This is a genomic window from Klebsiella sp. RHBSTW-00215, assembly GCF_014103785.1.
Classification (GTDB): domain Bacteria; phylum Pseudomonadota; class Gammaproteobacteria; order Enterobacterales; family Enterobacteriaceae; genus Klebsiella.
Window position 1 is genome coordinate 2066523 of the sequence record NZ_JABXQS010000001.1, and the last position, 57671, is coordinate 2124193.

The 57671-nt window shown below is 52.9% G+C and carries 54 protein-coding genes (1 of these 54 only partly in view); 29 read left to right on the top strand and 25 right to left on the bottom strand.

What is annotated here, in order from left to right; translation table 11 throughout:
• The 3 genes from rnr to HV127_RS09885 all read left to right on the top strand — a co-directional run.
• A protein-coding gene (rnr, locus tag HV127_RS09875) for a ribonuclease R (RefSeq protein ID WP_182235730.1) crosses the window boundary here: on the top strand, positions 1–1538 show its 3' portion. 910 nt of this gene lie to the left of the window's left edge; only the last 1538 of its 2448 coding nucleotides appear in the window; its start codon lies beyond the left edge, outside the window; it ends in the stop codon at positions 1536–1538.
• 89 nt (positions 1539–1627) lie between these two features.
• Complete coding sequence (rlmB, locus tag HV127_RS09880) at positions 1628–2359, top strand: 23S rRNA (guanosine(2251)-2'-O)-methyltransferase RlmB (RefSeq protein WP_182235731.1); 732 nt, start codon at positions 1628–1630, stop codon at positions 2357–2359.
• A gap of 126 nt (positions 2360–2485) precedes the next feature.
• Positions 2486–4108 carry an isovaleryl-CoA dehydrogenase gene (locus HV127_RS09885; RefSeq protein WP_182235732.1) on the top strand — a complete coding sequence of 541 codons (1623 nt, stop codon included), beginning with the start codon at positions 2486–2488 and terminating at the stop codon, positions 4106–4108.
• Here the strand turns inward: HV127_RS09885 and HV127_RS09890 are convergent.
• The 3 genes from HV127_RS09890 to bsmA all read right to left on the bottom strand — a co-directional run bounded on the left by HV127_RS09890 (position 4105) and on the right by bsmA (position 5597).
• Complete coding sequence (locus tag HV127_RS09890; RefSeq protein ID WP_182235733.1) at positions 4105–4830, bottom strand: GH25 family lysozyme; 726 nt, start codon at positions 4828–4830, stop codon at positions 4105–4107. The genes HV127_RS09885 and HV127_RS09890 overlap by 4 nt on opposite strands.
• Positions 4831–4875: 45 nt before the next feature.
• The gene (gene yjfN, locus HV127_RS09895; protein WP_181421806.1) at positions 4876–5151 is read right to left on the bottom strand and encodes a DUF1471 family protease activator YjfN; all 276 of its coding nucleotides are present in this window, start codon (positions 5149–5151) and stop codon (positions 4876–4878) included.
• Between the two features lie 137 nt (positions 5152–5288).
• Complete coding sequence (gene bsmA / locus HV127_RS09900; protein WP_220022289.1) at positions 5289–5597, bottom strand: biofilm peroxide resistance protein BsmA; 309 nt, start codon at positions 5595–5597, stop codon at positions 5289–5291.
• A gap of 197 nt (positions 5598–5794) precedes the next feature.
• On the opposite strand from bsmA, the gene yjfP reads away from it, so the two are divergent.
• Positions 5795–6511 carry an esterase gene (gene yjfP / locus HV127_RS09905; protein WP_182235734.1) on the top strand — a complete coding sequence of 239 codons (717 nt, stop codon included), beginning with the start codon at positions 5795–5797 and terminating at the stop codon, positions 6509–6511.
• Here yjfP and ulaR read toward each other — a convergent pair.
• Together ulaR and ulaG are read right to left on the bottom strand one after the other, a co-directional pair.
• Positions 6508–7263: an HTH-type transcriptional regulator UlaR gene (gene ulaR / locus HV127_RS09910; RefSeq protein WP_142514473.1), complete on the bottom strand. Its 756-nt coding sequence runs from the start codon at positions 7261–7263 to the stop codon at positions 6508–6510. The two genes, yjfP and ulaR, sit on opposite strands and share 4 nt — an antisense overlap.
• A gap of 118 nt (positions 7264–7381) precedes the next feature.
• Positions 7382–8446 carry an L-ascorbate 6-phosphate lactonase gene (gene ulaG, locus HV127_RS09915; protein WP_182235735.1) on the bottom strand — a complete coding sequence of 355 codons (1065 nt, stop codon included), beginning with the start codon at positions 8444–8446 and terminating at the stop codon, positions 7382–7384.
• A 365-nt stretch (positions 8447–8811) separates the two neighbouring features.
• Between ulaG and ulaA the strand changes: the two genes are divergently transcribed.
• The 6 genes from ulaA to HV127_RS09945 are packed head-to-tail and all read left to right on the top strand — an operon-like array spanning position 8812 to position 13221.
• On the top strand, positions 8812–10212 hold the full coding sequence (gene ulaA, locus HV127_RS09920) for a PTS ascorbate transporter subunit IIC (protein WP_182235736.1): 1401 nt from the start codon (positions 8812–8814) through the stop codon (positions 10210–10212).
• A gap of 12 nt (positions 10213–10224) precedes the next feature.
• Entirely contained in the window at positions 10225–10530 is a 306-nt protein-coding gene (gene ulaB / locus HV127_RS09925) for a PTS ascorbate transporter subunit IIB (protein WP_045439008.1), read from the top strand.
• A gap of 9 nt (positions 10531–10539) precedes the next feature.
• Positions 10540–11007 carry a PTS ascorbate transporter subunit IIA gene (ulaC, locus tag HV127_RS09930; protein WP_182235737.1) on the top strand — a complete coding sequence of 156 codons (468 nt, stop codon included), beginning with the start codon at positions 10540–10542 and terminating at the stop codon, positions 11005–11007.
• A 13-nt stretch (positions 11008–11020) separates the two neighbouring features.
• Positions 11021–11671 (top strand): 3-keto-L-gulonate-6-phosphate decarboxylase UlaD, encoded by a 651-nt coding sequence (ulaD, locus tag HV127_RS09935; RefSeq protein ID WP_110274456.1) that lies wholly within the window; start codon positions 11021–11023, stop codon positions 11669–11671.
• 9 nt (positions 11672–11680) lie between these two features.
• The gene (gene ulaE / locus HV127_RS09940) at positions 11681–12535 is read left to right on the top strand and encodes an L-ribulose-5-phosphate 3-epimerase UlaE (protein ID WP_182235738.1); all 855 of its coding nucleotides are present in this window, start codon (positions 11681–11683) and stop codon (positions 12533–12535) included.
• Positions 12535–13221: an L-ribulose-5-phosphate 4-epimerase gene (locus HV127_RS09945; protein WP_182235739.1), complete on the top strand. Its 687-nt coding sequence runs from the start codon at positions 12535–12537 to the stop codon at positions 13219–13221. Before ulaE ends, HV127_RS09945 begins: the two co-directional genes overlap by 1 nt.
• 63 nt (positions 13222–13284) lie before the next feature.
• On the opposite strand, the gene HV127_RS09950 is transcribed toward HV127_RS09945, so the two are convergent.
• Both HV127_RS09950 and HV127_RS09955 read right to left on the bottom strand, forming a co-directional pair.
• The gene (locus HV127_RS09950) at positions 13285–14478 is read right to left on the bottom strand and encodes an MFS transporter (protein ID WP_182235740.1); all 1194 of its coding nucleotides are present in this window, start codon (positions 14476–14478) and stop codon (positions 13285–13287) included.
• Between the two features lie 138 nt (positions 14479–14616).
• Entirely contained in the window at positions 14617–14892 is a 276-nt protein-coding gene (locus HV127_RS09955) for a DUF1471 domain-containing protein (RefSeq protein WP_182235741.1), read from the bottom strand.
• Positions 14893–15232: 340 nt separating this feature from the next.
• Here HV127_RS09955 and rpsF point away from each other — a divergent pair, with 340 nt between their 5' ends.
• From rpsF to HV127_RS09980, 5 genes are all read left to right on the top strand, one after another.
• The gene (gene rpsF / locus HV127_RS09960) at positions 15233–15628 is read left to right on the top strand and encodes a 30S ribosomal protein S6 (protein WP_004098001.1); all 396 of its coding nucleotides are present in this window, start codon (positions 15233–15235) and stop codon (positions 15626–15628) included.
• A 5-nt stretch (positions 15629–15633) separates the two neighbouring features.
• On the top strand, positions 15634–15948 hold the full coding sequence (gene priB / locus HV127_RS09965) for a primosomal replication protein N (protein ID WP_086530325.1): 315 nt from the start codon (positions 15634–15636) through the stop codon (positions 15946–15948).
• A 4-nt stretch (positions 15949–15952) separates the two neighbouring features.
• Positions 15953–16180 (top strand): 30S ribosomal protein S18, encoded by a 228-nt coding sequence (gene rpsR, locus HV127_RS09970; RefSeq protein ID WP_002210155.1) that lies wholly within the window; start codon positions 15953–15955, stop codon positions 16178–16180.
• Between the two features lie 39 nt (positions 16181–16219).
• Positions 16220–16669, top strand: a complete 450-nt coding sequence (gene rplI / locus HV127_RS09975; protein ID WP_110274450.1) for a 50S ribosomal protein L9 — start codon at positions 16220–16222, stop codon at positions 16667–16669.
• Positions 16670–16815: 146 nt separating this feature from the next.
• Positions 16816–17748, top strand: coding sequence for a DMT family transporter (locus HV127_RS09980; RefSeq protein WP_182235742.1), 933 nt, complete (start codon positions 16816–16818; stop codon positions 17746–17748).
• 53 nt (positions 17749–17801) lie between these two features.
• On the opposite strand, the gene HV127_RS09985 is transcribed toward HV127_RS09980, so the two are convergent.
• The 6 genes from HV127_RS09985 to HV127_RS10010 all read right to left on the bottom strand — a co-directional run bounded on the left by HV127_RS09985 (position 17802) and on the right by HV127_RS10010 (position 25274).
• Positions 17802–19082 carry an MFS transporter gene (locus HV127_RS09985; protein WP_182235743.1) on the bottom strand — a complete coding sequence of 427 codons (1281 nt, stop codon included), beginning with the start codon at positions 19080–19082 and terminating at the stop codon, positions 17802–17804.
• A 126-nt stretch (positions 19083–19208) separates the two neighbouring features.
• Positions 19209–21293: an FAD-binding protein gene (locus HV127_RS09990; RefSeq protein WP_182235744.1), complete on the bottom strand. Its 2085-nt coding sequence runs from the start codon at positions 21291–21293 to the stop codon at positions 19209–19211.
• Positions 21290–22831, bottom strand: a complete 1542-nt coding sequence (locus HV127_RS09995) for a CoA-transferase (protein WP_182240611.1) — start codon at positions 22829–22831, stop codon at positions 21290–21292. The genes HV127_RS09990 and HV127_RS09995 overlap by 4 nt, the downstream gene beginning before the upstream one ends.
• 10 nt (positions 22832–22841) lie before the next feature.
• Positions 22842–23618 carry an enoyl-CoA hydratase/isomerase family protein gene (locus tag HV127_RS10000; protein ID WP_182235745.1) on the bottom strand — a complete coding sequence of 259 codons (777 nt, stop codon included), beginning with the start codon at positions 23616–23618 and terminating at the stop codon, positions 22842–22844.
• Between the two features lie 9 nt (positions 23619–23627).
• On the bottom strand, positions 23628–24473 hold the full coding sequence (locus tag HV127_RS10005; RefSeq protein ID WP_182235746.1) for a sugar phosphate isomerase/epimerase family protein: 846 nt from the start codon (positions 24471–24473) through the stop codon (positions 23628–23630).
• A 9-nt stretch (positions 24474–24482) separates the two neighbouring features.
• The gene (locus HV127_RS10010; RefSeq protein WP_182235747.1) at positions 24483–25274 is read right to left on the bottom strand and encodes a 3-ketoacyl-ACP reductase; all 792 of its coding nucleotides are present in this window, start codon (positions 25272–25274) and stop codon (positions 24483–24485) included.
• Positions 25275–25483: 209 nt separating this feature from the next.
• Here HV127_RS10010 and HV127_RS10015 point away from each other — a divergent pair, with 209 nt between their 5' ends.
• Positions 25484–26134: a TetR/AcrR family transcriptional regulator gene (locus HV127_RS10015; RefSeq protein ID WP_181486507.1), complete on the top strand. Its 651-nt coding sequence runs from the start codon at positions 25484–25486 to the stop codon at positions 26132–26134.
• Here the strand turns inward: HV127_RS10015 and HV127_RS10020 are convergent.
• Complete coding sequence (locus HV127_RS10020) at positions 26118–26780, bottom strand: LysM-like peptidoglycan-binding domain-containing protein (protein ID WP_182235748.1); 663 nt, start codon at positions 26778–26780, stop codon at positions 26118–26120. The two genes, HV127_RS10015 and HV127_RS10020, sit on opposite strands and share 17 nt — an antisense overlap.
• Before the next feature lie 255 nt (positions 26781–27035).
• Between HV127_RS10020 and fklB the strand changes: the two genes are divergently transcribed.
• Both fklB and cycA read left to right on the top strand, forming a co-directional pair.
• Positions 27036–27656, top strand: coding sequence for an FKBP-type peptidyl-prolyl cis-trans isomerase (gene fklB / locus HV127_RS10025; RefSeq protein WP_182235749.1), 621 nt, complete (start codon positions 27036–27038; stop codon positions 27654–27656).
• 306 nt (positions 27657–27962) lie between these two features.
• Positions 27963–29366 carry a D-serine/D-alanine/glycine transporter gene (cycA, locus tag HV127_RS10030; protein WP_182235750.1) on the top strand — a complete coding sequence of 468 codons (1404 nt, stop codon included), beginning with the start codon at positions 27963–27965 and terminating at the stop codon, positions 29364–29366.
• A gap of 115 nt (positions 29367–29481) precedes the next feature.
• On the opposite strand, the gene ytfE is transcribed toward cycA, so the two are convergent.
• From ytfE to HV127_RS10050, 4 genes are all read right to left on the bottom strand, one after another.
• Positions 29482–30144, bottom strand: a complete 663-nt coding sequence (gene ytfE / locus HV127_RS10035) for an iron-sulfur cluster repair protein YtfE (RefSeq protein ID WP_181483897.1) — start codon at positions 30142–30144, stop codon at positions 29482–29484.
• 70 nt (positions 30145–30214) lie between these two features.
• Positions 30215–31198, bottom strand: a complete 984-nt coding sequence (locus tag HV127_RS10040) for a DMT family transporter (RefSeq protein ID WP_182240613.1) — start codon at positions 31196–31198, stop codon at positions 30215–30217.
• A 75-nt stretch (positions 31199–31273) separates the two neighbouring features.
• Positions 31274–32098 (bottom strand): AraC family transcriptional regulator, encoded by an 825-nt coding sequence (locus HV127_RS10045; protein WP_182235751.1) that lies wholly within the window; start codon positions 32096–32098, stop codon positions 31274–31276.
• 80 nt (positions 32099–32178) lie between these two features.
• Positions 32179–33027: an SDR family oxidoreductase gene (locus HV127_RS10050; RefSeq protein WP_182235760.1), complete on the bottom strand. Its 849-nt coding sequence runs from the start codon at positions 33025–33027 to the stop codon at positions 32179–32181.
• A 90-nt stretch (positions 33028–33117) separates the two neighbouring features.
• Between HV127_RS10050 and HV127_RS10055 the strand changes: the two genes are divergently transcribed.
• Positions 33118–33495, top strand: a complete 378-nt coding sequence (locus HV127_RS10055; RefSeq protein ID WP_112216241.1) for a helix-turn-helix domain-containing protein — start codon at positions 33118–33120, stop codon at positions 33493–33495.
• Between the two features lie 28 nt (positions 33496–33523).
• On the opposite strand, the gene HV127_RS10060 is transcribed toward HV127_RS10055, so the two are convergent.
• Entirely contained in the window at positions 33524–35467 is a 1944-nt protein-coding gene (locus HV127_RS10060; RefSeq protein WP_182235762.1) for a bifunctional 2',3'-cyclic-nucleotide 2'-phosphodiesterase/3'-nucleotidase, read from the bottom strand.
• Positions 35468–35658: 191 nt separating this feature from the next.
• Here HV127_RS10060 and cysQ point away from each other — a divergent pair, with 191 nt between their 5' ends.
• A complete protein-coding gene (cysQ, locus tag HV127_RS10065) occupies positions 35659–36402 on the top strand; it encodes a 3'(2'),5'-bisphosphate nucleotidase CysQ (RefSeq protein WP_139540968.1) in 744 nt (247 codons plus the stop codon).
• Here cysQ and HV127_RS10070 read toward each other — a convergent pair.
• Complete coding sequence (locus HV127_RS10070; protein ID WP_139540969.1) at positions 36392–36949, bottom strand: YtfJ family protein; 558 nt, start codon at positions 36947–36949, stop codon at positions 36392–36394. The genes cysQ and HV127_RS10070 overlap by 11 nt on opposite strands.
• Positions 36950–37271: 322 nt before the next feature.
• On the opposite strand from HV127_RS10070, the gene HV127_RS10075 reads away from it, so the two are divergent.
• The 6 genes from HV127_RS10075 to HV127_RS10100 all read left to right on the top strand — a co-directional run bounded on the left by HV127_RS10075 (position 37272) and on the right by HV127_RS10100 (position 44576).
• Positions 37272–37478 (top strand): DUF1107 domain-containing protein, encoded by a 207-nt coding sequence (locus HV127_RS10075; RefSeq protein ID WP_110274431.1) that lies wholly within the window; start codon positions 37272–37274, stop codon positions 37476–37478.
• A 1335-nt stretch (positions 37479–38813) separates the two neighbouring features.
• Entirely contained in the window at positions 38814–39395 is a 582-nt protein-coding gene (locus HV127_RS10080; protein WP_182235763.1) for a hypothetical protein, read from the top strand.
• A 126-nt stretch (positions 39396–39521) separates the two neighbouring features.
• The gene (locus tag HV127_RS10085) at positions 39522–40094 is read left to right on the top strand and encodes a fimbrial protein (RefSeq protein WP_182235765.1); all 573 of its coding nucleotides are present in this window, start codon (positions 39522–39524) and stop codon (positions 40092–40094) included.
• A gap of 59 nt (positions 40095–40153) precedes the next feature.
• Positions 40154–40879 carry a fimbria/pilus periplasmic chaperone gene (locus tag HV127_RS10090; RefSeq protein WP_182235767.1) on the top strand — a complete coding sequence of 242 codons (726 nt, stop codon included), beginning with the start codon at positions 40154–40156 and terminating at the stop codon, positions 40877–40879.
• A 38-nt stretch (positions 40880–40917) separates the two neighbouring features.
• Positions 40918–43452 (top strand): fimbria/pilus outer membrane usher protein, encoded by a 2535-nt coding sequence (locus HV127_RS10095; RefSeq protein ID WP_228727457.1) that lies wholly within the window; start codon positions 40918–40920, stop codon positions 43450–43452.
• Positions 43449–44576 (top strand): fimbrial protein, encoded by a 1128-nt coding sequence (locus HV127_RS10100; protein WP_182235771.1) that lies wholly within the window; start codon positions 43449–43451, stop codon positions 44574–44576. Before HV127_RS10095 ends, HV127_RS10100 begins: the two co-directional genes overlap by 4 nt.
• Positions 44577–44633: 57 nt before the next feature.
• On the opposite strand, the gene araC is transcribed toward HV127_RS10100, so the two are convergent.
• The 5 genes from araC to msrA form a co-directional block, all read right to left on the bottom strand.
• Positions 44634–45506: an arabinose operon transcriptional regulator AraC gene (araC, locus tag HV127_RS10105; RefSeq protein ID WP_182235773.1), complete on the bottom strand. Its 873-nt coding sequence runs from the start codon at positions 45504–45506 to the stop codon at positions 44634–44636.
• A gap of 29 nt (positions 45507–45535) precedes the next feature.
• Positions 45536–47545 carry an alpha-amylase family protein gene (locus HV127_RS10110; protein WP_182235775.1) on the bottom strand — a complete coding sequence of 670 codons (2010 nt, stop codon included), beginning with the start codon at positions 47543–47545 and terminating at the stop codon, positions 45536–45538.
• Positions 47546–47563: 18 nt separating this feature from the next.
• On the bottom strand, positions 47564–48796 hold the full coding sequence (locus HV127_RS10115; protein WP_182235777.1) for an oligosaccharide MFS transporter: 1233 nt from the start codon (positions 48794–48796) through the stop codon (positions 47564–47566).
• A 470-nt stretch (positions 48797–49266) separates the two neighbouring features.
• Positions 49267–50610 carry a hemolysin family protein gene (locus HV127_RS10120; RefSeq protein ID WP_110274423.1) on the bottom strand — a complete coding sequence of 448 codons (1344 nt, stop codon included), beginning with the start codon at positions 50608–50610 and terminating at the stop codon, positions 49267–49269.
• 179 nt (positions 50611–50789) lie between these two features.
• Positions 50790–51428, bottom strand: coding sequence for a peptide-methionine (S)-S-oxide reductase MsrA (msrA, locus tag HV127_RS10125; RefSeq protein ID WP_182235779.1), 639 nt, complete (start codon positions 51426–51428; stop codon positions 50790–50792).
• 218 nt (positions 51429–51646) lie between these two features.
• On the opposite strand from msrA, the gene tamA reads away from it, so the two are divergent.
• Genes tamA through HV127_RS10140 form a run of 3 tightly spaced genes read left to right on the top strand, consistent with a single transcriptional unit; the run spans position 51647 to position 57500 of the window.
• Positions 51647–53380: an autotransporter assembly complex protein TamA gene (tamA, locus tag HV127_RS10130; protein WP_139540975.1), complete on the top strand. Its 1734-nt coding sequence runs from the start codon at positions 51647–51649 to the stop codon at positions 53378–53380.
• On the top strand, positions 53377–57153 hold the full coding sequence (tamB, locus tag HV127_RS10135; protein ID WP_182235790.1) for an autotransporter assembly complex protein TamB: 3777 nt from the start codon (positions 53377–53379) through the stop codon (positions 57151–57153). The genes tamA and tamB overlap by 4 nt, the downstream gene beginning before the upstream one ends.
• 2 nt (positions 57154–57155) lie before the next feature.
• Positions 57156–57500 (top strand): gamma-glutamylcyclotransferase, encoded by a 345-nt coding sequence (locus HV127_RS10140; RefSeq protein WP_004098039.1) that lies wholly within the window; start codon positions 57156–57158, stop codon positions 57498–57500.
• Positions 57501–57671: the final 171 nt, after the last annotated feature.

The following is a 57671-nucleotide window of genomic DNA, read 5'->3' on the forward strand; positions in this document are numbered from 1 at the left end:
ACTACGTGCGTCCCGGCACGCCGCTGGATGGTGAAGCACGCAGCCGTGGTACCTCGGTCTACTTCCCATCTCAGGTCGTCCCGATGCTGCCGGAAGTGCTTTCCAACGGTCTGTGCTCGCTGAATCCTCAGGTCGACAGGCTCTGTATGGTTTGCGAGATGACGATTTCATCAAAAGGCCGTCTGACCGGCTTCAAATTCTACGAAGCGGTGATGAGTTCCCATGCTCGCCTGACCTACACTAAAGTCTGGCATATGCTGCAGGGCGACCAGGACCTGCGTGAGCAGTATGCGCCGCTGGTTAAGCATATTGAAGAGCTCCATAACCTCTACAAAGTGCTGGATGTTGCTCGTGAAGAGCGCGGCGGCATCTCATTTGAGAGTGAAGAAGCTAAATTCATCTTCAATGCTGAACGCCGCATTGAGCGCATCGAGCAAACTCAGCGTAACGACGCGCATAAGCTGATTGAAGAGTGCATGATTCTGGCGAACATTTCCGCTGCGCGCTTTGTGGAGAAAGCTGAAGAGCCGGCGCTGTTTCGTATTCACGATAAGCCGAGTACGGAGGCGATCACCGCATTCCGTTCGGTGCTGGCGGAGCTTGGACTTGAACTGCCCGGTGGTAATAAGCCGGAGCCGCGTGATTATGCCGAACTGCTGACGTCGATCGCCGATCGACCAGATGCGGAAATGCTGCAAACCATGCTGCTGCGGTCGATGAAACAGGCGGTGTACGACCCGGAAAATCGCGGTCACTTTGGCCTCGCGCTGCAATCTTACGCTCACTTTACCTCGCCGATTCGTCGCTACCCGGATCTGTCGCTGCACCGCGCTATCAAGTATCTGCTGGCGAAAGAGCAGGGGCATAAAGGCAATAGCACTGAGACCGGTGGCTGGCACTACAGTATGGAAGAGATGCTACAACTGGGGGCTCACTGTTCGATGACGGAGCGCCGTGCTGACGAAGCTACCCGCGATGTGTCGGACTGGTTGAAGTGTGATTTCATGTTGGATCAGGTGGGTAACGTCTTCAAAGGCGTGATCGCCAGCGTGACCGGTTTTGGTTTCTTCGTGCGTCTGGATGAGCTGTTTATTGATGGTCTGGTGCACGTCTCTTCGCTCGATAATGACTACTATCGTTTCGACCAGGTGGGTCAGCGGCTGATCGGCGAGTCCGGTGGCCAAACCTACCGTCTGGGCGATCGCGTAGAAGTGCGCGTTGAAGCAGTCAACATGGACGAGCGCAAGATTGACTTCTCGCTTATCTCCAGCGAGCGCGCTCCGCGCAATGTGGGGAAAACCGAGCGAGAGAAGGCGAAAAAGGGTGCCGCAGGCAAATCCTCCGGTCGTCGTCGTCAGGCAGGAAAGCAAGTGAACTTTGAGCCAGATAGCGCATTCCGCAAAGAGAAAGGCAAATCTCAACCGAAGGCTGCTCAGCCGAAAGGCGAGAAAAAAGCGAAGAAACCGTCGGTGAAAACCCAAAAAATCGCTGCGGCGACCAAAGCCAAGCGCGCGGCGAAAAAGAAAATCGCTGAGTGATTGGATTCCCTTCATCCTGATTCCGTCTAATGTAGCGGAGAACGTCTGGGTGAAGGGAACGGCTAACAGAACCTAAAACGAGTACATAAATGAGTGAAATGATTTACGGCATCCACGCGGTGCAGGCACTGCTGGAACGCGCTCCTGAGCGTTTTCAGGAAGTCTTTATTCTGAAAGGCCGTGAGGATAAGCGCTTGCTGCCGCTGATCCATGCCCTGGAGGTTCAGGGAGTGGTGATTCAGGTTGCCAACCGCCAGTATCTTGATGAGAAAAGCGAGGGTGCTGTTCATCAGGGGATTATTGCTCGCGTGAAGCCTGGGCGCCAGTATCAGGAGAACGATCTGCCGGATCTGATCGCTTCTCTCGATCAACCGTTCCTTTTGATCCTCGACGGTGTGACCGACCCACATAACCTCGGCGCCTGCTTACGTAGTGCCGATGCCGCTGGCGTGCACGCGGTGATTGTGCCGAGAGATCGCTCCGCGCAGCTCAATGCGACGGCGAAAAAAGTCGCCTGCGGGGCGGCAGAAAACGTTCCGCTGATCCGCGTGACTAACCTCGCGCGTACCATGCGACTGCTGCAGGAAGAGAACGTCTGGATCGTGGGTACCGCTGGCGAAGCCGACCACACTCTATTCCAGAGCAAGATGACCGGTTCGATGGCGCTGGTGATGGGAGCGGAAGGCGAAGGTATGCGCCGTCTGACCCGCGAACACTGCGATGAGTTAATCAGTATTCCGATGGCTGGCAGTGTTTCATCGCTGAACGTGTCTGTCGCGACCGGGATTTGTCTGTTTGAAGCGGTGCGCCAGCGCAGTTAAGCGCCGTAGCCATAAGCTAAATACCAGAATCATCCTTCGGGATGGTTTTTTTGTGACTCCTTTCGCGAGCGGGTTTGCCCAGCGTGACCATACTTAATGGCAACGCCATTGAAGGAGGGAAACACAATGCACTGGCAAACTCACACCGTATTCAATCAGCCCACCCCACTTTGTAACAGCAACTTATTCCTGTCAGATACCGCTTTGCGTGAAGCGGTGGTGCGCGAAGGCGCTGGCTGGGACGGTGACCTGCTGGCGAGTATCGGTCAGCAGCTGGGAACCGCAGAATCTTTGGAGCTTGGTCGTCTGGCAAACAGCAATCCGCCGGAGCTTTTGCGTTACGACGCAACAGGCTCACGCCTTGATGATGTGCGCTTCCATCCCGCATGGCATCTGCTGATGCAGGGGTTGTGTGCTAACCAGGTCCATAATCTTGCCTGGCAGAAAGAGGCTCGTGATGGTTCCTTCGTTGCCCGCGCAGCTCGCTTTATGCTGCATGCGCAGGTGGAAGCAGGAACCTTATGCCCCATCACCATGACCTTCGCCGCCACTCCGCTATTGCAGCGTTCGCTGCCAACACTATTTAGCGACTGGTTATCGCCATTATTGAGCGATCGTTACGATCCACATCTTGTGCCGGGTAATCAGAAACGCGGGCTGCTTATTGGGATGGGAATGACCGAAAAGCAGGGTGGGTCTGATGTATTGAGTAATACCACCCGGGCGGAAAAAACGGCCGAAGGCTTTTATCATCTGATTGGGCACAAATGGTTTTTCTCAGTACCGCAAAGCGATGCCCATCTGATATTAGCTCAGGCACCCGCGGGTCTTTCTTGTTTTTTTGTCCCGCGTCTGTTACCTGACGGACAACGTAACGGTATTCGTCTGGAAAGACTGAAAGACAAATTAGGTAACCGTGCGAATGCCAGTAGCGAAGTCGAGTTTTTTGATGCCTGCGGTTGGCTGGTTGGGGAAGAGGGGGATGGCGTCCGGCAAATCCTCAAAATGGGCGGTATGACCCGCTTCGATTGCGCGCTGGGCAGTCACGCGTTGATGCGCCGGGCTTATTCAGTGGCGCTGTACCATGCGCTGCAACGTCAGGCATTTGGAAAAAATCTGGTCGACCAGCCAATGATGCGCCAGGTTCTGGGGCAAATGGCATTGCGGCTTGAGGGGCAAACCGCCTTTTTGTTCCGCCTCGCGCGCGCGTGGGATAAGCGTGATGATGTGCAGGAAGCGCTATGGGCAAGGTTGTTCACTCCTGCAGCGAAGTTTGCTATCTGCAAATCCGGGATTCCGTTTGTCGCGGAGGCGATGGAGGTCTTGGGTGGTGCTGGTTACTGTGAAGAGAGTGAACTACCGCGCTTATATCGCGAAATGCCGGTCAATAGCATCTGGGAAGGCTCAGGCAATATCATGTGTCTGGACGTGATACGCGTTCTGACGAAGCAACCGGCGGCGCTGGAACTTCTGGCGGCGGAATGTGCGGAAGTGAAAGGGCAAAATCGTCATTTCGATCGCTCATGGCGGCAATTGCAACAGTGGTTACGGCGACCAGCGGAAGGGCAGGCCAGGGAGATAACCCAACTGGTCTATATGTTAGGCGTGGGCGCGCAGGTATTGCGCTATGCTTCACCACCGACGGCTGAAGCCTGGTGTCGTATGATGCTCGACGCGCGCGGCGGCTTGTTGCTTAGCGAGCCGATGCTAAGCGAAGTATTGAGCCGGGCGACCGGCGGTGCCTTCTAGGGATGGAGCAGGGCGGTAAATTGCTCGTCGCTGCCCTGAAACACATTCAAATCCACAAAGGCGTCTATTCCAGCAAGGCGACCACGATTAGCGAACTGCCAGAAGACCCATTGGCGCGAACTTTCCAGCCTGGGCTGGCGCCAGATATCACGGAGCCACAACGGATTATCGTTAAATTCATTCTGTAGGTGGTCGTCATAAAATTCGCGGGTGGCATAAAGAATGACTTTTTGCTGATAAACCGTCTCCAGCATGGCGGTCATGGCCCGCACTTCAGCAACGATTTGTTGGTGGCTCTGAGGCATACAGTTACCTCCGTATTCCAGATCCAGCACCGGCGGCAGCGCGTGAGGGCTGACGGGCACAGTGGCGATAAAGTTGCCCGCCTGCGCAATACCGGATTTACAAAAAGTAAAAAAATGATAGGCGCCGGTGATGATTCCCTGCTTCCGGGCATTACGCCAGTTGGCATCAAAAGCGCTATCTTTAAAGCTCTCGCCTTCCGTTGCTTTGATAAAGGCGAATTGAATGTTTTGTTGTTTGAGCTGCGCCCAGTCAATGGATTGCTGGTGGTGGGAAACATCAATTCCCTGGATTGGGAACGTTTGACGAGAAGGGTAATTAAAGCGGAGCCAGCCTTCATAGAAGGCAATTCTGGTCAGTCCGGCGAATAGCGCTAACGCCAGCAGCAACCAAATGATCTTTCGTCCCTGGGTAAACATGACTTCCTGCCATGAGAAATGAAACACGAACGCATGCTAGCACATTCAGGCATAAAGAATGGCCTGCACCCGCCAGTTATCCGGCTGTTGCTCTTCATACATTTGGACGATGCGATACCAGGATGCACCTTGCTCATCGGCCTGTACGGCGATGGCATGCTCAACATCCTGCTGGCTACCGGAGATGTTGTTAACGCAAATCAGGCCAATTTCATTGAGGCCCGTTACGCAATCCGCACTGGCAAATTCCGCTGACTGCGCGGAGGTATTGGCCGTTGCCGAGGTCAGCATTAGGCTGGGTAGGGTAAAAGATCGTTTCATCGTCAGCTCCATTTTACGTAGTCCTGAGGGCAGTCCGTTGCTAACGTCCTGCCAGGTTACAGCTGGCCGAACGTTATTATGCACAGGAAAACGTGAATGGGCGCAAAGCAGTGTAAAGCTCGTTTAAAGATTAACCGCTATTTACGGTAGAGAATCGCTTGCGAATACCACTGGCCGGGAACCATCGTGTCATCAATCATGATGATGACGTAGTAATCTGCTTTCGCTTTCTCTGCTTTGACCTTTAACGCAGCTTCTACATCCATCGGTGAGCCGTACATTAATACGCTCACTGTGCCCATCTTTTGTAGACCCGTCGTCTGGTTACGCTGGATCTCTTGCGGATGGTCGGTTGCGGGCGGTGGTGCTTCTGGCGTTCCTTGTAAGGCACTACAGCCAGTCAAGACGATAGCCAGTAACCATGGTGTAAACCTACGCATAACCATATCTCGTTTCCTGATAGTCATAGTGTAGTGGTAGCCTGAATGTCATTTCCGGGGAATGTTCCCAAATTGTTATCTCGGACGCGATTTTCGAATGAAAATATTCTGAAAGCGTAACCGGGTTCTCAACATTATGAATCATGCGCGAACGAGTTTCGTGCTCAATAACACAACATCACTATAGAGAAAGGAGACGATAAATGATTGCACTAGAAATGCGTAGCCTTGCGGGCGGGGAGATTCTGCATGCATATCCACAGAACGCGGCCGATAAACCGTTGCCGTGTATCGTCTTTTATCATGGTTTCACTTCTTCTAAGCTGGTCTACAGCTATTTTGCTGTCGCGTTAGCAGAAGCCGGGTTTCGGGTGATAATGCCAGATGCTGCAGAACACGGTGCGCGCTATCTTGGCGATGAACAAGGCAGGATGCAGCGGTTTTGGCCGATCCTGATGCAGAATTTTGTTGAGTTCCCGGCGCTGCGGGAGGCGATTCGCGAGCAAGGGTGGCTTGCTGACGGGAGACTGGCGGTTGCCGGGGCATCAATGGGCGGAATGACGGCGCTGGGCATTATGACCCATCACCCGGAATTGAAAAGCGTGGCCTGTCTGATGGGGTCTGGTTATTTCAGTTTGCTTTCGCAGAACCTATTCCCGTCGCCCGATTTTTGCGTAAAACAACTGGTCGAGTGGGACGTTAGCGAGCAGCTAGATACACTTGCCAGCCGACCGCTGTTGCTTTGGCACGGTGACGAAGATGATGTCGTACCACCGGGAGAAACGTTCCGCCTTCAGCGCTCATTGCAGCAAAACGACCTGGCCGACAATTTGACTTGTATCTGGCAGAAAGGCGTCCGTCACCGCATTACGCCTGAGGCATTAGCGGCGACGGTGGCGTTCTTTCAGCGTCATCTTTAAACGCGAATCACCTGAACGCCCTGATCTTCAAGCTGCTTGAGGATCGCTTCATCCGCCTGCCTGCCGGTAATCACCAGGTCGATTTGTGCGGCCTGGCTGAATAACATTCCGGCACGCTCGCCAACTTTGCTGCTATCGACCAGCACCGCGAGTTTACCGACGACGTTAAGCATTTTTTGCTCCGCCATTGCCGTCAGCATATCGGTTTTGTAGAGCCCTTCGGCGGTCAGCCCTTTGCCGCTGGTAAACATCCAGTGCCCGGCATACAGGCTATTATCGCTACCTTGTGGGCTCAGAGTGATGGAGTGGCTGCGGTTATACTGCCCGCCCATAATGATAACGCTGTCATGTTCTTGATCGATCAGATAGTTGGCCAGAGGCAGGTAGTTAGTGATGATTTGTACCGGCTTTCCGCACAGTTCCTGGCCTAGCAGGAATGCGGTAGAGCCGCAGTTGATGACGATGCTTTCGCCTGGGTTAACCAACTGCGAAGCCGCGCGCGCAATGCGCACTTTCTCATCGTGGTTTTGCGCCTGGTGAATATTCATAGGTGACCAGCGCGGGCGCTGCTCACTGATAGCCTCCGCACCGTTGCGAACTTTTTTCAGCTTGCCGCTTTCGTCGAGTTTATTGATATCGCGTCGTGCCGTCGCTGGCGAAATTCCTAGCCGGGAAATCACCTGCTCCACGGTGACAAATCCCGTTTGTGCCAGCAAATCCAGTAAAATTTGATGTCTTTGCGCTTCCGTCATGAGCAAATCCGATTAAAAGTGATAAGCAAAGATGATATTTGAAATCAGGTGAAAATACTAATGCCGACGGGGATAATTTCCGGCGGGCGGTCAACGATTACCGCTCGCCGGAGAAGTGTTACAGGAAGGACTTAAACGGCAGGTCCGGTTCCATGGTGAAGCAGTCGTCGAATCCGCGTGGATAGTGGTACTCGAAATTATCCTTATCCAGCGGCCAGGTGAATTTCCCGCCAACCTGCCAGATGAAAGGCTTGAAGCCATATTTCAGACGATCTTTCTTCATGTCCCACAAGACGCGGATTTCCTGCGGGTCAGCCTGGAAGTTTGACCAGATATCGTGATGGAACGGGATGACGACTTTGGTGTTCAGCGACTCAGCCATGCGCAGGATATCAGCGCTGGTCATTTTGTCGGTAATACCGCGCGGGTTCTCGCCGTAGGAACCCAGCGCGACGTCAATTTGATGTTCGTTTCCGTGCTTAGCGTAGTAGTTGGAATAGTGTGAATCGCCGCTGTGATACAGGTTGCCGCCCGGCGTTTTGAACAGGTAGTTCACCGCACGCTGATCCATTCCATCCGGCAGTACGCCCGCCGCTTTTTGATCCGCTGGCAGGGTAATCAGTGCGGTACGGTCAAAGGCGTCAAGCGCGTGGATTTCAACGTCCTTCACTTTTACCACATCACCCGGCTTCATCACGATGCAGCGCTCTTTCGGCACGCCCCAGCCGATCCACAGATCAACACAAGTTTGCGGGCCGATAAATGGTACGTTATCGGCGCAATTCTGCATCACCGCGGCGGCAACGTTAACGTCGATATGATCGTTGTGATCGTGCGTAGACAGAACGGCGTCAATCTGGCGAATAGCGAACGGATCGAGTACGAACGGGGTGGTGCGCAGATTTGGCTGGAGTTTCTTGACGCCTGCCATGCGCTGCATCTGATGGCCTGTTTTCATCAGCGGATTGCCATGACTTTGTTTGCCCGTACCGCACCAGAAATCGACACAGATATTGGCCCCGCCTTCTGATTTCAGCCAGATGCCCGTACAACCCAACCACCACATGGCAAAGGTACCAGGTGCAACCTGCTCTTGTTCAATTTCTTCATTCAACCAGCTACCCCACTCAGGGAAGGTGTTCAGGATCCATGATTCGCGGGTGATGGTTTGTACTTTACTCATTGCGCTTTTCCTCACATATTGTCAAAAGTAATCACATTGTGATTTGTTTTGAAGAATGCTGCCATCGTTTGTTCAGGAATGCAATCCTGAATTTTACGCTTTACAGGGATGTAAAAGGGCGGCTCAGGTGATGTCAGGCTTTCTTTATTGACTCCGTTATTTATTATTATGTTGATTTTAATGGGTTAATTTTGGAATTTTATAAATGAGAATTAATTCGTGTACAGATTGAATAATTATTTGCGGCGTGCGTCACATTTAATCAAATATAATCTTGTTGTGATTATTTTTGATTATTAGAGTGATCGTAACAACAAACCCTGGGCGTAATGTACGTTCAGAGCTTTCACCTTCTGGAGCGTGTTATGGAGATTCTCTACAACATCTTTACCGTTTTCTTTAATCAGGTCATGACCAATGCCCCGCTGCTGCTGGGTATCGTGACGTGTCTGGGCTACATCCTGTTGCGTAAAAGCGCCAGCGTTATTGTCAAAGGAACGATTAAAACCATTATCGGTTTTATGTTATTGCAGGCGGGTTCCGGCATTTTGACCAGCACCTTCAAGCCGGTCGTCGCGAAGATGTCTGAGGTTTACGGCATCAACGGGGCGATTTCCGATACCTACGCTTCCATGATGGCAACCATTGAGCGTATGGGCGATGCCTATAGCTGGGTCGGCTATGCGGTACTGTTAGCGCTGGCGCTGAACATCTGTTACGTCCTGCTGCGCCGCATTACCGGTATTCGCACCATCATGCTGACCGGACACATCATGTTTCAGCAGGCGGGGCTGATTGCGGTTTCGTTCTACATCTTCGGTTATTCGATGTGGACTACCATTATCTGCACGGCGGTCCTGGTCTCCCTGTATTGGGGTATCACCTCCAACATGATGTACAAACCGACCCAGGAAGTGACCGACGGTTGCGGCTTCTCGATTGGCCACCAGCAGCAGTTCGCTTCGTGGATTGCCTATAAAGTCGCGCCATATCTGGGGAAAAAAGAAGAGAGCGTTGAGGATCTTAAGCTGCCGGGCTGGCTGAACATCTTCCACGACAATATCGTTTCCACGGCCATTGTAATGACGGTTTTCTTCGGCGCGATCCTGCTCTCCTTCGGCATTGACACGGTGCAGGCGATGGCGGGTAAAACCCACTGGACGGTCTATATCCTGCAAACCGGCTTCTCTTTCGCGGTGGCAATTTTCATCATCACTCAGGGCGTGCGCATGTTTGTCGCCGAGCTCTCTGAGGCCTTCAACGGTATCTCTCAGCATCTGATCCCTGGCGCCGTACTGGCTATCGACTGCGCGGCGATTTATAGCTTCGCGCCGAACGCCGTGGTCTGGGGATTTATGTGGGGCACCATCGGTCAACTGATCGCCGTCGGTATTCTGGTGGGCGTCGGTTCTTCCATTCTGATCATTCCAGGCTTTATCCCGATGTTCTTCTCTAACGCCACCATTGGCGTGTTTGCTAACCATTTTGGCGGCTGGCGCGCGGCGCTCAAGATTTGCCTGGTGATGGGCATGATAGAGATCTTCGGCTGCGTTTGGGCGGTGAAGCTGACGGGCATGAGCGCCTGGATGGGCATGGCGGACTGGTCAATTCTGGCGCCGCCGATGATGCAAGGCTTCGCCTCCGTCGGCATCGCATTTATGGCCGTTATTATTCTGATTTCACTGGCTTATATGTTCTTCGCAGGACGCACGCTGCGTGCTGAAGAAGATGCGGAAAAACAACTGGCAGATGCTTCTGCTCAATAAGGAGTTTTGACTATGACCGTACGTATCCTGGCTGTATGTGGCAACGGGCAAGGCAGTTCCATGATCATGAAAATGAAAGTGGACCAGTTTTTGACCCAGTCAAATATTGATCACACGGTGAATAGCTGCGCGGTGGGTGAATACAAAAGCGAATTAAGCGGAGCAGACATCATCATCGCCTCCACCCATATCGCCGGTGAGATCACCGTCTCCGGCAACAAATATGTGGTTGGCGTACGCAACATGCTATCGCCTGCTGACTTTGGTCCGAAGCTGCTGGAAGTGATCAAAGAACATTTCCCGCAGGACGTGAAGTAAGGACGCACCATGAAATTACGAGATTCGCTGGCGGAAAATAACTCGATCCTCTTACAGGCCGACGCCAGCACCTGGCAGGAAGCGGTAAAACTGAGCGTTGATCTGTTGGTTAAGGCTGACGTGGTCGAGCCTCGTTACTATCAGGCCATTCTTGACGGAGTTGAACAATTTGGCCCGTACTTTGTGATTGCGCCGGGCCTGGCGATGCCGCACGGGCGCCCGGAAGAGGGCGTGAAGAAAACGGGTTTTGCACTGGTGACGCTGAAAACGCCGCTGGTCTTTAACCACGAAGATAACGACCCGGTCGATATCCTGATAACGATGGCGGCGGTCGATGCCAACACTCATCAGGAAGTGGGCATCATGCAGATCGTTAATCTGTTTGAAGATGAAGCCAATTTTGACCGTTTACGCGCCTGCCGCACCGCGCAGGAAGTGCTGGATTTAATTGATAACGCCAACGCGGCGGTTGTTTAAAAGGAACACCAAAATGTCATTACCTATGTTGCAGGTTGCGCTGGATAACCAATCAATGTCTTCTGCGTATGAAACGACGCGCCTGATTGCTGATGAAGTGGACATTATTGAAGTCGGCACCATTCTTTGCGTCGCCGAAGGCGTTCGCGCGGTTCGCGACCTGAAAGCGCTGTATCCGCATAAAATCGTGCTGGCGGATGCCAAAATCGCCGATGCGGGCAAAATTCTCTCCCGTATGTGTTTTGAAGCCAATGCTGACTGGGTGACCGTGATCTGCTGTGCGGATATCAACACTACCAAAGGCGCGCTGGACGTGGCGAAAGAGTTTAACGGCGATGTGCAGATCGAACTGACCGGATACTGGACCTGGGAACAGGCTCAGGAGTGGCGCGACGCGGGTATCGGGCAGGTCGTGTATCACCGCAGTCGCGATGCGCAGGCCGCAGGCGTGGCGTGGGGCGAGGCGGACATCAGCGCCATCAAGCGCCTGTCTGATATGGGCTTTAAGGTTACCGTCACCGGCGGCCTGGCGCTGGAAGATCTGCCGTTGTTCAAAGGCATTCCGATTCACGTCTTTATCGCTGGTCGTAGCATTCGTGATGCCGCTTCGCCGGTTGAAGCCGCGCGTCAGTTTAAACGCTCTATTGCCCAGCTTTGGGGCTAAGGAGCAACTATGCTGTCGAAACAAATTCCGCTCGGCATCTATGAAAAAGCGCTCCCCGCAGGGGAGTGCTGGATGGAGCGGCTGAAGCTTGCGAAAAAGCTGGGTTTTGACTTCGTCGAAATGTCGGTGGATGAAACTGATGCCCGACTGGCGCGTCTCGACTGGAGCCGCGAGCAGCGTCTGGCTCTGATCAACGCGATTGCTGAAACCGGCGTGCGCGTTCCGTCCATGTGCCTGAGCGCACATCGTCGCTTTCCGCTTGGCAGTGAAGACGACGCAGTACGTGCGCAGGGGCTGGAGATTATGCGTAAAGCGATCCAGTTCGCCCAGGACGTCGGCATTCGCGTGATCCAACTGGCCGGTTACGACGTTTACTATCAGGAAGCCAACAACGAGACGCGTCGTCGCTTTCGTGATGGACTGAAAGAGAGCGTTGAGATGGCAAGCCGCGCGCAGGTGACGCTGGCGATGGAAATTATGGACTATCCGCTGATGAACTCCATCAGCAAGGCGCTGGGCTACGCGCACTACCTTAACAATCCATGGTTCCAGCTTTACCCGGATATCGGCAATTTGTCGGCGTGGGATAACGACGTGCAGATGGAGTTGCAGGCGGGAATCGGGCACATCGTTGCCGTACACGTGAAAGACACCAAACCCGGCGTATTCAAGAACGTGCCGTTTGGTGAAGGGGTTGTCGATTTCGAGCGCTGTTTCGAAACCCTCAAGCAGAGCGGCTATTGCGGGCCGTATCTGATTGAGATGTGGAGTGAGACCACTGACGACCCTGCGCTCGAAGTGGCGAAGGCTCGCGATTGGGTGAAGGCGCGCATGGCAAGCGCCGGTCTGGTGGAGGCGGCGTAATGCAAAAGCTCAAACAGCAGGTTTTTGAAGCCAACATGGATCTACCGCGCTACGGGCTGGTGACCTTCACCTGGGGCAACGTCAGCGCTATCGACCGTGAACGCGGACTAGTGGCGATCAAACCCAGCGGCGTTGCTTATGAAACCATGAAGGTAGACGACATGGTGGTGGTGGATATGGACGGTAATATCGTAGAAGGCCAGTACCGTCCCTCTTCTGATACCGCCACCCATCTGGTGCTGTATCGTCGCTATCCGAGTCTTGGCGGCGTGGTGCATACCCACTCTACTCATGCAACGGCCTGGGCGCAGGCGGGGTTAGCCATTCCCGCGCTAGGGACGACCCATGCGGACTACTTCTTTGGCGATATTCCCTGCACCAGGGCATTAAGTGCCCTGGAGGTTGAAGAGGCCTATGAGCTGAACACCGGGCACGTCATCATCGAAACGCTGGGTGAGGCTGAACCTCTGCATACGCCGGGTATCGTGGTCTATCAGCACGGTCCGTTTGCCTGGGGCAAAGATGCGCATGATGCGGTGCATAACGCAGTAGTGATGGAAGAAGTAGCGAGAATGGCGTGGATTGCCCGCGCGATTAACCCGCAACTGAAACACATCGATAGCTGGCTGATGGATAAACACTTTATGCGCAAACATGGGCCAAACGCCTATTACGGGCAAAAGTAAGGTATGTACTCCGGAGCTTTTCATCGTAATGATGAATCAACCGGTCTGGCTCCGGAGCCTTTTTTAGTTTTGTTGATAAGCCGACGGCATACAACGCATGCCAATTAGCGTCAGCACGCAGAGAATCGCTCCGGCGTAAAACGTTGAGGCGGCACCGAAAACCTCCCACAGTATGCCCGCCCCGGCGCTTGCCAGCAGCAGGGCCACGCCGCTCATCAGGTTGAACATTCCGAACGCTGTGCCTCGTAACTCTGCCGGTGCCGTATGCGCTACCATCGCAGCCAGCAGCCCTTGAGTCATTCCCATATGAATGCCCCACAGCGCCACGCCCGCTAACAGCGTGCTCCAGTGACCGCTTAAGGCCAGCACGATATCGGCAGCAATCAGTACCAGCAAGCCCCATTGCAGCATTTTGCTGTGGCTTGCGCGGTCCGATAATTTACCGAATGGATAGGCGGTCAGGCTGTAAACCAGGTTCATCGCGACCATCACCAGCGGGATAGCAAACAGCGGGATTTCCATCTGCTGGGCGCGTAGAACCAGGAACGCTTCACTGAAGCGGGCGAGGGTAAAAGTGGAGCCAATAGCCACAACCCACCAGTAGGCCGCAGACAGTTTTTGTAAATTCTCGCGGCGCAAAGGGTTAGTTCGTTTCTGGGTGACCGGCGTTTTTGGCTCTTTTAACCCAAAGCCCAACAGGACAATAGAGAGGACGGCGGGAATGACCGCGACCCAGAAAATAGACTGGAAATCATTATCCCAGAGGAACATCAGCGCGACCGCAAGCAGCGGCCCCAGGAACGCGCCAATGGTATCCAGCGCCTGGCGCAAACCATAGGCGGCACCACGGATTTCCGGCGGTGTGACGTCGGCGACCAGCGCATCCCTGGGCGCGCCGCGTATTCCTTTGCCGATGCGGTCGAGCATCCGCGCGCTAAATACCATCCCGGAAGTGGGCGCAATTGCGAAGAGCGGCTTGCTCAACGCGCCCAGGCCATAGCCAAGCAGCGCCAGCCCCTTGCGCTTGCCCACATAATCACTAATTACCCCGGAAAAGACTTTTAGCATCAATGCGGTGGCTTCTGCGACGCCTTCGATAATGCCGATAATAATGACGCTGGCACCCAGCGTAGTCGCCATAAACAGGGGGAGAAGGCTATGGATCATCTCTGATGAAACATCCATCAGCAGGCTGACGCCGCCAAGAACCCAAACCCCTTTTGGGATACGACTTAACGTCGCAAAGCGCGGGACCATGAATCACTCCGGATAATCATGCCGTTAAACGCTGATTAAATCAGGTTATGGTGACTCTGATAAGTCCGGAAACGAAATAATGCGCAATCGCATTAAGACTTCGCCCCGCAATGGAGGCGAAGTCAAAAAGACGGGGAGTTAGTGGTAAATAGCTGCACTGGCATGAATCAGGCCATTGCTTCCCGGTTCATGGAGCAGGATCGGCTGAAAATATTTCGCTCCCTCGGCATCGCTCTGCTGGCTAAGCGCCCGATCGGCTTCTTGCTCAGTGGTCATATTGTGGTTGATATAGATAACGCCAAGGCTCTGCACATCGTCCATGTTGCGTGCCTGACGCCCATCGATTTTGATGGCTGCCAGCGCGTTGGCGCTCAGCAAAAGCGCAGCCATTATGGTAATGAGGATATATTTCATACTCTACGCTCCTTACTGACAGTCCTGACGTTAACCCGGCTCCTTTAGGTTATGGATTGCTGCTGATCTAAGTGTAATTGCTGTCTGCCGGGCGTATCGCGACCATTTCTGATGCAGTTGTTCAAAAAATTGTCGCATCCGTTATTGATGAATTTTAAATCACTGGTTTAGCGTGACTTTGCGCTTAGTGCGAATTATCTACGCAATTCACTTGTCTTAAACCGCTTGCGCACGTATTATGACGCGTCAATTTTTCAGCCGCCCTTTAATCACGTTCCTTGCCTCCATGGGCCGCGGCTGACCCAGACAGGAGGCTGAATAATCCGTAAGGAGCAATTCGATGCGTCATTACGAAATCGTTTTTATGGTCCATCCTGACCAGAGCGAACAGGTTCCGGGTATGATCGAACGTTACACTGGTGCAATTACTGCAGCAGAAGGTACGATCCACCGTCTGGAAGACTGGGGCCGCCGTCAGCTGGCTTATCCGATCAACAAACTGCACAAAGCTCACTACGTTCTGCTGAACGTTGAAGCCCCGCAGGAAGCGATCGATGAGCTGGAAACTAACTTCCGCTTCAACGACGCCGTTATCCGCAGCATGGTAATGCGTACTAAGCACGCAGTTACCGAAGCATCTCCGATGGTTAAAGCGAAAGACGAGCGCCGTGAGCGTCGCGAAGATTTCGCAAACGAAACCGCAGATGATTCCGAAGCTGGGGATTCTGAAGAGTAATCCTGATGACCAATCGTCTGGAACTGTCCGGCATAATCTGCAGGACTCCACTTCGTAAGGTCAGCCCGTCAGGAATTCCACACTGCCAGTTCGTGCTTGAGCATCGTTCAGTGCAGGAGGAAGCCGGTTTTCACCGGCAGGCATGGTGCCAAATGCCCGTTATTATTAGCGGACACCAAAACCAGGCCATTACTCACAGTATAACGGTCGGTAGCGCAGTAATCGTTCGAGGGTTCATTTCTTGCCACAAGGCAAAGAACGGCTTGAGCAAAATGGTTCTGCATGCCGAGCAGATTGAATTGATAGATTCTGGAGACTAGCCATATGGCACGTTATTTCCGTCGTCGCAAGTTCTGCCGTTTCACCGCGGAAGGCGTTGTTGAGATCGATTACAAAGACATCGCAACGTTGAAAAACTACATTACCGAAAGCGGTAAAATTGTCCCGAGCCGTATCACCGGTACTCGTGCAAAATACCAGCGCCAGCTGGCTCGCTGCATCAAGCGCGCTCGCTACTTGTCCCTGCTGCCGTATACCGATCGTCATCAGTAATCGGCCGCTGTCTATTAACGACTTTAAGAGGATAAGGTAATGCAAGTTATTCTGCTTGATAAAGTAGCAAACCTGGGTAGCCTGGGTGATCAGGTTAACGTCAAAGCGGGCTATGCTCGTAACTTCCTGGTACCACAGGGTAAAGCTGTTCCTGCTACCAAGAAAAACGTTGAATTCTTCGAAGCACGCCGTGCTGAACTGGAAGCCAAACTGGCTGACGTTCTGAACGCTGCTAACGCACGTGCTGAAGCAATCAACGCACTGGGCACCGTTACCATCGCGTCTAAATCTGGCGACGAAGGTAAACTGTTCGGTTCCATCGGTACCCGCGACATCGCTGATGCTGTAACTGCAGCTGGCGTTGCCGTAGCTAAGAGCGAAGTTCGCCTGCCGAACGGCGTTCTGCGCACCACCGGTGAGCACGAAGTGGACTTCCAGGTTCACAGCGAAGTCTTCGCTAAACTGGTTGTTAACGTTGTAGCTGAGTAATTTTTTACTCAACTCGCGTCGAGACGCCGGCCTTGTGCCGGCGTTTTGCTTTTCTACCTTTGCCCAATCTTTTCCCTGTATGGTAGCTATTCTTAGCAACTTTCTGGATAATAAAATAAAACACTATTTTATTTCTGGTGAAGTGAATGGATGCACCCTCAATTTTTTCCCGTAAGAATGTAGCTTATGCCTGTGCAACCCTCTGCTGCTTGTTGTGGGGAAGCGCTTACCCTGCGATCAAGAGCGGTTATGAACTGTTTCAGATCGCCACTGATGATATCGCGTCAAAGATAGTTTTTGCTGGCTACCGTTTTTTATTTGCCGGCATGCTCTTGCTGCTCTTCGCCCTGCTACAGCATAAACCTATCAGTCGCCTGAAGGGCCGCCAGTATGGACAGCTGGTGGTGCTGGGGCTGACGCAAACCTCCATCCAGTATATTTTTTTCTATATTGGATTAGCGTTTACCACCGGCGTCAAAGGGTCGATTATGAACGCCACTGGGACCTTCTTCAGCGTCCTGCTGGCGCATTTTATCTACCAAAATGACAAGCTAAGCTATAACAAAACGCTCGGCTGTATTCTTGGTTTTACTGGCGTGTTGCTGGTGAACTTTAACCACTCGCTAAGCGACTTTAGTTTTATCTGGCTGGGTGATGGCTTTGTGGTGCTGGCGGCTTTTGTTCTGTCGGCGGCGACGCTCTACGGTAAACGCATTTCGCAGACAGTAGACCCAACGGTGATGACCGGCTGGCAGTTGTCTTTTGGTGGTATTGCCCTGCTAGTTGGCGGCTATTTGAGCGGAGGAACGCTCGCCGTACATGGCACTGCATCCGTGTTGATTCTGGGCTATCTGACGCTCCTCTCTTCAGTCGCTTTTGCGCTATGGAGCATCTTACTCAAGCATAATCGCGTGGGCATGATCGCGCCGTTTAACTTTCTGATCCCCGTTTCCGGCACGGTCCTGTCGGCTATTTTCCTTGGCGAAAATATTTGGGACTGGAAATACGTTGTTGCGTTGGTTCTGGTGTGTACCGGGATCTGGTGGGTGAATAAGGCGAGTAAAAGCCAGGCACGGTAAGATAAACAGGCACTATAAACAAGGTTATAGTGCCTGGCCCTCATTAAGAAGCGTTAGTTGGTCGCCAACTGCATCTCTTCAGTTGTTACCGTTGGTTCTTTAATTAATACCCATAGCGCGATTGCGCCGATAATATCAAAGAACGCCAGAGCAACGAAGAAAGGGGCGAAGCCAATGATGCTGACGAAAGCGCCGATGAACAGGTTAAACAGCAATTGTCCTGACCATGCGCATGCGCCGGCCATTCCCACAACGGTAGCGACCTCGTCTTTTTTAAATAAATCTGCGCCCAATGTTGCCGCCACCGTGGACAGCAACTGGTGAGAAAAGGCACCAATACTGATGAGAACCACCGCGATGTAGGGGTTGTCAACAATACTGACTAACCCAATTGTCATCATAATGATGGCGGCGATAGTGAATGTAATACGACGAGAGTTGATCAGGCTGATACCTCTGTCATTAAAGAATTTCGCTACAAAACCGCTTGCCAGACAACCCAAATCACCTAAAAGAAATGGCAGCCAGACGAACATCGCTATCTCTTTTAAGCTGAAATGCAGGGTTTCAACGAAGAATATCGGTACCCAGAAATTAATGGTCCCCCACGCCGGGTCTGCCAGGAAACGCGCAATGCCAATTCCCCAGAAATTACGTTGCTTAAGAATTGAGATAACTGAAGCTCTCTCCTTTTTTTCCGAGCTAAGATGTTTTTCTTGCCCGGATTCAATATAGTCGCGTTCTTCCTGAGATAATCCTTTGGCGTCTTTTGGATCTTTATAGAAAATGAACCAGAAGATGGCGGCAAATAAAGCCATGGCTCCTGAGACAATAAAGGCAAATTGCCAGCTGTGGAACATGATGCACCAGGCGATAAGCGGCGGTGCGAGCATTGCCCCCAGAGATGTCCCCATGTTGAAGACGCCAGTGGCAATACCGCGTTCTTTTGCCGGAAACCATGTGGAAGCCGTTTTGACGCCTGCGGGAATTGCCGAGGCTTCGCTAAATCCCATGATGCTACGCATAAATGCCAGACCTTGCCATGTCCCGGTCAGAGCATGTCCCATCGTTGCCAGACCCCAGATAGCGGCGCAGATGGCAAAACTAATTTTTAATCCTACGGTATCAATAAAGAATCCCATAATGGGTTGGCCAAGCGTATAAGCGAGTTGGAAAGCGCTGACAACCCAGGAATATTGCTCTTTGGTAATCTCTGTTGTTTCCATTATTGTGGGAGCGGCAATGCCTAATGCCGTACGGTCTAAATAATTTATCACGGTAATAAAGCATACGAGTGCAATCATATGCCATCTATAATTTTTAATTTTCTTCATGGGCAGACCTTTATAATAGATATATATTTTGATTCCCTGGTGTTGATTCACTCACCAGGGAAAGTCAGGCATGTCACAGAGCTGTTTTTATGTATTGGCCGTAGGGCGCGGTGGTGTGTTAAATATCTACTTTGAACTTTCGCTTAAATAGATTTTACCGCAAAGAAAGTCTGGCCAGTTTTTTTCAAAATAATTATTCTTAATATCGCAAAGGCTCCTTAGTTTTTTGTCAGCAATAATCCATTTGTTTTGATGATATTTGATCGTGATTTTACACTCTTTATCATGGCTCTTTTCGGGGCGGAAGCGCCAGGCTTCTACCGCGCCCTGGCGAGCGACTGGCAGGCATTCTCCGTTGGCATCCAGAATCATTCTTGCGCCCCGGCTTCCCCCGCCAGCCGTGACATAATGGTCCAATGCGGTGAGAACCGCTGCCGACGTCACCGTTAGCTGCCGCCACATAAACAGTTCTGCAATTTCAGCCGGGTGGTTGATGGTCAGCCCATGCTGCCGGACAAACTCCAGCAGGAGCTGCGCATCGCGGCTGGCATGGCCAATATCTTCAGCACGGCAAATAAAACCGGCTGAATCGGACATCCGCGCCTGAATTTGCTTTTTGACCATCAGTAACGACATTCCGGATTGATTCTCCAGCGCCTGGCCGATGACCTCTCTGACCGTCGCCATCGCCGTTGCAGCCAGCGCGTGCAGATCGTCCGGATGATCATGCCTGCCCGCTTGCGCAATATAACGTGCCAGCCGCACGGCAAAGACCTGTCCGGCGTTGAGCGCCGCGCCGCCGGGGCGGGTGACGCCATGGGTTCCGGCGACTTCACCTACTGCAAAGCAGCCGGGCAGGGACGTTTGCCCCCAGATGTCGACCTCAATACCACCATTCATATGCTGGTTGTTCATGGCGAACTGCAATGGCTCTTGCGCCAGGTCGTGACCGTGCATTTTATACAGGGCGATCGATAGCGGGTTCATTTGTCGCAAGCGTTCAATCGGCAGCGCCGCCAGCGCGTCGTTGTTCTCCAGATAAGTCCGCACGTCGTCGTCAAGCCGTTCCAGCGAGAAGGGGAGATCGCCCGGCACCGCTTCAGGATTGCGGTTAAAGTCCATATAGACTTTGCGGTCCAACTGCTGCTCATGCGCCACCGTCATATCTAACAGGCTGGAGCCAAAGTCCATCACCCTGGCCGCATGGAACGGCCATTGATACCCTTTACGGAAGATATTGGACGCCAGCTCCTGGGTGGTGCGGTAGTAGTCGGCGAGGAAATTATGCTCGTTGCCGTCGCTATCAACCGAATAGATATAGGGGATCACCTGCACGTAGGTGCCGGATAAATTCCACGGAAAGAGGCTGCGCGGCGTACCGATACCAAACTGGCTTTCCGTCAGGTTGGCCAGCGTCATTCCCTCCTCCAGCGCCAGCCCCAGTGAACCGAAGCACTTATGGGGGTAGACGCTGTCGCGATACAACTCTCCAGGGCCGCCGGTGGCCAGCACCACGTTAGGTGCGACGACCAGCGCCAGTCCCCACGGATTATGGGCGCGGGAGCCGGTCGCCATAATCGCCCCGACAACGCGTTCGCTACCTGAGTCATCGCGCTGGCGCAGCAGCTTGATAATGGTCGCGCTGCTCAGTAGCGGGATATTGAGACGCTGGACTTCTTCCAGCAGAACCTTCACCATCAGACGCGAAGTTCTTGGGCCGCAGGAGGTGGCGCGCCCGGCTTCGTCGTGGTCGGTTTGATAGCGCAGAATCGCGCCATAACGGTCTTCCGGCAGCTCCAGCCCAAGGAATTGCAACCCGCCCAGCGTGTGCAGCGAACCTACCGCTTCCACATAAGCGGTGTCGTGATCCATGGCGCCGCCGCTGGCCAGCGCGTCGGCCAGTTTAAGAAAATTATCACCATTGCCTGCGGTGGCGGCGGTGAACAACGTCTGCTTATCCGAACCGGAACAGGCGGAGGTTCCCATATATAATCCGGCGGTTGCCAACAGCACGTTTTGCTGGCGGCGTTTCAGCTCAACGGCAGCGCGTAGCCCCGCAGCGCCGCTACCGACCACCAGCGCATCGGCTTTCCATACCGGGTAGTTGACGTTATCAAGCGTCAGAACGGAATTCGGTTCTGCCTGAGTGAATCCCTTAGGAAAAGAGACATGCGTCAGGGCGTCAAGGATGGCATCATTAATCTGGCTCATGCTTCCTCCATCGCGCTAAACAGCGCGCTGTCCATCAGGCGCGGCTGGTTGATCAATGGGCGGAAAGCCATATACGGCAGAATGTCGCGCTCAATATCGACGCCAGGGGCTACCTCGATTAACTCAACGCCCGCCTCCGTTAACTGAAACACCGCGCGTTCCGTGATATACAGCACTTCCTGTCCGCTCTGGCGGGCGTAGCTGGCGCTGAAAGTGATCTTTTCCACCGCGGTAACCAGCTTCGGGATCTGCCCTGGTTGCTCGATTTGCAGGCCGTCTGGCGTGACGTTAACCTTGCTGCCTTTGGCGTCAAAGGTGCCGCAGAACACCACCTTGCGGGCGTTCTGCGCGATTTCCAGAAAGCCGCCGGGGCCAATCAGATTGCCGTTGAGATGCGACACGTTGACGTTGCCCTGCTGGTCCATCTCACCCATGCCGAGGAAAGTGATATCGATCCCGCCACCGCTGTAAAACTCAAACTGGTCCAGCGAAGGAATAATGGCATCGGCGTTGCGCGCGCAGCCAAAAAATGCGTCGTCCAGCATCATGCCGTTATGCACGCCTTGCTCCACGCTGAGCCACAAGCTCTGATAAGGCACACCTTCGCGCAGGGCGATGCCGGGAATGCCGCCGGGAATCCCAAAGCCGAAGTTGGTGGATGCACCAGCCACCAGCTCGCGGGCGGCGCGGCGGGCAATCAGGCGACGAACCGGATGGCTGACCAGCTCTATTGCATCACTGGAACAAAGGCGGCGATGCTGGCCGCTGATCGTCAGATCGTAGCCGCCGAGGTAGGTCTGCGGCTGTTCGCGATACTCCACGATACCATCGACCAGAATCCCCGGCAGAGTGACGCTACGCGGGGCAATTGCGCCCGACTCCAGCACGTCGCGTACCTGAGCGAACACCTTGCCGCTGCTATTGTGCGCTGCCAGCGCCATCGAGTAGCTATCCATATTGATCGCTTCCTCTTCAAGACTGACGTTGCCGCGCGGATCGGCGTAGGTGCCGCGTACAATGGCGTAATCCACCTTAAACGGGCGGTAGCGTAGTTTCGTTTCGCCATCGATCTCAATCAGTTCGACCAGATCGTCAGTGGTGCAGGCGTTGGACTTTCCGCCACCATGGCGCGGATCGACAAACGATCCCAGCCCAACGTGGGTGATAAGTCCCGGCCGACCAGCGCCGATTTCCCGCAGTAGCGCCTGAATCACGCCGCCGGGAAAGCAGTAAGCTTCAATCTCTTCGTTTTTCACCAGCGCCTGCATTTTGGGCGACCAGGTGAAATGCCCGGCGATAATCCGCTTGAGCATCCCGGCGTGGGCGAAGCGGTTGGTGCCTTTGTGGTCGCGATCGCCAATGCCCAGCGAATGGATAAGCGTCAGGTTGCGCGGGTGCCCGGTTTCCAGAAAGCGTTTTTCAATCGCTGCCAGTATATAGTCAGCTTCGACCATGCCGCCGCCGTTGCCGCTAATGGCAATGGTGGCACCGTCTTTAATCTGCGCGGCGACAGCGTCTGCGGTAGTGACTTTATTCATCATCCTTTCCTTATTGATTCTGGAAACTCACCTGGCTTTTATTGGCAAAAGCCTGCGTCGCCTGCTGGCAGTCCTGGGTGGCGGACATTAATCCAGCCAGTAGTTGGTGCGAGTAGTCGGCATGTTTATTTTCCAGTGCCAGAATGAGCTGCTTAATATGCGCCAGGGCGACCGGGCCGCATTTCTCTACTGCACTAAGCTGATTCGCAAGCCAGCTCTCCGCTGCCTCTTTTTCCACGACTTCATTAATCAGCCCTGCGGATTGCGCCTCCTGGGCATTAAGACGTTGACCCAGCATCAGCATCTGGCGGCCCACCACCGGACCGACCTGATTCAGCACCCGCTCGATGCCCAGCCAGCCGGGGACCATGCCGAGCATCACTTCCGGGGTAGAGAATTTTGCCGTCGGTCGGGCAATGCGAACATCGCAACTCAGCGCCAGTTCGATGCCGCCGCCGATGGTGTGACCGTTAATATTCGCCACGGTAAGCTGCGGTAAATTGCGCAGGCGGGAAAAAACCTCGTTGCCGCGCTTAATCCATTTTCGGCCCATATCCAGCGGTGAATAAGCGGACCAGGATTTAATATCACCGCCTGCGCAGAAAAATTTATCCCCGGTGGCGGTTAATTCCACCAGGCGCAGCGAGGTGTCATTTTCAATTTCGTTTAAATAGCGATCGAGTAATTCGATCATCTCTTCATTAATAGCGTGACATTTATCTTCACGGTTCAGCGTCAGGCGACAGGAAGCCGCCGCTCTGCTAAACAGAACGGGTTGTTCATTCATGATTCATCCTTAGCAATAATGCGCGATGCGGTCGACGCTAATATCCAGCGTGCTGTTGATATCCTTTTGCCACCAGTTGTGTGGTGAGAAAATTTCTAATTCCACCGCGCCGTTAAAACCGGCGTTTTCCACCAGCCGACGAATCGACGGGATATTAATCACACCATCGCCCGGCATACCCCGGTCATTGACCAGATCGGTGGTTGGCACCAGCCAGTCTGAGACGTGAAAGGCCAGAATGCGTTTTCCCGCTCGCAGGATCTGATTTGCGAGATCCGGATCCCACCAGACGTGGTAAACATCCACCGCCACGCCCAGCCCGTATTCGCCGTCGGGATCGAGTTCATCGCACCAGTCCAGCGCCTGGCGCAGGGTGCACAGGCAGGAGCGGTCGGCGGCGGTCATCGGGTGCAGCGGCTCCAGGGCGATAGGCACGCCGACTTCCCTTGAATGCGGCAATAACTGGCGAATGCCGTACTTCACCTGCTCCCGCGCCTCGTATAAATCTTTGCTCCCCTGCGGTAGTCCGCCCACCACCTGCATATAGCAGGCGGCATTCAGGGTTGCGGCATCGTCCAGAGCACGGCGGTTGTCATCAATGGCGATCTTACGTTCTGACAGCGTCGGCGCGGTGTAGTACGTGCTGCGGCAGTATCCGGACACCGCCATATTGTTCGCCTTCAGCTGCTGGGCGATGTTTGCTAAATTTTCGCCCGCAAGCTCTCTTCGCCACGGCGCAATCGCGCCAATACCGCGCTCGGCGCAGGCATCAATGATGGCGGGCAGCGGCATTTTGTAGCCGAGCGTCGCGGTATTGATGCTAAACAGGTCGGGGCGTTGCAACAAATCTCTCATTCTTCGACCTCAGAAACGCGGCATGCTCAGGCCGCCATCAATCGCAACAGCCTGCCCACAGGTGTAGATCAGCTTGCCTTCCGCCATGGCACGGACGGTTGAAGCGATATCTGCCGGGAAGCCCCAGCGGCCCCACGGCACCAGCCCTTTGGCGATCAGATCGTCGTAGTAGGCGGTGGCGGGAACGGTCATTTCGGTTTTAATCAGCCCGGGACGGACTTCATAAACGCCAATTTGCTCGTTGCACAGGCGGGCTGCGAACAGGCGAGCGGCGGCAGAGACGGCGGTTTTGGCCATCGTGTATTCGCCGCGATTCATTGCCAGCATGATGGCGTTGATTGAGCTGACGAAAATAATCGAGCGATGCGGGAGTTCGTTTTCCGGCTTCGGCTGCGCCAGCAGGCGCTTGCTGAACGACTGCGCGAGGAAGAAGGGGGCGCGGGTGTTGACGGCAATATTTTCGTCAAAGCTGTCCGGCTGCATGTCGAGAATATCGCCGCGCTTTTTGACCGAGATCCCGGCGTTGTTCAACAGGCAATCCAGCCGACCCCATTGATTTTGCGCGGCGTCGAGCATCTCTTCGTGCAGCGACAGGTCGGCAATATCTGCCGGGAAGCAGATAACCTCTGCGCCTTCGGCGATGCATTCCTGCTGGGTGGCTTTCAGCTTTTCAATGCTTTCAGCATCCGGACGATCGTTGATTAAAAGATTGAATCCGGCACGAGCCAGCTCAAGCGCGCAGCCTTTGCCAATACCGCGAGCGGCTCCGGTGATGATGGCGACGGATTTATTCGATGTCATTTGTAACCTCACAATGAAGAAGGGCATCCCCTGGTGGTATCAAAATGCCTTCGGAACATTAAAAGATCAACCATCTAGTTGGTTGGTTTGTGAGTTCGATCACTGGGTTCTTAATAACATACTGAATTGTATTGTTTTTATGCTTTTTACTGGAGCTGGTGCAAAATAACGTTATGATAAGTACCGCGTGGGGCGAATGGGGAACCGGAATGTATCTTGATACCAGCAATGCACAAAGCCTGAAAGAAAAACTGCTTTTAAGCGCAGTCAATGAATTTGCCGAATATGGTTATGAAGGCGCCAGGGTTGATAATATTGTTAAAGCGGCAGAGTGCAGTAAACAAACCGTTTACCACCACTTCGGTAATAAAGAAAATTTATTTATCGAAGTCCTGGAATATATCTGGAACGATATTCGCCAGAAAGAGAAAAATCTTGATGTATCAGGGCTTTCCCCTAATAAAGCCATCGAGAAGATTATCGATTTTACGTGGGATTATTACATCGACAATCCCTGGTTTCTCAAAATCGTTCATAGTGAAAACCAGAGCAAAGGTGTTCATTATGCAAAATCAACGCGTCTGCCGGAAATTAACCACTCGCACCTGCAACTAATGGCTTCGCTGCTTGACGAAGGGAAGCGACAAAATATCTTCAAAGCCGATATCGACCCGCTGCAGGTCAATATTAGTATTGCCGCCCTTGGGGGGTATTACTTAATTAACCAGCATACTTTAGGGCTGGTTTACCACATCAGTATGGTCTCGCCGCAGGCTCTGGAAGTCAGGCGTCGGGTCATCAAAGAAACCATTCTGAGCTGGCTTCTTGTGACGCCTGGTTCTCTTAGCGGACGCGAATAAAGCTGCCGTTCGACTGGCGGGTAAACAACACCTGCTGGCCGCCGCCGGTATCGATAGTCAGCCCGGTCACCACGCCGCTGGCGTTCTGGCGAATCTGCACTGTCTGCCCGGTTTGCAGTGTACTGAGCGGTTTACCCGGGCCTTCCACCTGCGCCATGGCGTAAACATCGGTTGGCGGCAGGTTGTGGTCGCGGAATAGCTGCGCGAGAGTTTTACCTGATTCAATGCGATAGGTCCGCCACTGCTGCTCTATACCGGGGGTTGATTGTGGCTCCTGGTACGGTTGAGATGCAGTCTGCTGTGGTGCCTGGTCCGGTTGTTCATCCTGAATGGGCTCCGGCGCGACCGGTGCCATCTGGTCGGCGTCGTTGACCGGCGGCGTGTTGGTGATAGGCGGCAGCGGGACGGCCTGATTGCCTGAAGATTGCGGCTGCGACTGAGATTGCAGGTCGAGATTTGCTTCACGGCTAGCCTGCGCCGGGCTGCTGTTATCTTCAGACGGGAGCAGAATACCGATAATCACCAGCAGGGCACCGGCAATGATGCCCCGGCGATGCATGGGTGGTAATGGATCCATGATGCGAATACGATCCGGGGCGTGCCAGATCTTCGCCAGGGTAGATGTCAGTTCAAAGCGCCCGGGCATGGCTTTCCTCCTGCTCCGCATATTTTTATCCTGCTCTCTAGAGTATAGATGGCTAACTTCCTGAAGGACGAGACAAAGATATGTTTCGTGAGGTTAACCTTACTTCTCTATTGTTTCTGTTTCCCTTAGATTTGTCATCATCCAGGCGACAAAGTTTTACCCGTCGTGCTGTGGCTGCTATGCTTCCCACCGGCTTTTTCCGCTTCTGCCGCGAAGCCGTAGAGTATGAAATTCTCACCCAATAAAGGAACAAAGATGGCAACCCCGACTTTTGACACGACTGAAGCACAGGCAAGTTACGGTATCGGCTTGCAGGTTGGACAACAGCTGAGCGAATCTGGCCTGCAGGGGCTGCTACCGGAAGCGCTGGTCGCCGGTATCGCTGATGCATTGGAAGGTAAACAGCCGCAGGTGCCGGTGGAAGCCGTTCATCGCGCGCTGCGTGAAATCCACGAACGCGCTGATGCCGTGCGTCGCGAGCGTTTCCAGGAAATGGCCGCGGATGGCGAGAAATACCTGGATGAAAACCGCGAACGCGAAGGCGTGAACAGCACCGAATCCGGCCTGCAGTTCCGCGTTCTGACCCAGGGTGAAGGCCCGATCCCGGCCCGTACTGACCACGTTCGCGTTCATTACACCGGTAAACTGATTGACGGTACCGTCTTTGATAGCTCCGTCGCGCGCGGCGAGCCGGCTGAGTTCCCGGTAACCGGCGTTATCGGCGGCTGGATTGAAGCGCTGACCCTGATGCCGGTGGGCTCCAAATGGGAACTGACCATTCCGCACAATCTGGCCTACGGTGAGCGCGGCGCGGGAGCATCCATTCCTCCGTTCAGCACCCTGATTTTTGAAGTTGAACTGCTGGATATTATCTAAATAGCAGGGGCTTCCTCTCCCGTTCGGGGGAGGGGGCGCTTTAAATAGTGTAAAACCCTTAAGTTAGGAATTTATTAGAGCTTTGTATTGCATATCTGCTTTATGGGTGTATTTTTGTGAGCTCTTTCGCGCAACTGGAGTGATATAACACTCACTTTAAACATAAAATTAACATTATCTCTAAATCATAGTATTCATCCCTCCGATTCTTACCTAATATCGATAAACCCCTCGTTCCAGGGTTAAGACGAATTAAGGGCCAATAGAGCCCGAACAACACAGACAGGTACAACAGGAAAAAATCACATGGTAGATCAGGTCAAAGTCGCTGCCGACGAGCAGGCTCCGACTGAACAATCGCTGCGGCGAAATCTCACTAACCGGCATATTCAGCTTATTGCTATCGGTGGTGCGATAGGCACCGGGCTGTTTATGGGCTCCGGCAAAACTATTAGCCTCGCCGGGCCATCAATTATTTTTGTTTATATGATAATCGGCTTCATGCTGTTTTTCGTCATGCGCGCCATGGGTGAATTACTGCTGTCGAATCTCGAATATAAATCGTTTAGCGACTTTGCCGCCGACCTGCTGGGGCCGTGGGCAGGCTATTTTACCGGCTGGACCTACTGGTTCTGTTGGGTGGTCACCGGCATGGCGGACGTGGTGGCGATCACCGCCTACGCTCAGTTCTGGTTCCCGGGGCTTTCCGATTGGGTTGCGTCGCTGGCGGTTATTCTGCTGCTGCTGAGCCTTAACCTCGCCACCGTGAAGATGTTCGGTGAGATGGAGTTCTGGTTCGCGATGATCAAAATCGTCGCCATTGTGGCGCTGATCGTGGTTGGGCTGGTGATGGTGCTGATGCACTTCCAGTCACCGACCGGCGTCGAAGCCTCTTTCGCTCATCTATGGAATGACGGAGGCTGGTTCCCGAAAGGTATTAGCGGATTCTTTGCCGGCTTCCAGATAGCAGTCTTCGCTTTTGTCGGTATCGAGCTGGTGGGCACCACGGCAGCGGAAACCAAAGATCCGGAGAAATCCCTGCCGCGCGCAATTAATTCCATCCCGCTGCGTATCATTATGTTCTACGTTTTCGCGCTGATTGTGATTATGTCGGTGACGCCGTGGAGCTCAGTAGTACCGTCGAAGAGCCCGTTCGTTGAGCTGTTTGTGCTGGTCGGTCTGCCAGCGGCAGCCAGCCTGATTAACTTCGTGGTGCTGACCTCGGCGGCTTCTTCCGCCAACAGCGGTGTATTCTCGACCAGCCGTATGCTGTTTGGTCTGGCGCAGGATGAACAGGCACCGAAAATGTTCGCCAAACTGTCTAAGCGTGCTGTCCCGGCGAAAGGCCTGACCTTCTCCTGCATGTGCCTGCTTGGCGGCGTGGTGATGCTGATGGTCAACCCGAGCGTGATTGCTGCTTTCACCATGATCACCACGGTTTCAGCGATTCTGTTCATGTTCGTCTGGACGATTATCCTGTGCTCATATCTGGTGTATCGCAAAAAGCGTCCGCAACTGCATGAGCAGTCTAAATATAAGATGCCGCTGGGCAAGCTGATGTGCTGGGTATGCATGGCGTTCTTCGTCTTTGTGTTGGTGCTGCTGACGCTGGAAGCCGATACGCGCGAAGCGCTGATCGTGACCCCGCTGTGGTTTATTCTGCTGGGGGCTGGCTGGCTGTTTGCTGGTAAGAAACGTCTGGCGAAATAAAAAAATCTTCAGGAGAGATTTTTAACGTTGCTTGCAACGGCCCGTCATAAAAAAGGCCACCCGGAGTGGCCAATAAGACTGACAATGTCGAGGGCGCCTACGGGCGCCTTTTTATTTACTTTCCTGCGAGGGCACGCGGGAACAGCACGTTATTTTCCAGGCTGATGTGCTCCATTAGGTCATCAATGAGTTCGTTGATGCCGTTGTACATCGCTTTCCAGGTGGTGCAGGCTTCCGGTGGCGGTGTCACGTTATTGGTGATGTGTTTAATCACTTCCAGCAGCTCGCCAGCATCATCATGCTCACTTTCCATCACGCTGATGGGGCCGCCAGCCTGAGTGCCCATACCCTGTTTGATCATCGGGAACAAAATCTGCTCTTCCTTCATCATATGGCTGGAAAGCTCCTGATGCAGCATGGTCAGATATTTGGTCAATCCTTTAGGAACGTTAGGTTTGTCGGCGTGAACGCGTTCCACTTTAGTGGCCTGTAAAATCAGCTCCGGCAACTGCTCGCGGTGCCTGTCGTGGTAGCGAACGATAATATGATCGATGATTTCCGCATACGGCACCACTCGCCAGTCGCGCTCGACCGGCTGCTCCGCCAGTTTCGCCAACTCGGCCTCAATCACCGCGACGTCCAGCTCTTTGCGGGATGCCGCGCGATCCAGCGTCTGTTTGCCGCCGCAGCAGTAGTCCATATCGTATTTACGGAACAGCGCGGAGGCGCGCGGAATTGTCAGCGCCAGCTCACCTAAAGGTTGGTCACGGAAAGCCATATGCAGTTACCTCGTTATAAAAAATATAAGATGTATTTTAAATGCATCTTATTGGCAAGGGAATACCCCTTTAGGGTACCAGGCTATTTTTCTCGCTGACCAGTTCTTGTAATACAGGCTTTTCCGGACGAGCACGCACTGCGGACACCACGCCGAGCACCAGTAGCAGAATGCCGCTGAACGTCAGAAACGGCGGCAGACTCTGGCGCAAAATAAAGGTATACAGCAGACCGGCGAGGGTTTCGAAGACAATCAGCGGCCCAAGGATCACCGTCGGCAGGCGCTGGCTGGCTACGTTCCAGCACCACGCGCCGACCCATGAACAGAACACGGCGATCGCCAGCATCAACGTGATAAACACCGTTGGGCGCGGGCCAAAGGGCAGCGGAAAGCTAACCTGCTGTCCGTGCAGCCACCAGCAGGCGGCAAGGTATCCGGCCAGCGAAACCGGCAGCGTCACCAGCGCCTGCGCCGTGGCCCACATCATCGGCGGTTTATCGGGGTTTTCCCGCAGCCAGCGCGCATTGCGCAGGGCATACCAGGCCCAACAGACTACAGAAATGCAGGCCAGACCAACGCCGGAGCCGTAGCGCCAGGGGCTGAAATCAGGCAGACCCTGACGCAGTTCGGCGATATTGACGCACGCCAGGCCGACGGCAATGCAAATCAGCGCCGGGAACAGACGTCGCCACGGTAGCTTACCGTCACGCTGGCTATAGAGCAGGTTGGCAAAGACCGGCAACACCACCGGCAGGGTACCGATAATCATCGTTGAGACCGGCGCGCCAGTACGTTGAATGGCGCTGGCCAGGCAGATGTAATAGATTAAGTTGCCCATCATGGTCAGCCCCAGCGCCGTCCACCAGTCTTTGCCGGAGAGCTGACGCAGCCGGGCGCGACCAAGCCAGGCCAGCGGCAGGGCAATTAGCCCCAGCGCCAGGTAGCGCCCCATCGACTGCAATACCGCCGGATATTCCGGTACCAATAATGGACCGACGAATATCAATCCCCACATCAACCCTGCCAGCAGGGCATACAGCACACCGCTAATCATCAAGTCTTCCATCGCTATTTCTGTTGGCGAAAGTATAGGTAGGGTGAATGCGAGAATATTGTATGAGATTGCGCTTTAGCGCGGGAGAACCTGTTTTTGATAACGCACTGGCGTAATGCCATAGCGGCGGGTGAAAGCGCGGGTCAGATGCGACTGGTCGGCCAATCCGGCGGCGAGGGCGACATCGGCGGCGGGCATGCCGTGGGTGAGAAAAGCTTTGGCGCGCCACAGGCGGATAGCCATCAGCATCTGGTGCGGCGTAACGTGGAAGTGGGCCTTAAACTGGCGCTGGAAATGATACGGGCTGAGCGCCGCCACCTGCGCCAGCTCATCCAGGGTAACTGTACGCATATAGTTGTCGTGCAGATATTCGCGTACACGCTCAAAGCGGTGAGCAGCCTCGGGCAATATAGCGGCGTGGTGGGCGAACGGACGGAAGGTGTCGATTAAATCCAGCAGCAGACCCTGCTGCGCCAGCGGATCGTCGGTGTGCCACAGGCCGTAGATCAAATTGCCAATTTGCCGGGAGCGCAGCGGGTCCTGACGTACCACTTCCCTGAACCACCAGTGGCGCACACCGGTCACCTCTTCCAGCATATCCGGATCGAGATATATCATTCGATAGCGCCAGCCATCGGCGGTTTCCGCCTCGCCGGTATGCAGTTCATCGGGGTTCATGGTGACGATGGAGTTGACCGACGCCACGTGCTGGCTGCCGCGATAGCGAAAACGCTCGGCGCCGAGTTCAATCGCGCCAATACCAAAGGCTTCATGGGTGTGTGGTTCAAAGGCGTAGCGGGAGATATGGGCATGGTACAGTTCGACGCCGGGCACCTGCGCCAGGTGGCGAAAGCGCGCGCTGTCTTTTTCATCATTGAACTGTTCTGGTACGCCTTGCATGTAATTACTCCCGACGAACATCCTTTCATTATTGAGGATGGCCCGCCGGGATGCTACAAAAATTAACCAGTATGTAACAGTTACAGAATGCCTTTGACGCTCTCAGCCAGCGTAGTGGTCGGGCGGCCAATCAACGCGCTCAGGGTGCGGCTGTCGTCAAACAGGCCGCCTTTTGATGCGCCAACATCAGAGTCGGCCAGCATATCAGCCAGACCAGCAGGCAGGCCGACGCCTTTCAGCGCAGCGGCGAAGTCGGCTTCGCTGAGGTTTTGATATACCACGTTTTTACCGCTTTGTTTGCCCAGCTCTGCGGCAAGTTCGCTCAGCGTCCAGGCGTCGTCACCCGCCAGTTCATACACTTTCCCGGCATGACCCTCTTCGGCGATCACGCGAGCCGCAGCGGCGGCGTAATCAGCGCGGGTGGCGGAGGCGATTTTGCCGTTACCGGCGGCGCCGATAAACACGCCATGCTCAATCGACGGCGGCGCGCTGGCGAGGTAGTTTTCGGTGTACCAGCCGTTGCGCAGCAGGGCATACGCAATGCCGGAGTCAGCGAGCATTTTTTCGGTGGCGATATGTTCATCCGCCAGCCCCAGCGGGGATGTATCGGCGTGCAGCAGGCTGGTATACGCGATAAATTTCACCCCAGCGGCCTTAGCGGCATTAATCACGTTGCGGTGCTGGACGGCGCGCTGGCCCACTTCGCTCGATGAGATCAGCAGCAGTTTATCGACACCCTGCAGGGCGGCGGCCAGAGCGGCTTCATCGCTGTAGTCGCCCTGACGAACCACTACGCCTCGTTGGCTCAGAGATTCGGCTTTGGCCGGGTTACGCACGATAGCCACAATTTGGCCAGCAGGGACGGTGTTTAACAGATTTTCCAGGACGTGCTGGCCAAGCTGGCCGGTAGCACCAGTAATTGCGATCATGGGCCTTCTCCTTCGTGTTCATGAGTAGTTGTGGTAAGCTAACACCTTAACTAACTTTTAGTAAGTACGTACAAAAAGGTAAGTATGAATATGGCGAATCTGACGCTGAGCGAGCAGCTACGCAACGGCAACCTGTTTGCCGAACAGTGCCCTTCACGCGAAGTGCTCAAGCATGTGACCAGCCGCTGGGGCGTACTGATTCTGGTGGCCCTGCGTGATGGCACCCATCGGTTTAGCGATCTGCGCCGCAAGATCGGCGGCGTAAGCGAAAAGATGTTGGCCCAGTCGCTGCAGGCGCTGGAGCTGGATGGGTTTATCGATCGCGTGTCGTATCCCGTTGTACCGCCGCATGTTGAATATAGCCTGACTCCGCTCGGTGAGCAGGTGAGTGAGAAGGTGGCGGAACTGGCAGACTGGATAGAACTGAATCTGCCCGCAGTTCTGGCGAACCACGAGCAGGTGGCGTGAGCCGGGAGAGCTCCCGGCTAACAGGTCATTACTTACTCAAATCCAGCTGATAAATGGCGAAACCAATCTCGTCGGTAGCCACCTGGTGCATCGGATACTGTGCTTTCTCTTTAATAAACGCGGCGGCTTTGTCGCCCGGTGAAGTCTCAAAGCGAATATCCAGCGGTGTTTTGCTGTTGATGGGGGCCAGGCGCCAGTTGTTATCCGCCGCCGGATGGATCTCGCCGTTTTTCTTTGACTCCGCGCCAATCCACGCCGCCAGCACCGAGCGGTTCTCATCCGGTGATGCAAAAGCAATATGATCCTCTCCGGTGCCCTGGAATTTGCCGCCGTAGGCGCGGTAGTTATTGGTCGCGACGAGGAAGGTAGCATTCAGGTCAATCGGCTTGCCGTTGAAGGTCAGATTTTTAATGCGCTCGGCCTGCGGATTAACGTTGTTACATTCGCCGTCGTAGCGCGCCGGTTGGGTGATATCAATCTGGTAGTTTACCCCGTCAATAACATCAAAGTTATAGGTGCGAAAGCCGTCCCAGTTAATCAAAGACTGCGGCTTGCTGCTGGTGGGGTCAATCTGATTGAACTGCCCGGCGGAGCACTCCAGCCACTCTTTGACCTCTTTACCGCTGGCCTTCATCACCACCAGAGTGTTGGGATACAGGTAAAGGTCGGCGGCATTGCGGAAGGTGAGCTGGCCTTTTTCCACTTCAACAAAGCTGGCCGGGTCGTTTTTACGTCCGCCCACTTTAAACGGAGCGGCGGCGGAGAGCACCGGCAGCTTCGCCAGATCCGGGTCGCCCTGAATATAGTGCTCAACATAGGCTTTTTGCGCCATGTTCACCACTTGCACGGTCGGGTCGTCCTGTACCAGCGCCAGGTAGCTATACATATTGTCCGAGGATTTACCAATCGGTTTGCCGACAAACTCGCGAGTAGCGTCATGGTCGGCTTTAAGTACCGCCACCATGTTGCTGTCTTCCGCCGCCAGGGACTTTTTCGTCACAGAATCATAGATTGGACGCGCTTCGGCTTTCGCGCTGGTAACCTGCCATTTGCCGCTGTCGTTATTCAGTACCAGATCGACCACGCCAAGGTGGTCGCCCCACATGCCAGGCATGACCGCCGGAACGCCGTTCAGCGTACCTTTGGCAATATCGGCGCCTTTAATGCTGGCAAAGTCTTTGCTCGGGAAGACAGCATGCGCGTGACCGAACATAATGGCATCCACGCCGGGAACCTGGCTTAAATAGTAAACCGAGTTTTCCGCCATGGCCTGATACGGGTCGGCAGAGAGGCCGGAGTGGGCGATCACCACTACCACATCCGCGCCTTCCTTACGCATTTGTGGGACAAACTTGCGCGCGGTTTCGGTAATGTCGTTGACGGTCACTTTGCCGCTAAGGTTGGCTTTATCCCAGGTCATAATCTGCGGCGGTACGAAGCCGATGTAGCCAATACGCAGCGTTTGCATTTTTCCGTCGCTATCCTGAACCTGAGTATCCTGAATCAGATAAGGCGTAAACATCGGTTTTTCGGTTTTGGTATCGATGATGTTGGCGTTAACGTAGGGAAATTTTGCGCCAGCCAGCGCTTTGTGCAGGAAATCGAGGCCGTAGTTAAATTCGTGATTGCCAAGGTTTCCCACGACATAGTCCAGGGTATTCATCGCTTTATAGACCGGATGAACATCGCCATCTTTTAATCCTTTCGCCGCCATATAGTCGCCCAACGGGCTGCCCTGAATGACGTCGCCATTATCGACCAGCACGCTGTTTTTGGCTTCCTGACGCGCTTTTTCAATCAAAGATGCGGTGCGTACGAGACCAAATTTTTCCGTCGCGGTATCTTTGTAATAGTCAAAGTCCATCATGTTGCTATGCAGATCGGTGGTTTCCATAATTCGTAAATCGACCGTCGCCGCATTTACGCTGGCGGCGATCAGCGTGGCCAGCAGCGTTGCGCTAAACTTAATCATCAGTGGCGTCCTTTTTTATGAGCAATGACACAGAAGAAAATGTATTTACATTCTGTTGCTTACAGAAATGTGAATCATGCCATAAAAGCGCTGAATGAAACCGCCAGCGTTATCACAGATAGCGGAACTCACCATGATGCGATATAAATAAAACAACGAGTTAACGCCACTGTAACCAGAAGAGGTGGAGAATGTTAGAACAAGTATGTCAGCTTGCACGGATCGCAGGTGATGCCATCATGGACGTTTACGATGGAAAACAGCCGATGGACGTTGCCAGCAAGAAGGACGATTCTCCGGTTACGGCGGCGGATATTGCGGCGCATAAAGTGATTATTAGCGGCCTGCAGTCCCTGACTCCTGATATCCCGGTTCTGTCGGAAGAGGATCCGCCTGCATGGGAAATCCGCCAACACTGGCAGCGCTACTGGCTGGTAGATCCGCTGGACGGTACCAAAGAATTTATCAAACGTAACGGTGAATTCACCGTCAATATCGCCTTGATTGAAAACGGGAAACCGACGCTTGGTGTGGTTTATGCCCCGGTAATGAAGGTGATGTACAGCGCGGAAAAGGGGAAAGCATGGAAAGAAGAGTGCGGCGTCCATAAGCAGATTCAGGTTCGTGATGCGCGCCCGCCGCTGGTGGTGATTAGCCGCTCCCACGGCAATGACCCGGAGCTGCAGGAGTATCTGGAGCAGCTTGGTGAACACCAGACCACCTCAATCGGTTCCTCGCTCAAGTTCTGCCTGGTGGCTGAAGGTCAGGCCCAGCTTTATCCGCGTTTCGGGCCGACCTGTACCTGGGACACTGCTGCTGGTCACGCCGTAGCCAGCGCTGCCGGGGCGCACGTTCACGACTGGCAGGGGCGCACCCTTGATTACACACCGCGTGAATCGTTCCTCAACCCCGGCTTCCGGGTCTCTATTTACTGAGTAGTTTGTGCAGCAGGGCGACTACCTGCTGCACTTCATCCTGAGTGAGCGCACCATCTTTGGCCCACTGCACGCGACCGTCTTTATCCAACACCACGATTGCGGAACTCTCTTCATTAAGCTGCCACGCTTTGCGTACCACGCCATTGCTATCGACAATAAACTGCGACCACGGATAGAGCTGCTTATTGCTCTCAATACTACTGCGGACAAATATACTCGAGCCGGGGATAGCATCGTCGGTATTGACGATGGTGGTGGTTTGATAGCGATCATGCGGCAACTTCGCGCTTTTAATCGCCTCAATCAGCGTTGCGTTTTTCTCTTTTGCCGATGAGCGTCCGGCAATATGCTGCACGACGCGCACTTTTCCTGCCAGCAGCGAGCTATTCCAGTTTTTATAGCTAAACTTATCATTATCCAGCACTAATTCTCCCCGGTCCGCCACGCCGACCGGCGCGACGCGCTGACCGTCGACAAAGTTATGTGCCGACGCCACCAGTGGGAAGAGGAGACATGAAGCGGCCAGTAATCTACGTAGGGTCATGGTGTTTCCTTTTATTATTTTTGCAGGTGATCCGACCACTTGGTCTTCTTTAATCATAAGTGCGATCTATGAGCATTACCCGCAATGATGGTGCCAGTTTGCGGGTTAACGCACAAATTCGTCCAAAATCGGCGACTTATACTACCTTCATCGGATGCCTGAAACGAAAACTCTGAATTAATGTCATCAAAGAGTAAATAAACTTATACATACTGGGTATCACTCAGATTCTGGACTATAGTTTCAGGGCATTAAAATTTGCGCTCCCGGTACGTGGGCTAACTGTGGCACCACAAGAGCGTAACCCTGGCAGGAGACAACAATGAAAATTTTCCAACGCTACAACCCGCTACAAGTAGCGAAGTACGTGAAAATCCTGTTCCGTGGACGTTTGTATATCAAGGACGTTGGCGCTTTTGAGTTCGATAAGGGCAAAATCCTTATCCCGAAGGTTAGGGACAAGCTGCATTTGTCAGTGATGTCCGAAGTCAATCGTCAGGTTATCCGTCTGCAAACAGAGATGGCTTAACCTGAATAGTGGTATGGCAACACGGTAAAAAGGCGGCTCCCAACGGGAGCCGTTGATGTTTCTGGCCCCCTTCATCTGCGTATAGCATTGGCGATGTATTATCCAAAGCGCGGGTAAAAACCTCATCAAGTAAACTTTCGCAGCGTTTGCAATTGGTAGCCGCACTGTATCTGGCAGTAACCTTACACCTAAAATTAAATGTTTAAATTTTCTTCATTTCAGGGTTTTTAAATATAAAATTATTTTATTTCAATGTGTTGGGGTATTTTTTTGTTTTTCTATTTTTAATTTGTTAATAATTATTAATTTATTCTTTATTTTGATGGGTAAAATCTTAATTTCAATTTAAAATCATTTGCATACATAAGTCGTTAATTAATGTGGTGAATTGTTTCTGATTAATTGGCACAATAACATAAATTTTATTATGGGGATTCCGTTAAGGTCTCTGCCACGAAAAATGAACCATAAAGCAAGTGCTTTCGTTCATCTTAATTGCTAAGTAAGAGATAGAATTCTTATGTGTAAATAAACAGTTTCCTCACCAGTGCCGTATTATCGTATCTCTACGAGATTCAGTAAACGGATCGAGCCTCCGTTACCCTTGAGATGAAGCTCGATTAAAAAAATGGATACCAGATCATGTTCATCACCGCTATTACTTAATGAAGTGTCATCTCATCTGAGTTTAGCTATGAAAGTTAATGTTTCCTTCCCTCTAGAGTGAAGGGTGGTGGTAGGGCAGAGCGCATATGGTTTTCGGGATTTGAGGACTTTTAAGCGTTTGCTCAACTCTTAAGTTCACATTGATGAGATAAGACAAGAAATATCTGAGTAGAACTAATTTATATTCTTAGGATTATTGTTATGGGTTAACTTTTCAGTAACTAATGTGATTTTCAGGTTTGGATGATGATTATAAATATTAGATAGGATTATTAGTGCCGTTTAACATTTGTTCCTTTAGTGTTGGTTTGTTGTTATTCAATTGGTGCTGTTATCTGCCTGGATCGTGATTATTTATTTTTATCTTAATCCAAAAGTTTGATTGGTCGTTTGGTTGTGAATATTTGGAATTAACATCTGCTTTTGATGTATCTTTATGGTTTATTTATCTTTGATTTTGTTAATTGTTGTATTTTTATTTTGATAAGTGCTAGTGGTTTTTGATTTAATTTTTTATTTGTTTATTCGTGGCAAAAAAGCTTTTTCATAAAAAAATATTTTGCCAAAATAAGCACCAGATAAGATGTTTCTTGTGGGTATGATGTAGACGGAACTGAAAGCATCATAATTTGACTATGACTTTGCTACCCTGACGGAACAGGCGGCTATATGGTTAATTATTATATTATTTCTAACGATGGGTATTTTTCCTATGGATTGGGGGAAACGTTAAAAAATCTAAAGAAAGCAGTAATGTCTTTTAATCCATCGGATATTATTCAAGGGAAGTTTCCTGAAGATGTGAACGGTTCAGTCATCCTTATTGATGTTGACTGTTGCTGGTCATTCAAGAACATTGTGTGGAAACTCAGGAATTGTAATGGGTTGATTATCCCGATATTTGATCTTACCCACAGTACTTCTCATAAGTCATGGGAGTTTGGTTATCTCTCTAAAAGAGAAACCATGGAGAATATTGTTTCTGGTCTGATTCGATTTTCGATTTCAGGGAATTACCGTACGCTTACTGCAAATCAAGAAACGGTCATTTGTGCGCAAATTGACGGAAAGGATAACCACAGCGTGGCATCCAGTCTGGATACGTCATTAGCCTCTGTATATCGTTTTAAAATTGAGGCGATGAAGCTTTGTGGTTTTTGGCCAATGAACTCTCAGGGCGTCAGATATCTTTATCAGATTTTATGCCGGAATAATTATCAGAAGCAGAAGAGTGTTCTGATAAGCCATTGAATAAACATGTTGATACCGCCGGGTATTAAATATGAGCAGTGCCAGTTCGCATGATGCTGGGGGTGCGCCTGAAATCATGAATTACCAATGATGGTAAAATTTTATTATTAATAAGGAAATATTAATATGCAAAAATCAATTATGACTCTCTCTATTGCAGCGGTACTGGGTTTAGCTGCGGTCTCTGCTCAGGCGGCGTCTACCGGGACTATTACTTTTAACGGCGAACTGACTGATACAACTTGTGAAGTCGACATCGAAGGTCAGGGTGCTGATGCTACCGTTACCCTGCCGACCGTTGGTATTAACGAACTGGCTGCTACTGGTGATGTGACTGGGCGTACTGCTTTCAATATGAGCCTGTCTAAATGTTCTATTGGTACAGCTGGTCACTCTACCGTTGCCACCTTCTTCCAGCCTGGTAACTCTGTTGATCTGAGCACTGGTCGTCTGAAGAATATGACGGGTAACGCAACCGGCGCTAGCCTGCAACTGTTGGACGCATCTAACAGCTATGCAGTGATTAACGTGGGTAATACCGACCAGGTTAACAACACGGCTTATGTCGCAATTGACACTTCTGCGGGCGCCACTGCAGGTAGCGCACTGCTGCCGTACGCTGTTCAGTATTATGCTGAAAGCGCGACGACTGCCGGTACCGTAAGCAGCTCCGTTGTTTACAACCTGATGTATAAGTAAGCCTCAGTAATTTCTGTACAGGGGGGAGGATCCCCCCTTTTTTATCTAAGGAAGATTCTATGCTGCGAAAATTGAGTCAGTTAGCGCTATCCGGTGGGATTATTTTTTCCTTATTATTACCTGTTTCAGGTATTGCCAGCGTAGTTGTGAATGGTACTCGAGTTATTTATCCTGGTACGGAGCGGGAAGTCACGGTTAAGCTATCAAATACAGGAACGCTACCAGTGTTGGTTCAAAGTTGGATCGATAATGGTGATGTGAAAGCTAAACCTGAAAAAATTGTCGCCCCATTTATTCTGACGCCGCCAGTTAATAGAATTGAACCCGATAAGAGCCAGACGCTACGCCTTAGTTATACGGCCTCTCCTCAATTGCCAGAGGATCGTGAGTCGGTTTATTGGCTCAATGTTCTGGAGATACCTCCCGCTAAACAGAATGTGCCTAACCGTCTGCAGATGGCATTTCGCACTCGTATAAAGCTTTTCTATCGCCCAAGTGCTATTGCCGATAGAGCTAAAGCGTCTGATGCTGCTGAGAATATTAAGTGGTCAATTGTGGGTAACGAACTGCAAGCGAAGAATACATCCCCATATTACATCTCCCTGGTTTCTATTGCTGTAAATCAAGGGGGTAAAAAGTCTACCGTTGCGGGTGAAATGGTAGCGCCAATGAATCATCTAAATTTCAAATTAAAAGGTAACGCCTCCCTCGTTAGCGGCGCCAATCTTTCGTATGAATATATTAATGACTGGGGTGCCGTAAAAAAAGTTAAAGCGGTTCTCTGAGTTGATACGGAATAAAACTGTGAACAGGAATGTTTGCCATGCATCATATTTTCCATTTATCTCTGCTGGCAATGGCCGTTATGACGGCCATAATTCAGGTTGCCAGGGCTGATGACACCGCCGAGAAGGTGACCTTTGACCCTGAGTTCCTGAATACATCGGAAGTTGATACAATTGATTTAAGCCGTTTTTCTTATGGGGCTTCAGCGACCCCGGGAAAACATTTGACGGAAATTTATGTGAATGGCATCGCCGCCGCTCATGAGAATGTACTATTTGTTGAGCAGAAGACTAAGCAGGTTCTGCCCTGTTTATCCGCTGAGATACTTAAAAAAATAAGCTTTGACTATAGCAAACTTCCCTCTACTTTTACCGCGGCGTTGCAACAAAACATGTCGTGCTATCCGTTATCACAGCTTATTCCTCAGGCAAAAGTTGTCTATGATTCCGGAGTTCAGCGTTTAGATATTAGCGTTCCCCAGGCCATGATGAATAATACGGCCCGCGGCTATGTTAGCCCTGAGTTATGGGATGCGGGCATTCCTGCACTTCTTTTTGGTTATAATGCCAGCACTTACTCAACCCACTCCAATGGCGAAACGAACAACTCAGCCTATGCCGGGATTAATGCGGGGCTCAATATTGGTGCCTGGTATTTTCGCCATGATGGTAGCTATAACTGGGATGAGAATAGCGGCAGCAATTACCAATCAATCAATAATTTTGTTCAGCGCGATATTCCACGGATTACCGGACGCTTACTGGTAGGGGAAACGTCAACGGGTGGACAGGTTTTTGATACGTTACCGTTCAAAGGAATTGAGTTAGTCAGTGATGACAGGATGTTACCTCAGTCGCAGCAAGGCTATGCCCCGGATATCCGCGGTATTGCGCGAACCAACGCTCGCGTGACGATATCTCAGAACAGCAGAGTGATATATGAAACAACGGTGACACCCGGTGCGTTTGTGATTGACGATCTGTACCCCACGGGTTTTGGTGGCGATCTGGATGTGACGATCAAGGAAGCCGATGGCTCGATTCAGACGTTTAAAGTTCCTTATGCCTCAGTGACTCAACTCCTGCGGCCCGGTGCTCATCGCTATGACGTTGTTGTCGGTAAGATGAATGACCCATCCGTTCAATCCGATCCGGGTTTGTATATGGCGACCTGGCAGCAAGGGTTAACAAATAGTTTAACCGGATATGGCGGCATTCAGGGTAGCGGCAGTGATTACTATGGGATCATGCTCGGGGCTGCGGTCAGTACCCCTATTGGTGCGTTTGCCGCCGACGTCACTCAGGCACGAGTGCATTTGCATACCGATGAAGTTGCCGCCAGTTCCGGGCAAAGCTACCGCGTTAGCTACAGCAAATTTTTGCAGCAGACTAACAGCAACCTGACGATCGCGGCTTACCGCTATTCCACCTCCGGCTATTACGACTACAGCACGGCAATGCGGATGCGAGACGAACTGGAACATGACGGCTCAGTTGACAATATCTGGCGGCCCAAAAATCGGTTTAACATCACTGTAAACCAAGGGCTGGCAGAAGGATGGGGCCAGGTATATGTCACGGGTTATACCCAGGATTACTGGAACTACGGCAAGTCTGATTTGCAGTATCAGATGGGTTACAGCAATAGCTGGCGTACGATCAACTATAACATTAGCGCTGCGCGGGTCAGAAACAGCAGCGGGGGAACCGAAACCAACTGGCTGTTTAATATGACGATGCCGCTAGGCTCCATTAACGGTAGCCATGTACCCACCCTGAACACCAGCCTGAGCCATAGCACAAACGGACGCACCGGCGAACAAGTTGGCGTGTCGAGCACTCTGGGAAGTGACAATCAGTTCAACTATGGCGTAACGGGAATGAATTACAACCAGGGAACGGGAAGCAGCATGTCTATGAACGGTGGCTATCGTTCGCCATTTACTAACATGACTGCCACCTACGGCGCGGGTGAACATTACCAGACGACATCCGTTGGCCTGAGCGGCACGGTGATTGCCTGGCAAAATGGCGTGGTGGTGACGCCTTATACCGGAAATACCTTTGCCGTTGTCGAAGCGAAAGGGGCTACGGGGGCTAAAGTGGGCGGTTATTCCGGTGTTCGCATCGACCCATGGGGGCATGCGGCCATTCCTTATCTTAACCCTTACGAGATGAATGAAATCACTATCGATCCGAAAGGGACCTCTCAGGATGTAGAACTGGAAAATACCAGCTCTAAGGTCGCCCCTTATGCCGGTGCGGTAAGTCGGGTGGTCTTTAAGACCCGTCGCGGCACGCCGTTACTTATCACTGCGAAGCGTGATAGCGGTGAGGAAGTGCCGTTTGGCGCAGACGTCTTTGATAGTCAGAACAATAACATCGGCAGCGTGGGCCAGATGGGGCAAATCTATGCTCGAGTGGAAAACCAAAGAGACACGTTGACGGTGAAGTGGGGAAGCGGTCAGGCGCAGCGCTGCCAGGTGAGCTATCTGCTCACCCCACAGCCTAAAGAGGGTCCAGGGAAAAACCTTGTGCGCGTGAATTCCATTTGTAGTAGAGGTGCCAAATGATGGGTAGCAGAAAAAGAGTAATAAGGGTCATCGCACTTTCCCTGCTCGCCTTTTCAGGGGCCAGCTTTGCTGATGTGAGTTGTACTGGGACGAATAATTCCTTTGCCGACACAGTATCTCTAAATGGCAGTTCTATCACCGTTGGTGACGATACTCCGGATGGAACGGTCGTGTATAACGCAGTATACATAGCTAACGGTTACGTTGGTTTAATTTGTAGCCCAAACACTTATACATTACAAAACTGGGTTGGATATGATTCAACGCCAATGCCGTTATCTCCATGGTCTAGTGGGACGCTGGGTGGCAAGGTTTATCAAACTAACGTTCCTGGGATTGGCGCATTAGTTACTGGGACGACTAGCTATGGCTCTATTAGTGGGGCAGTGTTCCCCAGACTTGAAGCAACTTATCGTTACACTGATGGAGCAGGTAATAATTTTGGTCATGCCTACCAGCTTTGGTTAATTAAGACTGGGCCTGTTTCAGCTGGGGCAGTTAACGGAGCGATATTACCTTCTGTGCGGTCATATATTCCTGCAACATCCGGTTTTACCGGGCTACCTTTAACCATTGGGACGCTAAAATTTTCCGGCTCCATCAATATTGTCAAAGGGACCTGTAGCGCTTCTGATGTCACCGTAGACTTGGGACGTCACGATCTTACGGAGTTTAGCGGCGTGGGCTCCACGACGGCGTGGAAAGATGCGGCGATTATTCTGACCAACTGCTCGCAGTTTCATGGTACATATGGCAGTAGTAATAGCACTGTACGATTAACGGGCTCAGGTTCATTACCAACGGGTACGCCTAATGGTAATATCTTCAACGTTTATTTACAGCCGACCAGTGATGAAGTTCTGGATGCTTCCCGAGGTATCCTGAATATCAGTGCCCCGAATGGCAAAACAGCCGCTGTCGGATTCGGCATTGAAATAGGTTGGGGAAAGGCTGCTGGTTCGCCAACAACATTTGACTTTAATAGCGCAAAATCGTTTGCGGCTCCGAGTAATGGAAACCCTATCATTGCAATCCCGCTGGCTGCTCGCTATATCCAGACCCAGTCGCAGGTGATGCCTGGAATCGCCAACGGTCGGGTGACGTTTATTGTCGATTATATGTGATTTTCTCTATCGATATAAACAAACGGCTCCCAACGGGAGCCGTTGATGTTTCTGGGCTTATCCCTTCATTTCCGCATAGCGTTTACGGTACTCGCCCGGCGGGATGCCGTTATGTTTACGGAAAATTCGCGTGAAATAGACCGGGTCTCCATAACCCACCGACAGCGCGATTTTATTAAGCGGCAGCGAAGTACTCTGGATCAGCCACTTAGCGCGGTTGATACGCTGGGTCTCGCGCCAGGCGTATACCGTTTGTCCCAGCTCATTTTTAAACAGATGCGCCAGTCGCGACGGGGAGATAAAAACCATCGCCGCCAGAGTCTCAATCTTAACCTCCTGCGCGATATGCTCGTTAAGGTAGTCGCATATGGCGTTAATACGCGGATCGTGAGCGTGGCGGTTGCTGATCGGTTGTAGTTGGAAGCAACTGAGGATCAGGCGCTCCAGTGCGTTCATCGCCAACGCTTCTGAGAGTGGGGCAGACGCCGAGTGATGACGGATGACCTCATAGAAAAGATCGCGCAGATTTTGCAACTGCTCAGGATCGTTAACCGTTGTCTTGCCGATACCGTGGGTAGATTGATCCCATTTCAGCCAGTCTATCCAATAGGGCCGGGGGATAAAGTAGATCCATAAATGATCCCAGTACTCGCTGTGTTCGTCCCGCCCATAATGGTGAGCCACGCCGGGCGGGAACAGCAAAAGATCGTTTTCACGGAACAGAAGGGAGCCGTCGCCCGCTTTGGCGCGCGCCTGCCCACGCAAGGTTAGATTGATGATATAGCCTTTCATTCCCTGCGGGCGGTTAATGTAGTAATCCAGCTTTGACCCACGGGTAATCGGGGTAAAGCCTGCGACAACCCAGGCGTTGAAGGTAAAGGTCTTCATCAAGGGTGAGAAATTGAGTAACTCGTTGATATCCAGCTCCATATTTCCCCCGCCTGAGCGCCGCTGCTTGATTAACTTTCGATGATACTAAATTCCCATGCCTTGAGACGCAACGGCTGGTCGCAGCGCACTTCATCCCCGCTCAATAACGCTTTGCCTGCCGTTTCGCTGATAAACTCCAGCGGCTCGCCGGAGTAGTTGAACAAGAAGTGGATGCTGTTGCCATTGCGATTGCGCATTTTTTTGACCACCAGCGGATAGCGATATTCAGACGTGCGCGAGTGCAGATCCAGACCAGCGGTCAGGGCGTCAAACTGCTGGCTAATCAATGTCTTCTGCGGCAGAAAGCCTACGTAAATCGCGTGACCCTGACCGTAAGCCGCCTCGGTGGCGGCAGCATATTCGCCCCACGCCGGATGCTGATAACGTAATAACGTGCAGGTGCCGGAATCCGGCGTCAGCAGCTCCATCCATAGCTCGGCCTGGTTATCCTTGCTGCAATCGATCGCTGCGCTGCATGAGGCCACCGTGGTCTCCTCCGGCAGGGTGAACTGACTGTAGCTCACACCGCAGGCCCGGTGCAAAATCCCCGGCTGCGTGCTGCTGCGCACCTTCACGTTTTCATCGCTAAAGCCTGATTTAAAGCCGATAAGCGCTCTGCCGCCCTGTTCAATATAGCGGTTGATCCGCTCCAGCAGGCCATCGTCGGCGGCGTATAACCCGGGGATAACCAGCGTGCGATAGCGCGAGGTCTCTTCGTTGACGTCGTGGATGATATCGACGCTGATATTGTGGTCGTACAGCGCATCATGGAAACGGCGAAAAATATCGTTGTAAATATTGCCCTGCGCGTCGCCGGGGCGGAACTGGTTTAGGGCGTCCATCGCCTCATTGCTTACCAGCAGCGCGACGTCGTTTTCTGCCCGCAGATCCGCCAACTGTGGCGACAGACGGGCGAAGTCCGCGCCGATAGTGGTGGCTTCCTGCCAGGTCGCGTTGCGCGAGAAGTCATGGCTTAGCAACCCCTTCCAGTAGGTCTCGAATGAGTTATGAATTGAATGCCAGTGCCAGTAGGAAACCATCGCCGCACCGGATGCCACGTGGCTAAAAGCCTGTAGACGTAGCTGACCGGGGTAGGGTGTCCATTGGGCGAAGCCCTGTGCCTGGGTCTCCAGTACGAAGTAGTTCCGGCCCTGCTTTAGCGAACGGGTGATGGCGCCGCCGAAGGCGATTTCCCGCCCGGTCAGGTGCTTTTGGCTCGGGTGATAGATATCGACACCGGCAATATCCAGCGCCTGTGCAGCCGCGAAGTGATCGACTCGCGGCTGTACGCCATAGGAGTAACCGCGCCATTCAAAATCGAAGTTATGGGTGACAAACTGCTGCGGCTGCGCATATTCGCGCACGATCTCCGCCTGCCAGGCCAGATATTCCGTCACCTGCTGGCGCTGGTAGCGGGAGAACGCGCAGGCGAGGCTGGCGTTAATGGTATTTTCGACCGGCGGAAAATCCTGCCAGCTATCGATGCGGTTGCTCCAGTAATCCAGACCGAAGTCTTTATTCAACTGCGCCAGATCGGGATATTGCTCTTGCAGGCTGCGCACAAAGCCTTCCTGCATATAGCGGCCAATATTATCGTAATGCTTGGTTTCGTTATCCAACTGCCAGCCAATAATCGCCGGATGGTGCTGCACGTGGGCCATCAGGGTACGGATAATTTTTTCGGCATAGCGACGAAAGGTCGGGTTAACGATATCCATGATCTGTCGTGGGCCATATTTTTGCTGCCCGTCCACAGTAGTGACCAGAATGTCCGGGTGTTTCGCCACCAGCCAGGTCGGGACGGCGTAGGTCGGCGTGCCGATAATTACCGCGATCCCGGCTTCGTGCATGGCGTCCAGTACCCGGTCGATATGGTAGAAGTTGAACACTCCTTCTTGCGGCTCAAGGGTGCTCCAGGTGGACTCGGCAATACGTACTACGTTAATGCCCGTTTCTTGCATTAAGGCGATATCTTTCGCCAGCCGATCTTCTGGCATATATTCATCGTAATAAGCAACACCATAATATAAAGCAGACATAAAATTTACCTCCTTAAATTAATGCGCGGGGACCGGCTGTGGAACAAAAGTTCGGGCTTTGTCGAGAGTAATAAACGAAATCAGCGTAAAGCACAGCGCGATACCGCCGAGAACGATGTAGCTGCTGGTAAAGCCCATGCTCTGGTACATATGACCGATGCCGGTAGAAAGGAAAATAGAACTAAAGCTTTTAGAAAACTGGAAGCCGATTAAATAAACGGTGGCGGAAAGCAGTGGGTTGAAATTGGCAAAAATATATTTTAATGCCGCAACAAGCAGGACTGAACTTTCGAAACCGTGGAGTAGTTTAATCAGGCTGATGGAGACCGGGCCGACAGCCCAGGCGGAGCCGATAATGCGCAGACTCATAATCATGCCGCAGTACAGCAGGGCGTTTTTCGGGCCAATTTTATTGACGAACCACGGAGCGAAGAACATCACGATGGCATCAAGGAAAATCTGACCGGTGGTTAAATAGCCGAAAACCTCTGCACCGCGTGCTTTGCTCTCAAAGAAGTGGCTGTAATAGATGGCGAACTGCTGATCGTAGGTTTCATATACCGCGCCAACGCCAACCATATAAATGGCGAAGAACCAGAATTTCTTCATTTTCAGCAGCGATGTGGCATCGCTTAAGGTGACCGGTGAAGCCTTGCCAGGCTGCATTGCACCTTGCTTACGAGTATCAATCTGCATTTTCCAGACAATCACCAGCAGGCAAACCCCGGCACAGCTGGCCAGCCAAAAAATCATATTCTGGTCGATCCCATAGAGCTTACCTGCCGCAAAGGTGCCGATAGCGGCGCCAATGCCGCCAAACATTCTGGCGCGGCCGAACTCAAACCCGGAAGCGCGGCTAACCTTATCAATATAGGCTTCGCAAATACCGCAGCCTGCACCATAGGCCAGACCAATATAGATGCCGCCTGCCAGCGCGCCGAGAAAGACGTTAATTTTTAATAGAGGGGCGAAGATGTAAATCCAGTAGGGCGCGAATAAGGTAATAATTATCGCCAGCATCCACATCAGATTCTTACGGTAAACTAATTTATCAGAGACAAATCCGAATAATGGCTGAACGCAAACGGCAATAATCGCAGTGAAGGAATAAACCAGACCCACATCGGTGTAATTAATACCGATAGTCTCCGTCAGCCACAGAGATAAATAGGGGTAACAGCATCCCCAGCCAATAAAGAAGAACAGGAAAAATAGACAGCTTATATAGTAATTTTTATTTGATTCTATCATGGTAACCCTCGCTTCCTTTATGCAGGAATATGATCGTATATACCCTTCATACTTCAAGTTGCTTGTGCGTTGGCTTTCCTCGCTCACCCCAGTCACTTACTAGAGTAAGCTCCTGGGGATTCACTGCGTCGCCGCCTTCCTGCAACTCGAATTATTTTGGGTATAGTCGCGAGCAAAGTTACCTTTTTGCGTAAGGGGGAGTCATGAAAGTTTCGCTATGGAGCAGTAAAAATCTGCTATCGCCAGTGAGGCGTGAGCCGCTTCACATTCGGGCAATAAAAAAGGCGGATTTTTAATCCACCTCAGTTTATTAGTAAAGTGCACTTCTCTGGAATCGCCCGGTGGCGGCTAGCGCCTTACCGGGCCTACGACAAATGTGGAATTCGTTGATAGTGTGGGTTTTGTAGGCCGGGCAAGGCGTTAGCCGCCGCCCGGCAGGAACCGCGAGCACGATTGTGTTCGAGAAAAAATTACGCCGACTCTTTTTCTTTATCCGCGGCATCCGGCAGTTTAGGTACCAGCACCGTCGGTTTATTGTCGATTCGGGTCACCAGCAGCTGGTCGATGCGATAGTTGTCGATATCCACCACTTCGAACTTATAGCCGGAGAATTTCACCGCATCGGTGCGTTTGGGGATTTTCCGCAGCATAAACATCATAAAGCCGCCAATGGTCTCGTAATTGCCGGACTGCGGGAAATCATCGATATCCAGCACCCGCATCACGTCGTCAATTGGCGTGCCACCGTCAATCAGCCAGGAGTTTTCATCGCGCGCGACGATCTGCTCTTCCAGCCCCTGACCAACCAGGTCGCCCATCAGGGTGGTCATCACGTCGTTGAGGGTGATAATCCCGACCACCAGCGCATATTCGTTCATGATCACCGCGAAGTCTTCACCGGCGGTTTTGAAGCTTTCCAGCGCTTCAGACAGCGTCAGGGTATCCGGAACAATCAGCGTATTGCGAATTTGCACGCCGCCGGTCAGCACCAGGCTCTGGTTCGCCAGCACGCGGTTCAGCAGGTCTTTGGAGTCAACGTAACCGATGATGTGGTCGATATCTTCATTACAGACCAGGAATTTGGAGTGCGGATGTTCCGCCACCTTATTCTTCAGGCTCTGTTCATCTTCGTGCAGATCGAACCAGATGACGTTTTCACGCGAGGTCATTGATGAAGGCACGGTGCGTGATTCCAGCTCGAACACGTTCTCAATCAGCTCATGTTCCTGCTTACGCAGCACCCCGGCCAGCGCCCCGGCTTCAAACACCGCGTAGACATCATCGGAGGTAATGTCATCTTTACGCACCATCGGAATTTTGAAGATGCGGAAGATGTTATTGGCCATGCCGTTAAACAACCACACCAGCGGGCGGAAGATAAACAGGCAGAAGCGCATCGGGTTGATGATGCGCAAAGCGACGGCTTCGGGCGCAATCATACCGATGCGTTTCGGAGTCAGGTCAGCAAACAGGATGAACAGGCTGGTGACCAGGGTAAAGGAGATGATAAAGCTTAACTGCTCGGAGAGCTCCGGTGACAAATAGCGGCTCAGCAGGCCGTGAAAAGCCGGTGAAAATGCAGCGTCACCGACGATACCGCCAAGAATTGCTACCGCGTTAAGGCCGATTTGCACCACGGTGAAGAACATACCGGGGTTTTCCTGCATTTTGAGCACGCGTTGAGCGTTGACGTTGCCATCATCGGCCAGCAGTTTGAGTTTGATTTTACGTGACGCGGCCAGCGAAATTTCCGATATCGAAAAGAACGCACTGACGGCTATCAGACAAAGTATTACTAAAATACTGTTTAACATATCTTATCTGACCGTTGAGATCAGATCCTCGGAAGGGAAGTGGATAACGCTAAGTGGAATTCACAAAAAACCGGTCCGAAGGCTCTGGACCGGCGATAACACGGGGTAGTATAGCGTAAGGTACTGTAAAGCCGCCAGAGCGTTAATTATTCAATCCGGCGGCCTGCCGATCGGTGAAATCAGGCCTGCGGCGGCAAACAAACGCCAATCCCGCCGATACCGCAGTATCCATACGGGTTCTTATGCAGATACTGCTGGTGGTCATCTTCCGCATAATAGAACGGTTTCGCTGTGGCGATTTCGGTGGTGATCGCGCGAGTGTCGTTCGCTTCATTCATTGCCGCCTGAAAACGCGCCAGGCTGGCCTTCGCCGCTTCACTCTGCTCCGGGGTTAACGGATAAATCGCGGAGCGATATTGCGTACCGTGGTCGTTACCCTGCTGCATCCCCTGTGCCGGGTCGTGATTTTCCCAGAATACCTGTAGCAGCTGATCATAGCTGATGACCTGCGGATCGTAGACCACGCGCACGGCTTCGGCATGACCGGTATCGCCGCTGCACACTTCGCGATAGGTTGGGTTTGGCGTATAGCCGCCAGTGTATCCAGCAGCGGTGCTGTAAACTCCAGGCAACTGCCAGAACAGGCGTTCGACGCCCCAGAAACAGCCCATGGCAAATAGTGCGACTTCCATTCCAGCCGGAACGTTGGTCATCGAGTGGCCATTAACGGCGTGGAGTGTGGCTACCGGCATTGGCGTGTTGCGCCCCGGCAGCGCATCCGCTTGGGCGACAAGATGCGTTTTATCAAATAGACTCACGGTTGGCCTCTCAAAACAGAAAATGTGGTTTATGTGGTTAAGGTTGTAACGAAGCGTGTCTTTTAACACAATAGACACGCTCAATACGTCTAGATTTAACCATAAGAATAATTTGGGCAATCGTCACTTTTTCAACCCTTAGTTGTTAGGGTTTTGTTAAGCCGTGGAGCGGCACTTTCGTTTCCTTCGGGGGGAAACAAGGATATTCAGGAGAAAACGTGCTACAAATCCGCCAGTTATGTATCACCAGCCTTTTGCTGGTCAGCGGGGTCGCCAGCGCAGCGAGCGTGCGTTTGCAGGTTGAGGGGTTATCCGGGGAACTGGAAAAAAACGTCCGCGCCCAACTATCCACGATCCAGAGCGATGAAGTGACGCCGGACCGGCGCTTCCGTGCGCGCGTTGATGACGCCATCCGCGAAGGCCTGAAAGCGCTGGGCTACTACGAACCAACGATCGATTTTGATTTACGTCCGCCGCCGGCGAAAGGCCGTCAGGTGCTGATTGCCAAGGTCACGCCCGGTGAGCCTGTACGTATTGGCGGCACTGAGGTTATTCTGCGCGGCGGGGCCCGAACCGACAGCGACTATCTGGATCTGCTCAAAACGCGCCCGGCTATCGGCACCGTGCTGAATCACAGCGACTATGATGGCTTCAAAAGCTCCCTGACCCGCGTTGCGCTGCGTAAAGGCTACTTTGATAGCGAGTTTAATAAAAGCCAGCTCGGCGTCTCTCTCGACAGACATCAGGCCTTCTGGGATATCGACTACAACAGCGGCGAACGCTACCGTTTTGGCCCCGTGACCTTTGAAGGTTCGCAGATTCGCGATGAATACCTGCAAAACCTGGTGCCGTTTAAGCAGGGCGACTACTACACCTCGCAGGATTTAGCCGAACTCAACCGCCGCCTGGCGGCAACCGGCTGGTTTAGTTCTGTCGTTGTGGCACCGCAGTTTGAAAAGTCCCGTCAGACCAAAGTTCTGCCTTTACAAGGCGTGGTCTCCCCACGTAAAGAGAATACCGTTGAAACCGGCGTCGGCTATTCCACCGACGTCGGACCGCGCGTCAAAGGGACGTGGAAAAAGCCGTGGATGAACTCCTACGGTCATAGCCTGACCTCCAGCCTCAGCGTTTCCGCCCCTGAACAGCAGCTCGATTTCAGCTACAAAGTCCCGCTGTTAAAAAGCCCGCTTGAGCAGTACTACCTGATGCAGGGCGGCTTCAAGCGTACGGATCTCAACGACACCAAAGCCGATTCCACAACCCTGGCGGTATCGCGCTACTGGGAGATGTCGAGCGGCTGGCAGCGCGCGCTGAACCTGCGCTGGAGCCTTGACCACTTTACCCAAGCCAACGTCACCAACACCACCATGCTGATCTACCCCGGCGTGTCGGTAAACCGGACCCGCTCGCGCGGCGGCTTGATGCCGACCTGGGGTGATTCGCAGCGCTACTCGGTGGATTACTCCAACACCATGTGGGGCTCGGACATTAACTTTATCGTGATGCAGGCGCAGGACGTCTGGATCCGTACCCTCTACGATCGCCACCGCTTCGTGGTGCGCGGTAACCTCGGCTGGATTGAAGCCGATAACTTCAGCAAGGTCCCGCCAGACCTGCGTTTCTTCGCCGGTGGCGACCGCAGCATTCGTGGGTATAAATACAAATCTATCTCGCCTAAAGACGATGATGGCAAGCTGATGGGGGCCTCGAAGCTGGCTACCGGCTCGCTGGAATATCAGTACAACGTGACCGGCAAGTGGTGGGGGGCGGTGTTCGTCGATAGCGGCGAAGCGGTGAGCGATATCCGTAAGAGTGATTTCAAAACCGGCGCGGGTCTTGGCGTTCGCTGGCAGTCACCGGTCGGGCCGATCAAGCTGGATATCGCCAGGCCGATAGGCGACAAAGAAGAGCACGGTTTACAGTTTTACATCGGTCTGGGGCCTGAACTATGAGTTTATGGAAGAAGATAAGCCTCGGCGTACTGATCTTTCTGGTGCTGCTGCTGGGGACGGTTGGATTTCTGGTCGGCACCACCACCGGCTTGCATCTGGTGATTAAAGCCGCCGACCGCTGGGTTCCGGGGCTGGATATCGGCAAAGCCACCGGCGGCTGGCGCGACCTGACGCTGGAGAACGTACGCTTTGAACAGCCGGGCGTGGCGGTTACCGCCGGTCAGTTTCACCTTGGCGTCAAGCTGCGCTGCCTCTGGGACAGCAGCCTATGCGTTAACGATATCTCGCTGCGCGATATCTACGTGGCGATCGATACCAGTAAGATGCCGCCAGCGGCGCCGGTTGAGGAAGAAGATAGCGGGCCGCTAAATCTTTCTACCCCGTATCCGATTACCCTGAGCCGAGTGGCGCTGCATAACGTCAACGTGAAAATCGACGATACCGCGGTTTCGCTGCGCGACTTTTCCACCGGTCTGAACTGGCAGGAGAAAAACCTGACCCTGACGCCGACCTCCCTGCAAGGGCTGCTGATCGCGCTGCCGAAGGTGGCGAAGGTGGCCCAGGAGCAGGTGGTCGAGCCGAAAATTGACAACCCGCAGCCGCAAGAAAAGCCGCTCGGCGAGACGATGAAAGACCTCTTCTCGAAGCCGGTGCTGCCGGAAATGACCGACGTCCATCTGCCGCTGAATCTCAATATCCAGGAGTTCCGCGGCGAACAGCTGCGCCTGACCGGCGATACCGATATGACCATCTACAATCTGCTGCTTAAAGTGAGCAGCATTGATGGGCAGATGAAGCTGGACGCGCTGGACGTGGACTCTGACCAGGGGAAAGTTACCGCTTCCGGTAGCGCTCAGCTGCAGGACAACTGGCCGGTTGATATCACCCTCAACAGTACGCTGAACATCGACCCGCTCAAGGGCGAGAAGGTACAGCTGAAAGTCGGCGGCGAAGTACGTAAAAAGCTGACGGTCGGCGTGGATTTAGCCGGTTCCGTGGCGATGACGCTACGCGCCGAAGCGCAACTGGCAGAAGCTGGGCTGCCGCTGGATATGGAAGTGAAAAGCAAGCAGCTCTACTGGCCGTTTACCGGCGAGAAAGAGTTCCAGGCTGACGATGTGCTGCTGAAATTTAACGGCAAGATGACCGACTACACCCTGGCCTTCAGCACTGCGGTGAAAGGGAAATCCCTGCCTCCGGCGAAGATTAACCTGAACGCGAAGGGCAATGAGCAGCAGGTCAATCTCGATAAGCTGACCGTCGCCGCGCTGGAAGGGAAAACCGAGCTGAAAGCGCTGCTCGACTGGCAGCAGGCAATCAGCTGGCGCGGCGAGCTGACCCTTGACGGCATCAATACCGCCAAAGAGGTGCCAGACTGGCCGTCGAAGCTCAACGGTCTGATTAAGACTCAGGGCAGCCTGTACGGTGGTAGCTGGCAGATGTCGGTACCGGAGCTGAAAATCACCGGTAACGTGAAACAGAATAAAGTTGACGTGAGTGGCTCGCTGCAGGGCAACAGCTATATGCAGTGGAAAATCCCCGGTCTGCATCTGGCGCTAGGCCCTAATAGCGCCGACGTGAAAGGCGAGCTGGGGGTCAAAGACCTTAACCTCGACGCCACCATTGATGCCCCGCATCTCGACAACGCGCTACCGGGCCTCGGCGGCACGGCGAAGGGGCTGGTGAAAGTGCGCGGCACCGTCGACGCGCCGCAGCTGCTGGCGGATATCACCGCCCGTGCGCTGCGCTGGCAGGAGCTGTCTGTTGCTCAGGTGAACGTGAAGGGCGACGTTAAATCAACCGACCAAATTGGCGGCACCCTTGACGTGCGCGTAGACCGCATTAGCCAGCCGGGCGTCAATATCAGCCTGGTGCAGCTCAATGCCAAGGGTAACGAGAAGCAACATGACCTGCAGCTGAGAGTGCAGGGTGACCCGGTATCAGGACAGCTGTCGCTGGCGGGGAGTTTTGACCGTAAAGAGGAACGCTGGAAAGGGACGCTAAGCAATACCCGCTTCCAGACGCCGGTCGGGCCGATTGCGCTGACGCGTGATATTGCGCTGGATTACCGTAACCTCGAGCAGAAAATCAGTATCGGACCACACTGCTGGACCAACCCGAACGCTGAACTGTGCGTACCGCAGACTATCGACGCCGGGGCCAGCGGACACGCAGTGGTGAATCTCAATCGTTTCGACCTTGCGATGCTGAAGCCGTTTATGCCGGAAGCGACGCAAGCCAGCGGCGTGTTTAGCGGTAACGCTGACGTGAGCTGGGACACCACCAAAGAGGGGCTGCCGCAGGGCAAAGTGACGCTGAACGGGCGTAACGTGAAGGTGACTCAGACGATTAACGATGCGCCGTTGCCGGTGGCGTTCGATACCCTGAACCTCACGGCCGATCTGCACAATAACCGTGCTCAACTGGGCTGGCTGATTCGCCTGACCAATAACGGTCAACTGGATGGACAGGTGCAGATCACCGATCCACAGGGCAGACGTAATCTCGGCGGTAACGTCAATATCAACAACTTCTCGCTGGCGATGATTAACCCCATCTTCTCGCGCGGTGAGAAGGCTGAAGGGAAGCTCAACGCGCGTCTCACTCTTGGCGGCAACCTTCAGAGTCCGCAGCTGTTCGGCCAGATGCAGCTCAACGGCGTCGATGTTGAAGGCAACTTTATGCCGTTTGATATGCGCCCGAGCCAGCTGGCGATGAACTTTACCGGTACGCGCTCGACGTTACAGGGGACAGTGAATACTGGCCAGGGGCAGATTGCCCTGAGCGGTAACGCCGACTGGACGCAGATTGATAACTGGCGTGCGCAAATTGCGGCGAAGGGCAGCCGGGTGCGGATAACCGTGCCGCCGATGGTACGCCTTGATGTGTCGCCGGACGTGGTCTTTACCGCCACGCCAAGCCTGTTTAGCCTTGACGGCAACGTCGATGTTCCATGGGCGCGTATCGTTGTTAACGAAGTGCCGGAAAGTGCCGTTGGCGTCTCTTCTGATGAAGTGATGCTGGATAAAAATCTGCAGCCTATCAAGCAGCAGAGCGCCGGTATCCCTATCAACAGTAACCTGACGATTCACGTTGGCAACAACGTTCGTCTCGACGCCTTTGGCCTGAAAGCGCGTTTGACTGGCGATTTGAAAGTGGCTCAGGATAAACAGGGGCTGGGGCTGAACGGGCAGATTAACATCCCGGAAGGTCGCTTCCATGCCTATGGTCAGGATCTTATTGTGCGTAAAGGCGAGCTGCTGTTCTCCGGCCCACCGGATCAGCCATTGTTGAATATCGAAGCTATTCGCAACCCAGATGCCACAGAAGACGACGTGATCGCCGGGGTTCGCGTAACGGGCTCAGCCGATCAGCCGAAGGCGGAGATCTTCTCCGACCCGGTGATGTCGCAGCAAGAAGCGCTTTCTTACCTGCTGCGAGGGCAGGGTTTAAGCAGCGGACAGAGCGATAGTGCGGCCATGACCTCAATGCTTATTGGTATGGGGGTTGCACAAAGTGGTCAGGTTGTGGGTAAAATCGGTGAGACGTTTGGCGTAAGCAATTTGGCGCTGGATACCGAGGGAGTGGGCGACTCCTCCCAGGTGGTAGTTAGCGGCTATGTATTGCCGGGTCTGCAGGTAAAATATGGGGTCGGGATTTTTGACTCCCTGGCGACGCTGACGTTACGCTATCGTCTGATGCCTAAGCTATATATGGAAGCCGTGTCTGGCGTAGATCAGGCTCTCGATGTGCTCTATCAGTTTGAGTTTTAGCAATGCGAATATTTGTTTACGGCAGTTTACGACGCAAGCAAGGCAACAGCCACTGGATGACCAACGCTCAGTGGCTGGGCGATCATAGTGTCAACGATTATCAATTGTATAGCCTGGGCCACTATCCAGGCGCGGTGCCCGGAGATGGCACGGTACATGGTGAGGTTTATCGTATTGACGCATCGACGCTGGCCGAATTAGATGCGCTGCGTACCAAAGGCGGCGAGTATGCTCGTCACCTGATCCAGACGCCCTATGGTAGCGCCTGGATGTACGTCTATCAGCGCCCTGTCGAGGGCTTCACGCTGATAGAAAGCGGCAACTGGTTGGATAAAGACCAGTATTAATAACGATAACGCCACCTTCGGGTGGCGTTGTTTTTTGCGGGTTAGCCCCGGCTGGTTTTTGCCGCCCGGCTTAGCGTAGCGCTTAGTTCCCCGGAGGCGGCGCTCAGCGCGCCTTGTCCGGGCTACCGGCCCGCAGACGGCTGGAAACCTGTAGCCCGGGTAAGGCGTAAG

Coding starts and splice junctions, on each gene's coding strand:
- rlmB (WP_182235731.1), top strand. CDS start 1,628: ATGAGTGAAATGATTTACGGCATCCACGCGGTGCAGGCACTGCTGGAA.
- HV127_RS09885 (WP_182235732.1), top strand. CDS start 2,486: ATGCACTGGCAAACTCACACCGTATTCAATCAGCCCACCCCACTTTGT.
- HV127_RS09890 (WP_182235733.1), bottom strand. CDS start 4,830: ATGTTTACCCAGGGACGAAAGATCATTTGGTTGCTGCTGGCGTTAGCG.
- yjfN (WP_181421806.1), bottom strand. CDS start 5,151: ATGAAACGATCTTTTACCCTACCCAGCCTAATGCTGACCTCGGCAACG.
- bsmA (WP_220022289.1), bottom strand. CDS start 5,597: ATGGTTATGCGTAGGTTTACACCATGGTTACTGGCTATCGTCTTGACT.
- yjfP (WP_182235734.1), top strand. CDS start 5,795: ATGATTGCACTAGAAATGCGTAGCCTTGCGGGCGGGGAGATTCTGCAT.
- ulaR (WP_142514473.1), bottom strand. CDS start 7,263: ATGACGGAAGCGCAAAGACATCAAATTTTACTGGATTTGCTGGCACAA.
- ulaG (WP_182235735.1), bottom strand. CDS start 8,446: ATGAGTAAAGTACAAACCATCACCCGCGAATCATGGATCCTGAACACC.
- ulaA (WP_182235736.1), top strand. CDS start 8,812: ATGGAGATTCTCTACAACATCTTTACCGTTTTCTTTAATCAGGTCATG.
- ulaB (WP_045439008.1), top strand. CDS start 10,225: ATGACCGTACGTATCCTGGCTGTATGTGGCAACGGGCAAGGCAGTTCC.
- ulaC (WP_182235737.1), top strand. CDS start 10,540: ATGAAATTACGAGATTCGCTGGCGGAAAATAACTCGATCCTCTTACAG.
- ulaD (WP_110274456.1), top strand. CDS start 11,021: ATGTCATTACCTATGTTGCAGGTTGCGCTGGATAACCAATCAATGTCT.
- ulaE (WP_182235738.1), top strand. CDS start 11,681: ATGCTGTCGAAACAAATTCCGCTCGGCATCTATGAAAAAGCGCTCCCC.
- HV127_RS09945 (WP_182235739.1), top strand. CDS start 12,535: ATGCAAAAGCTCAAACAGCAGGTTTTTGAAGCCAACATGGATCTACCG.
- HV127_RS09950 (WP_182235740.1), bottom strand. CDS start 14,478: ATGGTCCCGCGCTTTGCGACGTTAAGTCGTATCCCAAAAGGGGTTTGG.
- HV127_RS09955 (WP_182235741.1), bottom strand. CDS start 14,892: ATGAAATATATCCTCATTACCATAATGGCTGCGCTTTTGCTGAGCGCC.
- rpsF (WP_004098001.1), top strand. CDS start 15,233: ATGCGTCATTACGAAATCGTTTTTATGGTCCATCCTGACCAGAGCGAA.
- priB (WP_086530325.1), top strand. CDS start 15,634: ATGACCAATCGTCTGGAACTGTCCGGCATAATCTGCAGGACTCCACTT.
- rpsR (WP_002210155.1), top strand. CDS start 15,953: ATGGCACGTTATTTCCGTCGTCGCAAGTTCTGCCGTTTCACCGCGGAA.
- rplI (WP_110274450.1), top strand. CDS start 16,220: ATGCAAGTTATTCTGCTTGATAAAGTAGCAAACCTGGGTAGCCTGGGT.
- HV127_RS09980 (WP_182235742.1), top strand. CDS start 16,816: ATGGATGCACCCTCAATTTTTTCCCGTAAGAATGTAGCTTATGCCTGT.
- HV127_RS09985 (WP_182235743.1), bottom strand. CDS start 19,082: ATGAAGAAAATTAAAAATTATAGATGGCATATGATTGCACTCGTATGC.
- HV127_RS09990 (WP_182235744.1), bottom strand. CDS start 21,293: ATGAGCCAGATTAATGATGCCATCCTTGACGCCCTGACGCATGTCTCT.
- HV127_RS09995 (WP_182240611.1), bottom strand. CDS start 22,831: ATGAATAAAGTCACTACCGCAGACGCTGTCGCCGCGCAGATTAAAGAC.
- HV127_RS10000 (WP_182235745.1), bottom strand. CDS start 23,618: ATGAATGAACAACCCGTTCTGTTTAGCAGAGCGGCGGCTTCCTGTCGC.
- HV127_RS10005 (WP_182235746.1), bottom strand. CDS start 24,473: ATGAGAGATTTGTTGCAACGCCCCGACCTGTTTAGCATCAATACCGCG.
- HV127_RS10010 (WP_182235747.1), bottom strand. CDS start 25,274: ATGACATCGAATAAATCCGTCGCCATCATCACCGGAGCCGCTCGCGGT.
- HV127_RS10015 (WP_181486507.1), top strand. CDS start 25,484: ATGTATCTTGATACCAGCAATGCACAAAGCCTGAAAGAAAAACTGCTT.
- HV127_RS10020 (WP_182235748.1), bottom strand. CDS start 26,780: ATGCCCGGGCGCTTTGAACTGACATCTACCCTGGCGAAGATCTGGCAC.
- fklB (WP_182235749.1), top strand. CDS start 27,036: ATGGCAACCCCGACTTTTGACACGACTGAAGCACAGGCAAGTTACGGT.
- cycA (WP_182235750.1), top strand. CDS start 27,963: ATGGTAGATCAGGTCAAAGTCGCTGCCGACGAGCAGGCTCCGACTGAA.
- ytfE (WP_181483897.1), bottom strand. CDS start 30,144: ATGGCTTTCCGTGACCAACCTTTAGGTGAGCTGGCGCTGACAATTCCG.
- HV127_RS10040 (WP_182240613.1), bottom strand. CDS start 31,198: ATGATTAGCGGTGTGCTGTATGCCCTGCTGGCAGGGTTGATGTGGGGA.
- HV127_RS10045 (WP_182235751.1), bottom strand. CDS start 32,098: ATGCAAGGCGTACCAGAACAGTTCAATGATGAAAAAGACAGCGCGCGC.
- HV127_RS10050 (WP_182235760.1), bottom strand. CDS start 33,027: ATGATCGCAATTACTGGTGCTACCGGCCAGCTTGGCCAGCACGTCCTG.
- HV127_RS10055 (WP_112216241.1), top strand. CDS start 33,118: ATGGCGAATCTGACGCTGAGCGAGCAGCTACGCAACGGCAACCTGTTT.
- HV127_RS10060 (WP_182235762.1), bottom strand. CDS start 35,467: ATGATTAAGTTTAGCGCAACGCTGCTGGCCACGCTGATCGCCGCCAGC.
- cysQ (WP_139540968.1), top strand. CDS start 35,659: ATGTTAGAACAAGTATGTCAGCTTGCACGGATCGCAGGTGATGCCATC.
- HV127_RS10070 (WP_139540969.1), bottom strand. CDS start 36,949: ATGACCCTACGTAGATTACTGGCCGCTTCATGTCTCCTCTTCCCACTG.
- HV127_RS10075 (WP_110274431.1), top strand. CDS start 37,272: ATGAAAATTTTCCAACGCTACAACCCGCTACAAGTAGCGAAGTACGTG.
- HV127_RS10080 (WP_182235763.1), top strand. CDS start 38,814: ATGGTTAATTATTATATTATTTCTAACGATGGGTATTTTTCCTATGGA.
- HV127_RS10085 (WP_182235765.1), top strand. CDS start 39,522: ATGCAAAAATCAATTATGACTCTCTCTATTGCAGCGGTACTGGGTTTA.
- HV127_RS10090 (WP_182235767.1), top strand. CDS start 40,154: ATGCTGCGAAAATTGAGTCAGTTAGCGCTATCCGGTGGGATTATTTTT.
- HV127_RS10095 (WP_228727457.1), top strand. CDS start 40,918: ATGCATCATATTTTCCATTTATCTCTGCTGGCAATGGCCGTTATGACG.
- HV127_RS10100 (WP_182235771.1), top strand. CDS start 43,449: ATGATGGGTAGCAGAAAAAGAGTAATAAGGGTCATCGCACTTTCCCTG.
- araC (WP_182235773.1), bottom strand. CDS start 45,506: ATGGAGCTGGATATCAACGAGTTACTCAATTTCTCACCCTTGATGAAG.
- HV127_RS10110 (WP_182235775.1), bottom strand. CDS start 47,545: ATGTCTGCTTTATATTATGGTGTTGCTTATTACGATGAATATATGCCA.
- HV127_RS10115 (WP_182235777.1), bottom strand. CDS start 48,796: ATGATAGAATCAAATAAAAATTACTATATAAGCTGTCTATTTTTCCTG.
- HV127_RS10120 (WP_110274423.1), bottom strand. CDS start 50,610: ATGTTAAACAGTATTTTAGTAATACTTTGTCTGATAGCCGTCAGTGCG.
- tamB (WP_182235790.1), top strand. CDS start 53,377: ATGAGTTTATGGAAGAAGATAAGCCTCGGCGTACTGATCTTTCTGGTG.
- HV127_RS10140 (WP_004098039.1), top strand. CDS start 57,156: ATGCGAATATTTGTTTACGGCAGTTTACGACGCAAGCAAGGCAACAGC.